The sequence below is a fragment of the Parapedobacter sp. genome, assembly GCF_053550995.1.
In genome coordinates, this window is the sequence record NZ_JBMQOC010000113.1 from 1 (window position 1) to 57,671 (window position 57,671).

The 57,671-nt window shown below is 49.8% G+C and carries 48 protein-coding genes and 2 pseudogenes (1 of these 50 running past the window's edge); 36 read left to right on the forward strand and 14 right to left on the reverse strand.

Going from position 1 to position 57,671, the window contains the following annotated elements:
* Window positions 1–860, reverse strand: an 860-nt coding sequence (locus ACO1NT_RS15055) for an MraY family glycosyltransferase (RefSeq protein ID WP_449049563.1), incomplete at its 3' end; no start/stop codon positions are given.
* Between the two features lie 269 nt (window positions 861–1,129).
* On the opposite strand from ACO1NT_RS15055, the gene ACO1NT_RS15060 reads away from it, so the two are divergent.
* The 3 genes from ACO1NT_RS15060 to ACO1NT_RS15070 all read left to right on the forward strand — a co-directional run bounded on the left by ACO1NT_RS15060 (window position 1,130) and on the right by ACO1NT_RS15070 (window position 2,326).
* Entirely contained in the window at window positions 1,130–1,399 is a 270-nt protein-coding gene (locus tag ACO1NT_RS15060; protein ID WP_449049564.1) for a YtxH domain-containing protein, read from the forward strand.
* 95 nt (window positions 1,400–1,494) lie between these two features.
* A complete protein-coding gene (locus tag ACO1NT_RS15065; RefSeq protein ID WP_449049565.1) occupies window positions 1,495–1,881 on the forward strand; it encodes a phage holin family protein in 387 nt (128 codons plus the stop codon).
* Entirely contained in the window at window positions 1,859–2,326 is a 468-nt protein-coding gene (locus ACO1NT_RS15070) for a hypothetical protein (protein WP_449049566.1), read from the forward strand. Before ACO1NT_RS15065 ends, ACO1NT_RS15070 begins: the two co-directional genes overlap by 23 nt.
* Window positions 2,327–2,336: 10 nt before the next feature.
* On the opposite strand, the gene fcl is transcribed toward ACO1NT_RS15070, so the two are convergent.
* Window positions 2,337–3,272: a GDP-L-fucose synthase gene (gene fcl, locus ACO1NT_RS15075; RefSeq protein ID WP_449049567.1), complete on the reverse strand. Its 936-nt coding sequence runs from the start codon at window positions 3,270–3,272 to the stop codon at window positions 2,337–2,339.
* 90 nt (window positions 3,273–3,362) lie between these two features.
* On the opposite strand from fcl, the gene trmB reads away from it, so the two are divergent.
* Window positions 3,363–4,013 carry a tRNA (guanosine(46)-N7)-methyltransferase TrmB gene (gene trmB / locus ACO1NT_RS15080; RefSeq protein ID WP_449049568.1) on the forward strand — a complete coding sequence of 217 codons (651 nt, stop codon included), beginning with the start codon at window positions 3,363–3,365 and terminating at the stop codon, window positions 4,011–4,013.
* Here trmB and trhO read toward each other — a convergent pair.
* The 3 genes from trhO to ACO1NT_RS15095 form a co-directional block, all read right to left on the reverse strand.
* Window positions 3,985–4,971 (reverse strand): oxygen-dependent tRNA uridine(34) hydroxylase TrhO, encoded by a 987-nt coding sequence (gene trhO / locus ACO1NT_RS15085; protein ID WP_449049569.1) that lies wholly within the window; start codon window positions 4,969–4,971, stop codon window positions 3,985–3,987. The genes trmB and trhO overlap by 29 nt on opposite strands.
* A 71-nt stretch (window positions 4,972–5,042) precedes the next feature.
* Window positions 5,043–5,570: a TlpA family protein disulfide reductase gene (locus ACO1NT_RS15090; RefSeq protein ID WP_449049570.1), complete on the reverse strand. Its 528-nt coding sequence runs from the start codon at window positions 5,568–5,570 to the stop codon at window positions 5,043–5,045.
* Between the two features lie 99 nt (window positions 5,571–5,669).
* Window positions 5,670–7,316: a hypothetical protein gene (locus ACO1NT_RS15095; protein WP_449049571.1), complete on the reverse strand. Its 1,647-nt coding sequence runs from the start codon at window positions 7,314–7,316 to the stop codon at window positions 5,670–5,672.
* A gap of 124 nt (window positions 7,317–7,440) precedes the next feature.
* Here ACO1NT_RS15095 and ACO1NT_RS15100 point away from each other — a divergent pair, with 124 nt between their 5' ends.
* Window positions 7,441–7,944, forward strand: a complete 504-nt coding sequence (locus ACO1NT_RS15100) for an ArsR family transcriptional regulator (protein WP_449049572.1) — start codon at window positions 7,441–7,443, stop codon at window positions 7,942–7,944.
* A 21-nt stretch (window positions 7,945–7,965) separates the two neighbouring features.
* On the opposite strand, the gene ACO1NT_RS15105 is transcribed toward ACO1NT_RS15100, so the two are convergent.
* The 4 genes from ACO1NT_RS15105 to ACO1NT_RS15120 form a co-directional block, all read right to left on the reverse strand.
* A complete protein-coding gene (locus ACO1NT_RS15105; RefSeq protein WP_449049573.1) occupies window positions 7,966–9,498 on the reverse strand; it encodes a sulfatase family protein in 1,533 nt (510 codons plus the stop codon).
* A gap of 162 nt (window positions 9,499–9,660) precedes the next feature.
* Window positions 9,661–10,530, reverse strand: a complete 870-nt coding sequence (locus ACO1NT_RS15110) for a hypothetical protein (protein WP_449049574.1) — start codon at window positions 10,528–10,530, stop codon at window positions 9,661–9,663.
* 27 nt (window positions 10,531–10,557) lie between these two features.
* Window positions 10,558–12,426, reverse strand: coding sequence for a SusD/RagB family nutrient-binding outer membrane lipoprotein (locus tag ACO1NT_RS15115; protein ID WP_449049575.1), 1,869 nt, complete (start codon window positions 12,424–12,426; stop codon window positions 10,558–10,560).
* A 14-nt stretch (window positions 12,427–12,440) separates the two neighbouring features.
* Window positions 12,441–15,539, reverse strand: a complete 3,099-nt coding sequence (locus ACO1NT_RS15120) for a SusC/RagA family TonB-linked outer membrane protein (protein ID WP_449049576.1) — start codon at window positions 15,537–15,539, stop codon at window positions 12,441–12,443.
* Window positions 15,540–15,980: 441 nt separating this feature from the next.
* Here ACO1NT_RS15120 and ACO1NT_RS15125 point away from each other — a divergent pair, with 441 nt between their 5' ends.
* Entirely contained in the window at window positions 15,981–16,841 is an 861-nt protein-coding gene (locus ACO1NT_RS15125; RefSeq protein WP_449049577.1) for a sulfite exporter TauE/SafE family protein, read from the forward strand.
* Between the two features lie 580 nt (window positions 16,842–17,421).
* Here the strand turns inward: ACO1NT_RS15125 and ACO1NT_RS15130 are convergent.
* A complete protein-coding gene (locus ACO1NT_RS15130) occupies window positions 17,422–17,655 on the reverse strand; it encodes a hypothetical protein (RefSeq protein WP_449049578.1) in 234 nt (77 codons plus the stop codon).
* Between the two features lie 107 nt (window positions 17,656–17,762).
* Here ACO1NT_RS15130 and ACO1NT_RS15135 point away from each other — a divergent pair, with 107 nt between their 5' ends.
* The 3 genes from ACO1NT_RS15135 (at window position 17,763) to ACO1NT_RS15145 (ending at window position 22,149) form a co-directional block, all read left to right on the forward strand.
* Window positions 17,763–19,331, forward strand: a complete 1,569-nt coding sequence (locus tag ACO1NT_RS15135) for a calcineurin-like phosphoesterase C-terminal domain-containing protein (protein ID WP_449049579.1) — start codon at window positions 17,763–17,765, stop codon at window positions 19,329–19,331.
* Window positions 19,332–19,435: 104 nt separating this feature from the next.
* A complete protein-coding gene (locus ACO1NT_RS15140) occupies window positions 19,436–20,563 on the forward strand; it encodes a hypothetical protein (protein ID WP_449049580.1) in 1,128 nt (375 codons plus the stop codon).
* A gap of 47 nt (window positions 20,564–20,610) precedes the next feature.
* Complete coding sequence (locus ACO1NT_RS15145) at window positions 20,611–22,149, forward strand: SulP family inorganic anion transporter (protein ID WP_449049581.1); 1,539 nt, start codon at window positions 20,611–20,613, stop codon at window positions 22,147–22,149.
* 9 nt (window positions 22,150–22,158) lie between these two features.
* Here the strand turns inward: ACO1NT_RS15145 and ACO1NT_RS15150 are convergent, their stop codons facing one another.
* Window positions 22,159–22,344, reverse strand: a complete 186-nt coding sequence (locus ACO1NT_RS15150; protein ID WP_326327441.1) for a hypothetical protein — start codon at window positions 22,342–22,344, stop codon at window positions 22,159–22,161.
* A 391-nt stretch (window positions 22,345–22,735) separates the two neighbouring features.
* Here ACO1NT_RS15150 and ACO1NT_RS15155 point away from each other — a divergent pair, with 391 nt between their 5' ends.
* The 6 genes from ACO1NT_RS15155 (at window position 22,736) to ACO1NT_RS15180 (ending at window position 30,531) form a co-directional block, all read left to right on the forward strand.
* On the forward strand, window positions 22,736–22,867 hold the full coding sequence (locus ACO1NT_RS15155; RefSeq protein WP_449049634.1) for a hypothetical protein: 132 nt from the start codon (window positions 22,736–22,738) through the stop codon (window positions 22,865–22,867).
* Window positions 22,809–23,171 carry a hypothetical protein gene (locus tag ACO1NT_RS15160; RefSeq protein ID WP_449049582.1) on the forward strand — a complete coding sequence of 121 codons (363 nt, stop codon included), beginning with the start codon at window positions 22,809–22,811 and terminating at the stop codon, window positions 23,169–23,171. Before ACO1NT_RS15155 ends, ACO1NT_RS15160 begins: the two co-directional genes overlap by 59 nt.
* A gap of 45 nt (window positions 23,172–23,216) precedes the next feature.
* Window positions 23,217–24,251, forward strand: coding sequence for a hypothetical protein (locus ACO1NT_RS15165; RefSeq protein WP_449049583.1), 1,035 nt, complete (start codon window positions 23,217–23,219; stop codon window positions 24,249–24,251).
* 33 nt (window positions 24,252–24,284) lie between these two features.
* Window positions 24,285–26,894 (forward strand): DUF5916 domain-containing protein, encoded by a 2,610-nt coding sequence (locus ACO1NT_RS15170; RefSeq protein ID WP_449049584.1) that lies wholly within the window; start codon window positions 24,285–24,287, stop codon window positions 26,892–26,894.
* 229 nt (window positions 26,895–27,123) lie between these two features.
* The gene (locus ACO1NT_RS15175) at window positions 27,124–28,824 is read left to right on the forward strand and encodes a capsule assembly Wzi family protein (RefSeq protein ID WP_449049585.1); all 1,701 of its coding nucleotides are present in this window, start codon (window positions 27,124–27,126) and stop codon (window positions 28,822–28,824) included.
* Between the two features lie 9 nt (window positions 28,825–28,833).
* Window positions 28,834–30,531: a capsule assembly Wzi family protein gene (locus ACO1NT_RS15180; protein ID WP_449049586.1), complete on the forward strand. Its 1,698-nt coding sequence runs from the start codon at window positions 28,834–28,836 to the stop codon at window positions 30,529–30,531.
* Window positions 30,532–30,544: 13 nt separating this feature from the next.
* On the opposite strand, the gene ACO1NT_RS15185 is transcribed toward ACO1NT_RS15180, so the two are convergent.
* Window positions 30,545–31,678 (reverse strand): ATP-binding protein, encoded by a 1,134-nt coding sequence (locus ACO1NT_RS15185; protein ID WP_449049635.1) that lies wholly within the window; start codon window positions 31,676–31,678, stop codon window positions 30,545–30,547.
* A 148-nt stretch (window positions 31,679–31,826) separates the two neighbouring features.
* On the opposite strand from ACO1NT_RS15185, the gene ACO1NT_RS15190 reads away from it, so the two are divergent.
* The 19 genes and pseudogenes from ACO1NT_RS15190 to wecB all read left to right on the forward strand — a co-directional run bounded on the left by ACO1NT_RS15190 (window position 31,827) and on the right by wecB (window position 52,377).
* Complete coding sequence (locus ACO1NT_RS15190) at window positions 31,827–32,180, forward strand: hypothetical protein (protein WP_449049587.1); 354 nt, start codon at window positions 31,827–31,829, stop codon at window positions 32,178–32,180.
* Window positions 32,170–32,358, forward strand: coding sequence for a hypothetical protein (locus tag ACO1NT_RS15195; protein WP_449049588.1), 189 nt, complete (start codon window positions 32,170–32,172; stop codon window positions 32,356–32,358). The genes ACO1NT_RS15190 and ACO1NT_RS15195 overlap by 11 nt, the downstream gene beginning before the upstream one ends.
* A gap of 729 nt (window positions 32,359–33,087) precedes the next feature.
* Window positions 33,088–35,547 carry an SLBB domain-containing protein gene (locus tag ACO1NT_RS15200; protein ID WP_449049589.1) on the forward strand — a complete coding sequence of 820 codons (2,460 nt, stop codon included), beginning with the start codon at window positions 33,088–33,090 and terminating at the stop codon, window positions 35,545–35,547.
* Window positions 35,548–35,552: 5 nt separating this feature from the next.
* Window positions 35,553–36,680 (forward strand): Wzz/FepE/Etk N-terminal domain-containing protein, encoded by a 1,128-nt coding sequence (locus ACO1NT_RS15205; protein WP_449049590.1) that lies wholly within the window; start codon window positions 35,553–35,555, stop codon window positions 36,678–36,680.
* Between the two features lie 318 nt (window positions 36,681–36,998).
* A complete protein-coding gene (locus ACO1NT_RS15210; protein WP_449049591.1) occupies window positions 36,999–38,312 on the forward strand; it encodes a nucleotide sugar dehydrogenase in 1,314 nt (437 codons plus the stop codon).
* A 21-nt stretch (window positions 38,313–38,333) separates the two neighbouring features.
* Complete coding sequence (lhgO, locus tag ACO1NT_RS15215; protein ID WP_449049592.1) at window positions 38,334–39,536, forward strand: L-2-hydroxyglutarate oxidase; 1,203 nt, start codon at window positions 38,334–38,336, stop codon at window positions 39,534–39,536.
* Window positions 39,537–39,545: 9 nt separating this feature from the next.
* Window positions 39,546–40,688 carry a DegT/DnrJ/EryC1/StrS family aminotransferase gene (locus ACO1NT_RS15220; RefSeq protein WP_449049593.1) on the forward strand — a complete coding sequence of 381 codons (1,143 nt, stop codon included), beginning with the start codon at window positions 39,546–39,548 and terminating at the stop codon, window positions 40,686–40,688.
* A complete protein-coding gene (locus tag ACO1NT_RS15225; protein ID WP_449049594.1) occupies window positions 40,675–41,259 on the forward strand; it encodes an acyltransferase in 585 nt (194 codons plus the stop codon). The genes ACO1NT_RS15220 and ACO1NT_RS15225 overlap by 14 nt, the downstream gene beginning before the upstream one ends.
* Window positions 41,259–42,281 (forward strand): Gfo/Idh/MocA family protein, encoded by a 1,023-nt coding sequence (locus tag ACO1NT_RS15230; RefSeq protein WP_449049595.1) that lies wholly within the window; start codon window positions 41,259–41,261, stop codon window positions 42,279–42,281. Before ACO1NT_RS15225 ends, ACO1NT_RS15230 begins: the two co-directional genes overlap by 1 nt.
* A complete protein-coding gene (locus ACO1NT_RS15235; protein ID WP_449049596.1) occupies window positions 42,278–43,543 on the forward strand; it encodes a lipopolysaccharide biosynthesis protein in 1,266 nt (421 codons plus the stop codon). The genes ACO1NT_RS15230 and ACO1NT_RS15235 overlap by 4 nt, the downstream gene beginning before the upstream one ends.
* The gene (locus tag ACO1NT_RS15240; protein WP_449049597.1) at window positions 43,540–44,673 is read left to right on the forward strand and encodes a CapA family protein; all 1,134 of its coding nucleotides are present in this window, start codon (window positions 43,540–43,542) and stop codon (window positions 44,671–44,673) included. Before ACO1NT_RS15235 ends, ACO1NT_RS15240 begins: the two co-directional genes overlap by 4 nt.
* Entirely contained in the window at window positions 44,663–45,823 is a 1,161-nt protein-coding gene (locus ACO1NT_RS15245; protein ID WP_449049598.1) for a carboxylate--amine ligase, read from the forward strand. The genes ACO1NT_RS15240 and ACO1NT_RS15245 overlap by 11 nt, the downstream gene beginning before the upstream one ends.
* 2 nt (window positions 45,824–45,825) lie before the next feature.
* Window positions 45,826–46,065 (forward strand): annotated as a pseudogene (locus tag ACO1NT_RS15250) (hypothetical protein); the annotation flags it as partial.
* Between the two features lie 93 nt (window positions 46,066–46,158).
* A pseudogene (locus ACO1NT_RS15255) lies at window positions 46,159–46,320 on the forward strand (DapH/DapD/GlmU-related protein); the annotation flags it as partial.
* Window positions 46,317–47,723 (forward strand): polysaccharide deacetylase family protein, encoded by a 1,407-nt coding sequence (locus ACO1NT_RS15260; RefSeq protein ID WP_449049599.1) that lies wholly within the window; start codon window positions 46,317–46,319, stop codon window positions 47,721–47,723. The pseudogene ACO1NT_RS15255 and the gene ACO1NT_RS15260, both read left to right, overlap by 4 nt.
* 24 nt (window positions 47,724–47,747) lie before the next feature.
* Complete coding sequence (locus tag ACO1NT_RS15265) at window positions 47,748–49,118, forward strand: oligosaccharide repeat unit polymerase (RefSeq protein WP_449049600.1); 1,371 nt, start codon at window positions 47,748–47,750, stop codon at window positions 49,116–49,118.
* A 46-nt stretch (window positions 49,119–49,164) separates the two neighbouring features.
* On the forward strand, window positions 49,165–50,202 hold the full coding sequence (locus ACO1NT_RS15270; RefSeq protein ID WP_449049601.1) for a glycosyltransferase: 1,038 nt from the start codon (window positions 49,165–49,167) through the stop codon (window positions 50,200–50,202).
* 2 nt (window positions 50,203–50,204) lie between these two features.
* Window positions 50,205–51,317 (forward strand): glycosyltransferase, encoded by a 1,113-nt coding sequence (locus tag ACO1NT_RS15275; protein WP_449049602.1) that lies wholly within the window; start codon window positions 50,205–50,207, stop codon window positions 51,315–51,317.
* Window positions 51,301–52,377, forward strand: a complete 1,077-nt coding sequence (gene wecB, locus ACO1NT_RS15280; protein ID WP_449049603.1) for a non-hydrolyzing UDP-N-acetylglucosamine 2-epimerase — start codon at window positions 51,301–51,303, stop codon at window positions 52,375–52,377. Before ACO1NT_RS15275 ends, wecB begins: the two co-directional genes overlap by 17 nt.
* Here wecB and ACO1NT_RS15285 read toward each other — a convergent pair.
* Window positions 52,374–54,275: a right-handed parallel beta-helix repeat-containing protein gene (locus ACO1NT_RS15285; RefSeq protein ID WP_449049604.1), complete on the reverse strand. Its 1,902-nt coding sequence runs from the start codon at window positions 54,273–54,275 to the stop codon at window positions 52,374–52,376. The two genes, wecB and ACO1NT_RS15285, sit on opposite strands and share 4 nt — an antisense overlap.
* 155 nt (window positions 54,276–54,430) lie before the next feature.
* On the opposite strand from ACO1NT_RS15285, the gene ACO1NT_RS15290 reads away from it, so the two are divergent.
* Complete coding sequence (locus ACO1NT_RS15290; protein WP_449049605.1) at window positions 54,431–55,675, forward strand: glycosyltransferase family 4 protein; 1,245 nt, start codon at window positions 54,431–54,433, stop codon at window positions 55,673–55,675.
* Window positions 55,672–56,583: an NAD-dependent epimerase/dehydratase family protein gene (locus tag ACO1NT_RS15295; protein WP_449049606.1), complete on the forward strand. Its 912-nt coding sequence runs from the start codon at window positions 55,672–55,674 to the stop codon at window positions 56,581–56,583. Before ACO1NT_RS15290 ends, ACO1NT_RS15295 begins: the two co-directional genes overlap by 4 nt.
* 151 nt (window positions 56,584–56,734) lie before the next feature.
* On the opposite strand, the gene ACO1NT_RS15300 is transcribed toward ACO1NT_RS15295, so the two are convergent.
* A protein-coding gene (locus ACO1NT_RS15300) for an MraY family glycosyltransferase (RefSeq protein WP_449049607.1) crosses the window boundary here: on the reverse strand, window positions 56,735–57,671 show its 3' portion. It continues 17 nt past the right edge of the window; only the last 937 of its 954 coding nucleotides appear in the window; the start codon falls outside the window, past its right edge — the gene reads right to left on this strand; it ends in the stop codon at window positions 56,735–56,737.

Sequence of the window (57,671 nt, forward strand, 5' to 3'; positions counted from 1 at the left end):
ATAAAGGGCGATTTGCCTTGCGACAGGCGAATGACAATCACGCGCAGCGTATCAAAAATCGGGACGATTAAGATAGCTATCGCGATGGCCACGGTCGGAATCGCCTTGCCGAATGAGTCCGCCCATGCCGTTACTTCGCCCGGCTTGTTGAGCTCGATAAATTGGATGGCCAGCACCGAAATGATAAAGCCAATGGTATAGGCACCCGCGTCACCCATGAAAATACGGGCCTTGCCCAGGTTATAACGGAGGAACCCCAATACCGAACCGGCCATGCTAACCGCCAATATGGCCAAGCCGTATTCTTCCATCTGGAAGAAGATGTAGCCGAAGGTGAGGCTCACGATCATACTCACACTGCCCAACAGTCCATTGATGCCATCAATCAGGTTAAACGCGTTGATGATAAAGACGATCAGCAGGCTGGTGAAGGGATAGCTGACCACCGGATGGATATCATGGATGCCGAATAGGCCATAAAACCCCGTGAGGCGGATGTCGGCAAAATAGACCACAATCAACGCCGTGACCGTTTGGCCGAGAAACTTCTTGTAGGGGTTTAGCGCAGCGAGGTCGTCTTTGAGGCCTACCGAAAAAATGAGCAATCCGGAGGCGAAGATGTAATTGGCATAAGGTAAAATGTTGCCCGGTATGCATAGGCAGGCGGTAAAGGCAAATGAAACAAGCACGGCAATGCCCCCCAGGTTCGGGGTGCGGTATTTATGGATTTTCCGTTCTTCCAATGCCGGATCGTCAAACAGCCGCTTCTTGTAGGCCAGCTTGATCAGCGACGGCACGGCATACAGGGTGATGATGCATGAGAACAGAAATGAAAATAATAATAAGTAGATCTCCACCATATAGATTAGCGTGTTCGTCCAAATGCAACGGAGCAAAGATAAGCGAAATAATTGGAAAAAATTATCCTGCAACGTTGCCGGAGGTGACGCAATATTTATGCCATATTACTCCATATGGACACAGGGCCAGCCCAATACGGTCAAAATACCCCCCTTTCTTCCCTTTTTTTGGTTTTTGGCAAACGATTTGCGGATTTGTTTGTATATTTAACAGGACTGGAGTCCGGAAGTTAGACGTAGATATGTTCAATATATAAATATAAGTGATTATGAATGATAATGCAAAAGTGGTAGCAGCATTGTTAGCAGGTTTAGCCGCAGGGGCTGCGTTGGGTATTTTGTTTGCACCAGAAAAAGGCTCCGAAACGCGCGAGAAATTGAATGACTCCCTCAAAGACCTCGGCGACGCGCTGAAGGAACGCACCGCTGAGCAGTTAGACCACCTGAACGACTTCAAGGAGAAGATGGTTGCCGCTGTCAAGAGCAAGGTGAATAAGCACGAACGGACGGTAGAGGAGGCCCTTGAAGAGCACGCCTGAATATAGAAAGGGGCGTCGCCCCAAGCCATAGCATGGCATCGCATTCGAGAGAAAGCCTTTACGGGCGATACGCATAAACCTTTGGCCAAAACCAAATGGACGAAAGAAAATTTTCGATAAACGGAGTATTCCAAAAGAGCAAGGAGTATATCGATACCCGTTTCAAACTGTTCAAATTGAAGCTTGTCGAACGATCTTCACGGTTGATAGCAAGCCTCATCACCGACGGGCTGAAAGGTATCCTGGCCGTATTCGTGATTTTCTATTTGAGCTTGGCACTAGGCTTCTACCTCAGCGAGCTATTGGGCAGCTCGGCATTGGGGTTCCTGGTCACGGGCGGGATTTTCGTGGTGTTGATTATCGTAGTGTCGGCATTTGAAAATCCGCTGGAACGTTTTTTCATGAACCTTTCCATCAAGCGCTTTTTGCAGAAGTGGAATGACGAAATCGATGAGGACGATGAGGAAGGAAAGCAAGATTAAGGACCTGGCCGGCCTACGGCTCGAAATCGCCCGCCTGAAAACGCTGGCTGCCGAACAGGAAAGCTACCTCGGCGACCAGTACCAACTGCTCAGTGATAAGGTGGCGGCGCCGGCACGCTTCATCAAGTCGCTAGCCACATGGGTTCCGGGTGTCAATTTTGCCAAAGGCCTATTCGAGCAGGGAAAGAAGGACGAAGATTGGCTGAGCCGTGCATTGCGCATCGGACTGCCCGTTGTGCTCAACCGGTTTTTCTTACGCAAAGCGGGCTTTATCAAAAGGGCGCTGGTCACGTTGCTTTCCCAACAGGCTGCTGGTGCGCTCAATAAAGATACCGTCGCCAGCCTGATCAGTAAAGTGGCCGATTTCGTCCGGCCGCCGGCAAAACGCCGCCGCCGGGCGCGCCGTAAAGATTACGGTATTCCGCCCGACAGCGAAACCTCTTGAACACCGCGGCCTAGCGGGTGGCACAATTCGCTAGGAAATCTTCATAAACCAGTTTGATGCCTGCTTCGAGGGAGGTCGTGTGGTGCCATCCCAGGTTGTGCAATTTACTCACATCCATCAGCTTCCGTGGCGTGCCATCGGGTTTCGACGGATCGAATACCAGTTCACCCCCGTACCCTACAACCGATTTGATCAGATACGCCAGCTCCTTGATAGACAGATCTTCGCCCGTGCCGATATTGACCAATTGGGGGTCATGGTAGTTGGCCATCAAAAACACACATGCATCGGCCAAATCATCTGCAAATAAAAATTCACGCATGGGGTTGCCGCTACCCCATACGGTTACGGTGGGCTGGTTGGTTACCTTGGCCTCATGGAGACGCCGCAACAGTGCTGGTAGCACGTGCGAGTGTTCCGGATGGTAGTTGTCTCGGTAGCCGTAAAGGTTGGTCGGCATTACCGATATGAAATTACAGCCATATTGGTCATGGTAGGCCTCGCACAGCTTAATGCCCGCAATTTTGGCGATGGCATAAGGCTCATTGGTGGGTTCCAACAAACCCGTAAGCAGGTACGCTTCCTTGAGGGGCTGGGGGGCCAGCTTCGGGTATATGCAGCTCGACCCGAGGAAAAGCAGCTTTTTCACTTCATGCCTATACGCTTGGTGGATGACGTTATTCTGTATCGCCAGGTTTTCATAGAGGAAATCAGCGCGCAGGGTATTATTCGCCAGTATACCCCCCACTTTGGCTGCTGCCAGGAAAACGTAGTCCGGCCGTTCCGCCCTAAAAAAATCCGTCACCGCCTGCTGGTCCCGGAGGTCCAGCTCGTCGGATGTGCGGAGCACCAGGTTGCTATATCCCAGTGTGGTTAACTTCCGATGAATGGCCGACCCGACCATGCCGCGGTGCCCAGCGATATATATCTTCGCGTCTTTCTCCATATTTCCCATGTAACGTACAAAGATAAGGTTATTTTGGTGTTTGCGTTATTTCGGTAACTTAACTAAGTTTGCGGCCTATCAAGCGGCACCATGGGGAAAGACAAGCTACGTAAGTTTAGGGAGATCGATACATTCGCCAATGTATGGCAACTGGATGCGGGCAAACCGATGCGGGGGAGGTGGGCGACTGACCATTTCGGCAACGACCGGCCCATCGTGCTTGAGCTGGCCTGCGGTAAAGGCGAGTACACGGTTAACCTTGCCAAGCTATTCCCCGAACGCAACTTCATCGGTGTCGACTATAAGGGCAACCGCATCTGGCGCGGTGCCAAAACGGCGCTCGAAGAAGGCATTACCAACGTAGCCTTCCTGCGCATCCAGATCGAGACCATCCTCGATTATTTCGCCCCGGGCGAGGTTGCCGAAATATGGATCACCTTTCCCGACCCCCAACCGCAGAAGAGCCGGGAGAAAAAACGGCTTACCCATCCGGCATTCCTGGCCAGGTACCGGCAGCTTATGGCACCCGAAGGAGTGATGCACCTCAAAACGGATAATGACGGGCTATATGCCTATACGTTAGAACAATTGGCTAAGCATGGGTTGCCCATCCACGTGCAAACAGCAAACCTATACCATTCCGACTTGGTGGATGAGGTGCTCAGCATCAAAACCTATTACGAGCGGAAATACCTCGAAGTAGCCAAGAACATCAACTATGTGAGGTGGGGTTGGCAGTGAGCCTTTTCGCTTCACGCCGGCTGATCTTCTCGTAGTTCACCGGTTGCGGCATTTTCACATAAAAGCCGGTGCCGTCGTAAGGGCGCTTGCGGGGGTGGGTCAGGCAGGTTTCCGAACAGCAACCCTCCATCTTCCATCCGCAGGCCTCGCATTGGGTAAAATGTTCATTGCATTCGGGGTTGGCGCAGTTGATCATACGGCTGCTATGCGCGCCGCAATTGCGGCAGGTGGCCACTTCGGTGGGGTTTACGTGGTTCACATCAACCGTCACCCGGTTATCAAATACGTAGCATTTCCCCTCGAAGTCCTTGCCGCCGGCTTCCTTGCCGTATTTGATGATGCCACCATGGAGTTGGTACACATCGGCAAAACCATTTTTAAGCAGCAGGGCCGATGCCTTTTCGCACTTGATGCCGCCGGTGCAGTAGGTCAGTATTTTCTTGCCTTTGTAGGCCGATAGCTCTTCGAGTTTATCCGGAAACTCCCTGAAGTTTTCGATATCCAGCGTCACGGCATTCTTGAAGCGGCCCACGTTGTGCTCGTAGTTCGACCGCACGTCGAGCACCACCACGTCGTCGCGGTCTTTCATCGCCATAAACTCACGCGGCTCCAGGTGTATGCCTGTTTCCTGGGTAGGGTCGATAAGTTTCGGATCGCGCAGGCCGGAGTGTACGATCTCGGGCTTGTAACGGCAGTGCATCTTGACGAAGGAAGGCTCGTCTACCTCATCGATCTTGAAGTCCGTCTTCGCAAAGCGAGGGTCGGCATGTACGGCCTCCATATACGTCTGGCAAGCGCCGGGCGTACCCGATACGGTGCCGTTGAGCCCTTCGTCGGCCACGATGATACGGCCTACGAGGCCGAGCGATTTACAGAATCGAAGGTGATCTGCGGCAAACTGTTCCGCATCGTCAATAGGGCTGTAGCAATAGTACAGCAACGTAAGGTATTTGTTCATGGCATTGATACCGCTGCAAACGGCGTTTAATGTTTTACGGCTGCAAACTTAGCTAAATTCGCACATAAATCCTATCGGTCGCCCTGATTCCGCTGCCTATCCACCGCCTGCTGCAAGGCCGGATCATCAGCCTTCACCGCGTAATAGTGGGCGATGCCACCCTCGGGGTCGATAATCAGGTAGCGGGGTATCCAATTGAGGTCTATCGCATTCGTAAAAGCGTTCTTCCAATCGGTTTTGAACCAATAGTGCGCGCCTTCCAGGTCAAATTTCTCGATGCCATCTTTCCATCGCTGTTCCTCCCTGTCGAGCGAGAAATACACCACGGGTACATCGGGGTTTGCCGCCTGGAAAGCCTTCAATTGGGGGAACCCTTTCAGGCAGTCGGGGCACCAGGTGGCCCAGATATAAAGCAGCACGGTTTGGCCTTTATACGCTTTCAGCACGTCGCCGGCAGTAGTTTGTTTGCCATCTGGCAGAAAGAGCGATTGCCGGAGAGCCTCTGCCGTAAATTCGGTTTTCAACACCGGCGGCACCTTTTGTGCCACGGCCATGTGGGCGGCCAGCACGGCAAAAAGTAATATGCAAATACGTATCATGGCTGCAAACTTAGACAAAGTTGCTTTTATGTACAATTATCCCTGGTGTGATTTTTGAAAACCATGGCGGTTTCATAGCGGAAATTTATGGTTTCTTTTCTATCCATCACGCCATCCGATACACTCCTTCGCCCCTTCGCGGATGCTCCGCCAAATCATTTTGAAGAACGAAAATGAATGGGGGCGTTCGATGTACACCTGCCCCGTGTGGTGCACCCCGTTCGCGTCGGGGTTGCTGTCGTTCAGCAGGAACCGGTTGGCCAGGAAGGAAGTGAGTTTCCTCGTCGAGGTTCCACCGTCGCGGTCGTCCCGCAGAAAATTTACTTTCAGGCCGCCATAATCCAGTTGTAAGGTGCCGGTTGTACGCCGGTCGTTCGCTTCCATATCGAAGTGGAGGCTGCGGACCGTCCCCTCGGCAATTTCGACCCGCAGTTGGGGCGTTAGCATCCGGTTGAATGCCGCAGCCTCCATCGTGCCCAACGCTGCTTGGTACGTGTGCGCACCCAGGCTATCCAGCAGGTCAAACCGGAAGTCCACACGGAGGTCGCCCACCCCCATGGCCCGGGCACGTGCATGCAGCTGCATAAATCGATTGCTCACCAATTCGGCCGAATCGTTGGTCAGGTGGTATATCACCGCAGAGGTGCCGTCGAAGGTCACCGTGCCCGCTTTGCCCGTCTGGTCGCTTACCTCCGTGAAACGGATATCCAGCGCGTCGACCCATACCGAGTCGATGGCCACGCGCTGGTCCAGGTGCAGCAATTGCTGGTGGGGCGACCGGCCGATTTTATTTTCCGGTGGATTGGGTTGTGTTTTATCTTTATACACCGTTATGTGTCCGCTGTCGATATGCAGGGCAGATGCCGCTAGGGTCTGCGTGTCCATCCACCTTCCCACGTCGATGCCGCGGAGACCCACCCGGGCGATGGCTATGTCGCCGATGTCTTCTGCCCGCCCCACCTGGCGGTAAAAGGCCGCCTTGCTCACGGTAATCCCATACCGCAGGTCGCGCAGCACCCATTCGCGCTTTGCCGTTTCCAAGCGTAGCGGGCCAGTGCGCAGCTGGTACAAGCTATCAGGCCGGGTATACGTTGCCCCTGCGGCGTTTATGCTTACGGCCTTCGCCCCGTAGATGCGTGCGGTGTCGCGCAGGGCCTCGGCGTCGATGCGGATATCCCGTACGGTCGTGTTGATTTGCCGGATATGGAGGTTTGCCGCATCGTGGTCGCTCACGAGCACCAGCTCACCGCCGCGGATCACAAGACGCTCCACACGGGTACCGGCCACCTGCGGGTTTTCGGCAAGCCGGATGAACGCCTGCCGTCTATTAGGGGCCCCGCCTGTGGTATCCGCCGGTAAGTGGGTGGTTATGCGTACCGAGGGTGTGTCGAGGGCAAGGGTATGGATGTGTAGGTTGCCGGTTAGCAAGAACCGTAGCAGCCCCGCGCCGTTCACCTGTAAGCGCCCGACTTTGATGTCGTAGCTGGCCGCAGGTCGCCATGTGCTGTCCTGTGGCGTGCTCGGCTGCAGCCGGATGTTGGTAGCCGTTGCATTGCCGGCCCATAGCGACAGCTCCAACCGGTCGTAAGTAAGTACATAGTGGCCCTCGGTGTGCTGCGCAACGCCCGTCGCCAGTGCCGCCACCAATTTCGGCTTCCATGTACGGTTTACGAACCAGCTGGCTACGGCGACCACGACCAATATGCCCGCGCCAATACCGATTACCCATTTCCATAGGGGCTTCATCTTTTAAGAAACGTCGTCACCGGCGGAATGTTTGGATAGGGCAGCGTTTGCCCTGTGGCTGTGGCGCCGATTCACGGACTTTCCGAAAAAAAGAGTACTTTTGTTGCTCGGTACACAAACAAACATGCTCGATTCGCTCATTACCTCGAAAACCCGCTTGCGGCTACTGGTGAAGTTCTTCATCAATGCCGCAAACCGGGGCCACATGCGCGGGCTGGCCGATGAGTTCAACGAATCTACCAATGCCATCCGCCGTGAACTTAACAACCTATCGGACGCCGGCTACCTCCAAAAGGAAGCCCAGCGCAATCGCGTGTCGTACCGGGCAAACACCCAGCACCCGCTATTTGGGTCCCTGCAAGATATCGTGCATAAGTACTTGGGGTTAGACCGCATTGTGGAGACCGTGTTACAACGCATGGGCGAAGTGGACCAGGTGGTTCTTACCGGTGACTACGCCGAGGGGCGGGATACCGGCATCATCGAGGTCACGGTCGTAGGCCCACGGCTCAACGCGGACTACCTGGAGCAGCTGGCGCCCAAAGTAGAAGGCATCATCCACCGCCAAGTGGCTTTTACCCTCAGCAGTACACCACCCAAGGAGGGGCTGGTGTTGTTTGAGCAGTAGGCTCCCCTGCCAAGGGCAACCTTATTTCAACTCCAGTGGTTCAGGTTTTCCCGTTTCACCACGCAGTTTGCGGTACCGGTCTATCAGTTCCTGTAGTTTCCCCGGCTCCGCCGAGGCCAGGTTATGCTGCTGGCCAATATCGTCTTTAAGGTTATACAATTGGTAGGTGGTGTCGTTGCCCAGTTCAATATTCACCTGCGGGTTGCGCTTCCGTCCGTCGTATGGCGGTATCATCACCCAGTCGCCGTGCCGCAAGGCCGTGCGCGAGCTGGCTTCGATAATCAGGTCATCGCGCCCGGAGGTGCTATCGCCCAGCAGTGCGCCGAGGAGGTCTTGGCTGTCACCGCCGTTTACCTGTTGTCCCGTTAGGCTGGCCAGCGATGCCAGTAGGTCCAGTTGGCACACCATGGCGTCTGATACGCCGGGAGCTACCCGTCCTTTCCATTGTACGATAAAGGGTACCCGCGTCCCCGCCTCGAAGTGGCTGTATTTCCCTCCCCGTAGCGGTCCCCACGGTTTGTGCTCGCCCAGTAGTTCCACCGCGTCGTCATGGTAGCCATCGTTTACCACGGGTCCGTTATCGCTCGTAAAAATCACCAGCGTATTTTCCAGGAGCCCTTCCTCCTCCAGGGTGTTCATCAGCTGGCCAATGCACCAGTCGGCCTCCACGATGACGTCGCCCCGCGGCCCCAGGCCGGAGGCGCCCACGAAGCGCGGATGCGGTGTGCGCGGCACATGCGGCTGCTGCATCGCATAGTAAAGGAAGAAGGGGCCGTCCTTGTGTTTGCGGATGTAACGCTGGGCTTGGGTAAGGAACGTATCGGCCATGTTTTCGTCCACCCATTTGGCTTTTTCGCCACCCTTCATGAACCCAATGCGGGGGATGCCGTTTACAATGCTGTTGTTGTGGCCGTGATGCCACCGCATCCGTAGCAGTTCAGGGTTGTCAAGTCCGGTAGGTTCGCCCGCGAAGTTCTGGGCGTAGTCCACCTCAATGGGGTCGGCCGGGTCGGCACCCACCACGAGGCCATTTTCGATGAAGACCGTGGGCACGCGGTCCTGTGTGGCAGCCATGATAAACGCATCGTCGAAGCCTACCTCGTTGGGCCCCGGCGCAATGTGCCGGTTCCAGTCGATTACCCCCGTCCCCAGTCCGAGGTGCCATTTGCCCACAACTCCCGTATGGTAGCCTGCTTGCTTAAGCATGCGGGGTAAGGTTTGCTGTTGCGTGTCGATAACCAGTGGCGCGGTGCCCGGCAGGATTTTAGCCGACTTATTACGCCAGGGGTAGGTGCCCGTGAGCAAGGCGAAGCGGCTGGGCGTGCAGGTGGCCGACGAGGCATAACCATGGGTGAAACGCATCCCCGAGGCCGCCAATCTGTCCATGTTGGGTGTCTTCAATGCGGTAGCGCCATACGCGCCGACGTCGCCGTAGCCCAGGTCGTCCATGTAGATGATGACGATATTGGGCCGTTGGCTGGCTTCCTTTCCATCTTTGGCGGGCTGGCATGCCCCCACAGCCAGGAGGGCGATTGATAAAAGGTAATATTTCATGAGCTGACGTTCACTGGTTAGCTACAAACATAACGAAAGTTGGTTAGCACCTGCTAAATTGTATAATAAATTTTCACAGGCTAGGTATTTACAGAAAAAAACCGGCACCCACGTATGTTGGGGGTGCCGGTTAACTCACTATTAAACACCAATGATCAAACTTTATTTCGCCGTAAACTGCCTGATGCTTGCCACGGGTGCTTCGGTGCGGTTGCCTGCCAGGAAGTGGTGGTACACCCGGCCCACATAGCCTGTCCACCAATCCGAGAAGTCGCGCATCTCGCCGCTTGCCGTATTGAGCAGCTGCAGGCTGCCCTCATCGTTGCCATCGGGCCCGATGAGGCGGATACGGTAATCCACGCGGGCGTAGCCCGATGAAACCTCCACCGTCTTGTTCACCACAATCGGCTCCCAGCCGGTGGCTTCGCCAAAGGCTACAGGGCTTCCCAGGTTCTGCCACTCGCTCTTTGCCCCCGTTTCATTGTCGGTAACATATTGGAATTGGTATTGCATTTTCAGCGGCGTGGGCTCGCCCGGCTTTTCATACAGCAGGTTATAGAATTTCACCCATGCGGTGGTACCGGTATGTTCGGTGGTAATGGTGGGGTAAGGTGCCTGGTTGTCGATGATGATCGGCGGTTCGTCAAAGTCGTGGATGATCACGTTGTGCTTGCCACCGGGCAGCTCGATGTCACGGTCGTACACCAGCGTCAGGTCGCCCACGGCCCCGCGGTACAACTTTAGGTTTACCGTTCCCGCCTCGGTGGCAAAGAATCGGCCCACCGCACCGCTCGGCACGGCGTTGTAGGTAGAAAGGGGAGTGGTCTCATTGGTCAGCACCTGGCCATTCAGTTCCACTTTGTTGATATTGTTTGCCGTTCCGGTTGTGGTGGGCACCATGTAGTGCAACTGGAACTGTGCCGTGGTCGCATCGTCGATCGGGGTGGTGTCGTACTCCACCACGTGTTTCTCACAAGCCGTGAAAGCGACGATGGCGACGAGGGCCCCTATTATCTTATTGAATCGGTTCATAACGTTTACCATTTACAGTTTCAAAACTTAATTCGTGGGCATCTCGCCGGGATACGCAAACCAAGGTATCGAGGTTTGGTAATTATCGGCCGTGCCCGGTATGGGTTTCAGTGTTTCCAGCGATTCGAGGTTCCACATATACTCCGAGTTGTAGCGCGGGCGCAGGCGGTAGCTTGGCGAGCCCTCGTTCTGGATGGCGTATGCACTTTTACGGCCCTGCACCTGTGCGGGCGCCATGTACAAGCCCTTGTATACCTTGGTGGGGTCGGTATCCCATTTCTGTTCCAGCAGCGCCTGTATCCAGCCATTGCCATTGCTGGGGTAGTCGCCCGTATAGGCAATATCATAGTGGTACTTACGCATATCCACCCACGCTTCGGGCGCGCCCCAAGGGTACAGGGCCACCCATTTCTGCATCATGATGTGCGAGAGGGAGAAGTCGGCCATGCTCAAACCACCTACGTAGGGGCCGTTGAGGTATTCTTCACCCAGTGCCGTGAAAAGGCCCTCCTCGATCTTGTCGCCGCCCGTGGGGCTGCCTTCCCGGCCGGTGTAGATATAGCGGGCAGCGGTTTCCATATCGCCGCGCACCCCGTTCTTGAAGGCTTCGAAGGCTTGGGCCTGCTGCCCCAGTTTCCAATAGGTTTCCGCCACGCAGAACTGGATTTCGGCATAGGTGGTGAGGATGTAGGGAGCGTCATCGCGGTACAGCCAGCGGCCGATGCCATCGTGCTCGGCCCCCTGCCATTCGGCGTTGGCCTCGCGCCCATAAAAGTTCGGTGCGGTACCGATGGGCCCCGAGCGTCCGGTAAAGCTGCCCCCGTAGTATTCGTACGTCTTTACGCTATCGGCATCATCCAGGTTGAGGTAAGTGGGGTTACTGGTCGTTGATAGCTTCACCGTTACCCGGGGATCGAAATGCCCGGGTTGGTCCATCAGCGTATCGGTGATGATCTGTTTGTCGGCCAGCCGGTAGGGATGGTAATCGTTGCCTTCCAAGCGGGTTTTGTCGCCCGTGGCCTGGTCGTATTCGGGCACCGTGCCCGTCATCACCTGCACCGCATATTCATGCTGGAAATATACCCAGTTGAAGTTGTTGCGCGAGGTGCCCCAGAAGTTGTTGTATCCGCTGTAGGGGGCCGATTGCGAGCCGCCCGCGATGGAAACGGTGGCATCATCGGCCGGGCTTTGGAACGATTTGCCAGCCGCATCGATCAGCTCCTGCGCATAGTCCGACGTAAAATTCGTCTTGTTGGTGAGCGACGCCAGGTTGCGTACGATCACCGCATACGCAAACTTGATCCATTTCGACTTGTCGCCATTATAGATGAAGTCGTTATCGCTGATATTGGAGCCGTAGTTGTGGTCGTCTTGCCGCTCCAGCAGTTCGATGGCCTCATAGGCCCATGCCCGCACCTGCTCGTACACGGCATCCTGGTAGTCGTAGTCGTGCGAAAGCAGCCCTGGCACGAAAGCATCGGTCATCGGTACTTCGCCGTGCACCTTGGTGAGCATGTCCCAGCTGAACGCTTTCATGGCCAAGCCGATACCGGCCAATGTCCAATGCTCTTCTTCCATCGATTGGTTGATGAGGTTTTCGAGGTTCATCCCCTGGTTCCAGTACACCACCCGCCAGATCTCGCCGCCCGCATCGCTGCCCAAGCTATAGTAGTGGTTGGCAAATGAGGTGTAACTCGTTGTCCCCATCATCTGGGTCATCGGGCCGATGGCGCGGATGTCCCAATAGATACCCTGGTACTGCTGGGTGATGTTGGCCAGGTACAGGAATCCGTCCACTTCCGCCGGTGCATCGATGTTTTGGTTCACATCCAGGTATTTCTCGCAACTGCCCAGCAGGAGAAATAGCGGAAATACATATATGAATAGCTTCTTCATTGTCATTCTTTTTTTTAATTCAACACCAAACTGACCCCAAATGTAATCCCGCGCGGGTTGGGCATCGACCATACGTCATACCCTTCGCCGCCCGTACCGCCCGCCGCGGCCGAGACGGTGTTGCCCACCGCGTCGATGCCCGAGTAGTTGGTCCAGGTCAGCAGGTCGTTCCCTACCACGAATACGTCCAGCCCGTTTACAATGCGGGTACGGCTCAACACCGATGCCGGTATGCGGTACGAGAGGCGCAGCTCCTGCAAACGCAGGTAGTTCACGCCCGATTCGAGCCAGTCTTCGTCGTTTCCGGTATACACGGTGGTGCCATACACGCGGTAGTCGGTTACGATGTTATTCCGCGTGGGGTTGGCCGAGTTTTCGTTGCCGTCGCGCAGCACCCCTTCAAAGATGTGCGGCCCGCTTTCGCGCAGCGCTACCGACTCCCAACTGGTGCCGCTCACCATCATGGCGCGCTTGGTGCCGTTTACCACGGTGGCCCCTACGCGGCCGGCAAACAGGGCCGATAGGCGGAAGTCTTTATACCGCAGGCTGGTGGTGACGCCGAAGCGGAGATCCGGTTCGCGGTCGCCCACCACCGACCATACCGGGCTCACCAGCGGCAACCCGGTGGATGGGCTGATCAGGATGTCGCCGGCGTCGTTGCGCTCATAGGCGCGGCCGGTCAGCGTGGTGATGGGTTGGCCCACCATGATGCCGTTGCGGATATTGCCCGAGTTCCATGTGTAGGGGTTGTAGTATTCCGTTACGTTCTCGGGCAGGTAGAGCACTTCCGAGCCGCCATGCGACGCATTGAAGCCCACGTTCCAGGTCAGCCCATTGGGGTTACGCACGATGTCGCCATCGATGTGCGCTTCCCAGCCCCAGGTCTTGAACGATCCTACGTTCATGGTGTTCAGCACGAAGCCCGTGGCGTAACTCAGGCGGAAGCCCTTCACGATCTGGTCTTCGTTGCGTGTGCCGAAATAGGTGAAGCTCGCGTTCAGCCGGCTATTGAAGAGCTGGATGTCCAGGCCCGCCTCGTGGGCGGTGGTCATCTCGGGCCGCAGGTTGGGGTTCGGGCCGGTAAAACCGTATTTGAACCCGCCGCCCGTCAATTCGGTAGCCTCCAGTTGGGGGTCTATTTCCAGCGGACCGGCATCCTTGCCCACCTGCGCCAGCGATCCGCGCAGCTTCAGGTAATTGATGGCCTCGATAGATTTCATGAAGGGCAGGTCGGACACAATGAGCGATCCCTCGATGGAGGGATAGAAATAGCGGTTGTTGTCCTTCGGTAGCGTAGACGACCAGTCGTTCCGTGCCCGCAGTGTGATGAACGCGAGGTTGTTGTAGCCGAATTCGAACTGACCCGAAAATGCCTGTATACGGCGCTTCGTATTGCGCTGTGTGGACGTTTGCGTAGCCGGGTCGGTGTTGTTGATCGATTGGAAGTCGGGCACCACGAAACGCGTGCCGTAGGTCGCTTGCCGGGTTACGGCATTTTCCAGCTGGTGGTAGCCCACTTGGCCGGAAAAGGAGAACTTATCGTCGAGAAAGCTATTGTTGTAGCCTGCCAGGATATTGATGGTGGGGTCGGAGAAGTTGGCCTGTATCAAATTATACTGCCCCGAGCCGGCGTTATTGGCTTGGTAGTAGGGGTGGTGCGAGGTTTCGAAGGTCTGCATGCCCACGTCCCAGCCCACCTGTCCACGTACGAAGGTATTCTTCACCGGCGTCAGGTTGAGCGCCACGTTGGTGAGGAAACGGTCGGACTTATCGAAGTACTTGTTCTTGTTCAGCATGAACAAGGGGTTCAGCAGGTCGGTGTCGAGGTAATAGTCGGCCACCCGCATGTGGCTGCCATCGGCGTCGAGGTAGTTGAGCATGTTATCCACCACGGGCCACAGCATGGCGCGGTGCAGCGGGCCGTCCGTGCCGCGAAGCACCTTTTGGTTGCCGGTACGGGTGTATTGCATACTGCCTTCGAACTTCAGCCAGTCGGTAATCTCGGCCTGTCCGGCCAAGCTCAGGTTGGTCCGGCTGTAGTCGGTGGTCTTGATCACCCCTTCCTGCCCCAGGTAGGAGAAGCCGGCCCGCATGGTGGCCCGGTCGTTGCCGGCATCCACGGACACGTTGTGTTTATTGGTGTAGCCCGTTTGGAGCACGGCGGCAATGTTGTCGTAGATGGGTACACCTTCGGGGTAGAGCCCGCCATATTTACCTTGGTAGTAATAGTTGGTGGTGCCGTAGTATCCGTTGGCGTATTTATCCTGCATCTCCGGATAGCCGTAGGCCTTGTCGAATTTGAAGGAGTTGCTGTAGGTTATCCGTCCTTTGCCGGCGGTGCCTTTCTTGGTGGTGATGATGATGGCCCCATTGGAGGCATCAGAACCGTACAGCGCAGCAGCGGCCGCACCTTTCAGTACTGTGATGGACTCGATGTCTTCGGGGTTGAAGTCGTTGCCCCGCGACGAGAAGTCGAGGTTACGTACCGAGTACGAATCGCCACCCGCGCCCGCCATATTGATCGGGTCGAATGTGCTGTTGTTCATCGGTACCCCGTCTACCACATACAGGGGCTGGTTGTTGCCCGATATGGAGGTGATGTTTCGCAGCACGACGGTGGTAGAAGCCCCCGGTGCCCCGCTGGTAGACGTTACGTTCAATCCCGGCACACGGCCCGCCAGTGCGGTGATGAAAGCATCGCGCCCCGATTCGCTGATCGTGCTGCCATCGATGTGCTGTACCGATGAGCCGATGGCCCGGCCGGCGCGCTTCATGCCGAATTCGGCGGTTACCTCCACTTCGCCCAGGTCGCGTACGCTGGGTACCATGGTAATGGCCAGCGTCGTGCGTGTACCGATCGGCACCGTCTGTGTTTCGAAGCCCACAGCCGTAAAAACGAGCGAACCCGTTTCCGGTGCGTTGATGGTAAAGTTGCCATTGCCGTCGGTAGACGTTTGGGTGGATGACTCCGCCACCCGCACCGTCACGCCAGAAAGGCGTTCGTTTGCTTGGTCATACACCGTACCGGTAATCGTTCTCGTTTGTGCATAGCCCAGGGCTGCGCAACACAAGAACAAAAAGGTAAGTGTAAATGTCAGGTTTTGCTTTTTCACATGAACACAATTTAAGTTATACAATCATAAGGTCCTCATTGGCTTCCATTGCGTGCGCAATTCCACACGGAATGAAATACTACGCAATGGTAGCAAATAGTTTTCAAAAAATCGCATGTTTGTGCATGTTTTTTAAAAAAAGACGCAACATTCCTCTTTTTGTGCCGTGTTTTTACATTTTAGTGTCGTTGTTTTGCAGGTTGTGCCGCGCTTTGGCTATCCTTGCCCCAGGGGTTATGCCGGCTATAAAAACACATTTTTTCAAAATAATACTCTACTTATTAGGTAGAATTTGTGCTGTATTTATATATTTGCCGGGTGATACCATGGTCTGTGGGCGAGCCGCGCACCAGCAGGGTCATTGAAATACCATATGAGTACAACTGTAAATAGAAGTATATGAGTCCATTCGCTAGGGTCCAAGCATACTCGATTCGGCGGATGAAACGGATCACAACCCGGCATATTTCCATTGGGATTGTGTTGATGAAATTGGCACTGGTAGCCATCGTGGTGGTCAAGTACCTTCCCTATGCCAGTACGAAAGACCTGCTTTTCGACGAAACCTTCTTTTGGTTTATGTTGGCGGGGTTCGTGGCACAGATGGTAGACGGTGCGTTGGGCATGGCCTATGGTGCCACCTCCAGTGCCGTGCTGCTCAGTTACGGGCTGTCGCCGCGGTTGGCGTCTGCGGCTGTCCACACGGCCGAGATCTTTACCACCGGTGTTTCGGGGCTCTCGCACATCCGGTTCGGCAACTTCAACAAGTCCCTGTTTTTCAAATTGGTCATTCCGGGGGTTATTTTTTCCTCGTTAGGGGCCTTTATATTGGGGTCGGTCATCGATGGCCATGTCATCAAGCCCTACATCAATGCTTACCTCCTCATTTTGGGCGTATTGATCCTGCTCAAAGCATTCAAGAAGAACCTCAAGACCCGTGAAAACACCAAAGGGGCGTCATTATTGGCAGCCTTCGGTGGCTTTTTCGATGCCATTGGCGGCGGCGGGTGGGGACCCATCGTTACGTCGAACCTCATCCGCAAGGGCAATACCCCGAGTACCATCATCGGCACCGTCAACACGGCCGAATTTTTCGTCACCTATTTCACCGCGGGGGTATTGATTTACTTCACGGGTATCCACAGTTGGCAGATCATACTGGGCCTTATCTTGGGTGGGGCATTGGCCGCTCCCCTCGGCGCATATATCACCAAAAAGGTCACCAAGAAGACACTATTCTTTGCGGTCGGGAGCCTCATCATGGTCACTTCGTTGTATTCGTTGTATATGGCAATTTTCTAGCCATACGTCTTTTTTGCCTTTGCCCGCAAGGCTTTCCGTCGCTGGCCGCGACAGGGCTTCGTTCTTTGGCTTGCCCCAAAGAACCAAAAGGCAAGGCTGTGCCACATTTGTCGTTCCGGCTGCGCGTTGGTGCAACGCCGCGAACCCGAGGCCGCCTTTGCACATTGCCTGCATGATGGCGGGGTTCCGCTTGTTGGGGTGCCGACCCCATCGTTTCCGCAACGCACCCCACGGCCTGCACGTCCAACTGCGCCAAGGCCGATCCTGCCTCCGGATGGATGCTATTGCAAAGAGCCAAACGGGGCTGCCGCGAAGTGATTTTTTTCTTTCCGCTGTATGCCGCGGAGGTAACAAACTTTTGCTTGATCAAAAGTTTGGCAAAAATCAAGGCGGTGCCGCATTTGTCGTTCCGGCTGCGCGTTGGTGCAACGGTGCGAACCCTAGGCCGCCTTCGCACACTGCCTGCGTGATGGCGGGGTTCCGCTTGTTGGGTTGCCGACCCCATCGTTTCCGCAACGCACCCCCGCGGCCTGCACGTCCAACTGCGCCAAGGCCGATCCTGCCTCCGAACGCGGACGGCCTAGCCTGCGGAGGCAGCAACCGGCCGCCAGGCATGCCCCACCGAGGCTACCACGCGCAGCCACCGCACATCCAGCGAACCGACGAACGAAGGGCATGGCCCGCGCAGCGGGGTGGCTTCGGTTTGCTGCGGCGCATGCGGCAACGGGTTGCAACGAAGCAGGCAAGCCAAAGCACCTTGGGCACTTGGGTGCATGCCAAGTGCCATGCCCCGCGGCATAGAGCGCTTCATCATTTTTTTACGTAAACCTCATACTAAATGCACATGAAATTTGTTTCTTTGTAACGAAATGAAACTGAAGGAAAGTAAAATTAACCAATAACAGTTTAAAATAAAAGTAAATGAAGAAACAAGCGTTCTACCTCGCCATCGGTTTATTGCTCTGGTCCTGGCCATCGTTGGCGCAGCACCTTGCCAAAGGGGTGGTTTTTGATGATCGGAACCAAAATGGCACCAAAGAGCGGCGCGAAAAAGGCATCGCCGGCGTATCGGTAACCAACGGCATCCAAGTGGTGCAAACCGACGGGAAGGGGCGTTATGAATTGCCGGTGGGCAACGACCAGATCATTGCCGTCATCAAGCCGGGAAACTACGATGTGCCGGTAAGCGACAGCCAGCTACCCCGCTTTTTCTATATCCACAAGCCGGAAGGATCGCCCCAACTCAAGTATGCGGGCGTAGCACCTACCGGTCCGCTGCCCAAGGAAATCAACTTCCCCCTGGTGAAGAATGATAACATGGGCGACAGCTTTAAGATGATCCTGTTCGGCGACCCGCAGGTGTATACCGAAGACGAGGTGCGCTATTACGAACAGGGCGTCATCGCCGAGTTGCGCGGGGCGCAGGGCTATGTATTCGGCATGAGCCTGGGCGACTTGGTCGGCAACCGGCCCGACCTCTTCAACCCCTATATTGCCGCCACTAAACAGGTGGGTGTGCCGTGGTACAATGTGATGGGCAACCACGACATCAATTTCGATGTCACCGCCGACTCCCTGTCGGACGAAGCGTTCGAAGCCCATTTCGGGCCCAGCACCTATGCTTTCAACCAAGGCAAAGTACACTTCATCGTGCTGGATGATATCGTCTATCCCGACCCGCGCGATGGCGATGGGTATTGGGGCGGGCTTACCGAGCAGCAGCTCACCTTCATCGAGAACGACCTGCGGTTCGTGCCCAAAGACCACCTCGTCGTGTTGGCCTTCCACATCCCGTTTTCGCATAACAGCTCCTTCCGGAAGGAAGACCGCGAGCGGCTCTTCCAGCTGTTGCAGCCGTTTGCCCACACCCTTTCGTTCTCGGCCCACACCCACCGGCAATCCCATTTCTTCCTCACGGCCGAGCACGGCTGGCTGCGCGATGAGCCGCACCACCATTATAACGCCGGCACCACGTCGGGCAATTGGTACAGCGGGCGCTTCAACGAGACGGGCGTGCCCGCTTCCATGATGGCCGACGGCACCCCCAAGGGTTACGCGCTCGTCCGCTTCGATGGCAACCAATACCAAATCGACTACAAAGTGGCCGGCAAATCCGCTACGCACCAGATCGGCATTTATGCGCCCAAGGTCGCCGCAGCCGGTATCAAAGGGTCCATCAGCATCTATGCCAACTTCTACATGGGCCGTGCCACCGATACGGTGCAGGTGCGCATCGGCAACGGCAAGTGGCAAACCATGAAACGGGTGGAAGAATTCGACCCCACCTTCGTCGCCGAGCGCGTGGCGTGGGACCAGGCCGAGACCATCTGGGAGGGCCGGAAGCCGGGCGACCCGGCCATCAGCAACCACCTGTGGAAGCTCAACGTGGCCAACCGGAAGCTCCAGGCCGGCAACCACACCATCGAGGTGCGGGCAACCGATATGTTCGGCCGTACATTCATCGAAAAGGTTCCCCTTACGGTGCGGTAAACACCTTGTTGCCGGCTATGCCGCCGCCAATAGCGGCGGCATAGCCGGCTTTATTACCCGACAGTGCAGGTTGCCGTATCACCCGTATTCCGATACATTCGTGCATGAAATTTGTATTCAACGCCCTCTTTACCTTTCTCCTCAGCACCTTCCTATTCGCGGGTTGTTCCTCGGGCCAGAAAGAAGACGACAACGTCATCATCGGAAAAGATACGATCGCGGAAGTGTCCTATGGGCTCGATATCACCAACAAGTCAGACATCATCTCCATCTGCTATTCCACCTGGTTCACCAAAATCCTGGGGCCTGGCACCGAAGAGCCCAACCCACCCAACATCGCCGAGGTCCTGGCGGGCAGGCAGGAGTGGGGCGGTGTGCACCAATTCCACTATTGGGCCAAACCCGCACTGGGCTATTACCGCAGCCACGATAAGGAAGTCATCCGGCAGCACATGACCTGGCTGGCCGAGGCCGGCGTAGACTTCATCATCATCGACAACACCAACGCCAGCGTAGCCTGGGCCGAAACGGACGACTGGGACCTGTTCATCTCCATGCCCTGCCAGGCCATCCTCGACGTGATGGTGGCCATGCGCAAGGAAGGTAAGGAAACCCCTTACCTGGTGTTTTGGAGCAGCGTGAACGAAGAAAAGGGTTGGTCCGTGATGGAGAAAACCTACGAAGAGTTCTACACGAACGAAACCTACAAAGACTGCTTTGTATACTGGGAAGGCAAGCCCCTCGCATTGGCTACGTCAATGATTGCCCATCCACCCCAAACATTCACCGTAAGGAAGATGTGGGGGCTCAACCAGCAGCCTGCGCCCGAAGAATGGAGTTTCCTCAATACCGAGAATGTACCTGCCTACGGTGCCGATGGCGAAGTGGAGCAAATGGCCGTATGCACGGCCACGCAAGAGACCTACATGACCGAGCCCACCGCACACGGCCGCGACCATGGGCGTTTCTTCTACCAACAGTGGACACGGGCGTTCGCCCACCGCCCCAAGGTGATCACCATCACCTGGTGGAACGAATGGGCCGCACAGCGGTTTCTGGACGACGACGGCAACTCCCGCTTCGTAGACAACTACGACGAGCAGTACAGCCGCGACATTGAGCCCATGGAAGGTGGCCATGGCGACCAATATTACCAATGGATGAAACAATACATCACTGCCTATAAAAACCACGGCGAATGCCCGGAGCTCATTGAAGAAGCAGCGAAGTAATCATAAATTGCTGAATAAACGTACCTTTGCGCGCTTAACGCGGCAGCATGAAAGCATACGTACAACTATTCGATCTTAAGCAAAAGGTAAACTACAAAACCGAGATCCTGGCCGGGCTCACCGTGGCCATGACCATGATCCCCGAGTCGCTTTCGTTTGCCATATTGGCCGGCTTATCGCCCCTCACGGGGCTGTACGCCGCCTTTTTGATGGGCTTGGTTACCGCCATCCTCGGGGGGCGGCCCGGCATGGTGTCGGGTGGTGCGGGGGCTACCATCGTGGTGCTCATCGCGCTCAGCAAGGCCCATGGCGTCGAATACCTGTTTGCTGCCGTGGCCCTCGCGGGGCTGCTCCAGTTCCTCGTTGGCGTATTCCGCCTGGGCAAATTCGTGCGGCTCATTCCCCAGCCGGTCATGTACGGCTTTCTGAACGGCCTGGCCGTTATCATCTTCATGGCACAGCTCGAGCAGTTCAAGGTTGCCGATGGCAGTGGCATCACCACGTGGCTATCCGGCACCCCGCTGTACATCATGGGCGGGCTTACGCTACTTACCATTGCCATCGTGCTGGTGGTGCCGCGCCTTACCAAGGCCATCCCCGCCTCGCTCGTGGCCATCCTGGTGGTATTCGGCCTGGTGCTGGGGTTCGGTATCGAGACCAAAACTGTGGGCGATATCGCCAGCATCGAGGGTGGATTCCCCGCCTTCCACATTCCCATGGTGCCGTTTACGCTCGAGACCCTGCAGATCATCTTCCCCTTTGCGCTGGTGATGGCCGGCGTGGGACTGGTGGAGTCGCTGCTCACGCTATCCATGGTCGATGAGATCACCCGTACGCGGGGCAGCGCCAACCGCGAAGCGGTGGCACAGGGCACCGCCAATGTAGTCAACGGGTTCTTTGGCGGCATGGGCGGCTGTGCCATGGTGGCACAAACGCTCGTAAACCTCAATGCCGGTTCGCGTGCCCGCCTTGCGGCCATCATCGGCGCCGTTACCATCCTGCTCATCATTTTGGTGGGTGCCCCGGTCATCGAACGCATTCCCATGGCTGCGCTGGTGGGGGTAATGGTCATGGTCGCCATCGGTACCTTCGAGTGGGTGTCGCTGCGCATCATCAATAAAATGCCCAAATCCGATATCTTCGTAGGCGTCCTCGTGGCTGTCATCACCATTGTGCTGCACAACCTCGCGCTGGCGGTACTGGTAGGGGTCATCGTGGCTGCCCTGGTATTCGCGTGGGACAATGCCAAGCGCATCCGCGCACGCAAGCACATTGATGCCACGGGCGCTAAGGTGTACGAGATTTATGGGCCGCTGTTTTTCGGCTCGGTGACTGCTTTCCTGGAAAAGTTCGACGTAGAGAACGACCCCGACGATGTCGTTATCGATTTCAGGGAGAGCCGCGTGGCGGATATGAGTGCCATCGACGCCCTCAACAAGATCACCGCCCGGTATTCAGCGGCGGGCAAGCATGTGGTGTTGAAACACCTGAGCGACGATTGCCGCAGCAAGCTTAAGAAGGCCGAAGGCATCATCGTGGTAACGCTGGCCGAAGACCCCACATATAAAGTGGTGGCCGATAGATAACCCCTGCGCTTATTCTTTATCCCGGGTGTTGCGCACCAACGAAATACCCGATAGGAAGAAAATGAGCCCGATGACCCCTACAACGATCAGCTCGCGGGTGCCGCCGGTCTGCTGTACCACCATGGCGCCGGTGTAAATGAGGCCCCCGATACCCAACACGGTAAGGATGGTGCCGAAAATTCGCTTTACATTCATAGCTCTTGTTTTTGGCGTAACGCTTCTGTCCATAGAACAACCGTTATCGGATTTTGTTGTTTTTGAATGGGTGTATCCTCTCCCGCGGAGCGGAAACTAAACTGCAAAACGTTTTCAGTTTAGGACAATTTTTATTGTTTTTGTCTTTCGTTGAGGACATTTTATGGAAACGTTGCACGAAAAAGCGCCAAGAAAGATTTCAGCCAGGTAGCAGGCATGGATCGTGCCTTGTGGCTATTCGGATTTTTGTATTAGCAGCCGACGACGTCACCATCGATTTCAGGGAGAGCCGCGTGGCCGATCGGTAGGTACAGTATCACCCCTTATTTTGTTACAATTTTTGAATAAATCACCCCTTATTTTGTTACAAATAATACGGGGTGCCAGGCAAGTGGGGAAGACCACCCTGGTACGGGATTTTGCATCCACGTACAAACACACGATTACGTTAAACTTGGAAAAACGTGATTATCCCTCATTTGGTTACACAGGAGTTGATTTCGCTGCAACAGCAAACGGATAACAAACCGCCATTCTGGGTGCGACAGAAAGCGCAATCCAGCGCGGAGGTTGATCTCCTTTTTGTCTATCAGCGCTTTTTGATTCCAATTGAAATCAAGTCTGGTGCCACGGGTAGCCTTAAATCATTGCATCAGTTTGTCCAAGCCGCCGACCATCCGTTTGCCGTCCGTATTTACGGCGGGGTTTTCCGATTGGAACATGCTGTCACACCGAGCGGAAAGTCCTATACACTGCTCAATGTGCCATACTATGCTACAACGATGTTGCCTCATTATATCGCATGGCTGGTAAAGGAAGCGGTTTGAAAAACCGCCTAAAAAAGTTACTTTAGCAGCCAGCAAGTACTTTATATGAACAGAAGAACCTTCATTGCCCAATCTGCCGCGGCCACCACGGCACTGGCCGCCGCGCCGGTCATCAACGCCTTCGGCGCCACCACGGATACTGTGTATGGCCACCACGGCATGACCTATAAGCAAGTAAAAGGCTGGGGCGTGCTCGATAGCGCCAAGCACCCCGTAAACGACTGCCACGAGATGGTGCAGGACCGTCGCGGGCGCATCCTGCTGCTCACCAATGAAACGCGAAACAATGTACTGGTGTACAACACCCGTGGCAAGCTGGTCAGCAGCTGGGGCCATGATTTCCCCGGCGCCCACGGGCTCACCCTGGCCGGCGAAGGGCGCGATGAATTCCTGCTCATCACCGATACCGCTAAGCACCAGGTGTATAAAACCACCCTGGAAGGGAAGGTGCTGTGGACACTCGACGTGCCGCTTGAATCGGGACTGTACGACAAAGCCGAGGCATTTATGCCCACCGAGACCGCCGTGGCTCCCAATGGCGATATCTACGTAGCCGATGGGTATGGCAAGCAGTATGTGATGGTATACAGCGCCGAGGGCAAGCTCAAAAGCTGGTTCGGCGGCAAGGGCGAGGGCGACCAATACTTTGAGACTGCCCATGGGGTATGCATCGACCACCGTACCGCTACCCCTACGCTGCTGGTTACCGACCGGCCGCGCCAATGTTTCAAGCGGTTTACGCTGGCGGGCGAGCTCATGGAAATCATTTCATTGCCGGGCGCCTGCGTATGCCGGCCCGTCATACATGGCAACCACCTGTATGCCGCGGTGTTGCGTTCGCCCGATATGGACACCGCCGGTAGTGGCTTCGTTACCATCTTAGACCAGCACAACCGCGTGGTGAGCAATATCGGGGGTACGGCCCCGAAGTACGTCGGCGATCAGCTCCAGCCCATGGCGCAGCAAACGCCGTTGTTTGTGCATCCGCATGATGTATGCGTAGACCGCGATGAAAACCTCTACGTAGCGCAATGGGCTGCCGGCAAGGTGTATCCCTATAAGTTTGAGCGGGTGTCATAGGCCCCGTATAATTCCTGTCCATAACACATATACATGACGAGATACCTAATTACGGTGCTTCTCCTTTCTGCCTGCATGGTTTCCCGGGCACAAGATGAAAGAACCGCGGTAGTAACGTTCGAAGACGCATACAAGCGCGTGTACCGTATCACCAAGCTCGATTCCGTGCGCCCGCAGATCGACGGGAAGCTCGACGAAACCGTATGGCAGCATACCGGCGAATGGTCGGAGCGATTTTCGCAGGTCATCCCGTTCGAACGGGTACACACGGGTTCGTGGACACGCATGAAGATTTTCTATGACGACCAGGCCATCTACATCGGCGTGTACTGCAAGGATGAGCATCCGGAAACGATGAATGCCTTTATCGGCAACCGGGATGACAACAGCAACGGCGACCTGGTCAGCATCGCTTTCGATACGTACCACGACTACCGCGTGGCGCCGGAATTCAACATCAACCTCGGCGGCAACAAGACCGACCTCACCGTAACGGACAAACTCTCCGTGAACCTGAGCTGGAATGCCGTGTGGGAAGGGCGCACGCACATCAACCTGCCCGATTCGAGCTGGACCGCCGAGCTGCGCATCCCGTTCAGCCAACTGCGGTATAACCAGCAAGATACCGAGGGCATCTGGGGGTTGCATGTCAGGCGCATCATCCGGCGCAACAACGAGGTGCAGAACTGGAGCCTTATCCCCATCAAGAACAACGGCCATGTCTTTTCGTTCGGCGAAATGCATGGCATGACCGATCTACCCAAGCCCCGGGGTGTCGAATTCGCGCCCTACGCCATGGGTAAGCTCACCGTGGAGCCGCAGATTGCCGGCAGCCCCTTCCAACAGGGCAGCCGCTGGGGGGGCAGCGCCGGGCTCGACGCCAAGGTGGCCTTGCAGGATTTCACGCTCGACCTCACCTTCAACCCCGACTACGGCCAGGTGGAGGTAGACCCGTCCGTGATGAACCTGTCGGCCTATGAAGTGTTCTACGACGAAAAGCGCCCCTTTTTCCTGGAAGGTAAACACATCCTCGAATTCGATAACAACGACGGTGGCCTGATGTTCTACTCGCGCCGCATCGGCGCCATGCCCTCGTATCAGCCCGCTGATATCGACCAGCGGGAAAACTTTGCCAGTACCCCCAACTTCATCCCCATCATCGGCGCGCTCAAGTTGACGGGCACCAACCGGAAGGGGCTCACCATCGGGCTGCTGGAGAGTGTCACCGCCCGAACCTCGTCCCAAGTGATGCGCAACGGCGTGCGCGGCAGGGAAGTTACCGAACCCCTCACCAACTATACGGTAGCGCGCATCCAGAAAAACTGGGATGGCAACACGCTGCTCGGCGGCATGGTTACTGCGGTAAACCGCAACCTCACGGAAGACCACCTGCACGATGCCCTCGTGGGGAATGCCTTCACTGCGGGGATAGACATCACCCAATATTTCGCCAATCGCCTCTACTATATCGATGCGAAGGGGATGTTCAGCACGCTGCACGGGTCGCCGGCGGCCCTGCTCAAAACAAAAACGAATGCCGTCCACTATTTCCATCGCGCATCGGGGGCCGATTACCTCAGCCTCAACCCCGGTAGCCGCTCCATGCAGGGTACCGGTGGCTACGTGAAGGTGGGGAAAAAGGGGAATGCCCAGTGGAACTTCTCCGAGCTGTTCAGCTGGTCGTCGCCGGGGTTCGACCTCAACGACGTAGGGTACATGAAGCAGTCGGACTATAAACTCAATGAAACCGAAATCGCCTTCCGCAAAACGGACCCGTGGGGGCCTTTCCGCTTTGCCGGGATCAACCTCACGCAACGGAACGTATGGAACTATGGCGGCGATGCCGTCAATAACGATGTGGCGCTGCGCTGGCGCAGCCTCAGCATTGGCAGCCGGATGGAAATGGATGTGAAGGAGACCTTCAACTGGCACACGGTGGATAGCCGCCGGCTGCGGGGCGGCCCCGATCTGCGGTACGGCCCCAACTTCGGGACCCATGTGAGCCTGGGCACCGACCGCGCGAAACGGGTGGTGTACAAGCTGGTTTATGAGGGCCGCCTTTACCTGGCCGAGGAGACCGGCTACAACCAGGTGCATCCGGGCGTCATCTTCCGCATCGGCAACCACATGCGCCTGGCAGGGCAGTTCGATTACGCCTGGAATAAAGATAACCTGCAGTACGTCGGCAGCGTCCCGTCGGCATCGGCGGCGGGCGAAACCACCTACGTGATGGGCCTGATGAAGCAGCGGACCTATGGCGTTACGCTGAACATGCAGGTCAACGTTACCCCCGATATCTCCATCCAGTATTACGGCTCGCCATTCACTTCCGTGGCAACATACAGCGACTTCAAGCGGGCAACGGATACCCGGGCGCGCCGCTATGCCGACCGGTTCCGGCCATTGGCCGACGGCGAGCTGGCCTTCGCCCAGCCAGACTTCAGTTTCAACGAACTCCGCTCCAACCTGGTGGCCCGGTGGGAATACCTCCCCGGCTCCACACTCTACGTGGTATGGCAGCATAACCGGTCGCAGCAGGACGCCATCTACCAGCCCGGGTGGGAGCATAACCTCGACCGGATGCTGGCCTTGCCGGCCACCAATGCCTTCATGGTCAAAATCAACTATTGGTTTAGCTATTAAAACCTCGAAATCGGTCACGGCCATAAGATACCCTTGTGGCTATTCGGATTTTTGTATTGAAAGCGCCACTACCACCTGTTGACCAGTTGAAATAACGCAAAAAAGCAAACCGCAAACCGCAAAAAGGCAAAAAAGCAAAAAGGCAAAAAGCACCAAAGGCAAAAAGGCAAAAAGCAACCTGCTGCATAAATGGAATGTTTTTTGCTTCTTTGTAGGCACATTATTAACTATGCGCATCAGATATTTACTCTATGGCCTGTGCCTGCTCGTACTTTTCCAGGAAAGTGTATGGGCACAGACGCTACCCGTGGGCAGCCCCGTGCTCGAAGATTACTACCGGCGGCTGCAGCTGCTGGGCGAGGTAGATTCGTCCATTTCCTTTAGCGTACGGCCGCTCACGGCCGAGGCCCTCGGGCAAACCAACGTGTATGATCCCGAAGGGGTGCTGGGCGACCGAAGCTACCTGCATTACTTCCCCCATGACGATGGGTACGTGCAGGTGCTGCCGGCCGGGCTGGACTACAACCTCAACAGCGCCTACCCCTATGGCTGGAACGATGGCTCCCTCGTGCCCACGCGCGGTGGGCAGTTCCGTCTCTACGGCGGACTGGTGGCCAAATACCGTTTCCTTACGTTGCAGTTCCGTCCCGAGGTGGTGTACGCCGCCAACCAGAAATACGAGGACGTCGGCAACGCCCCCGGCTATGGCCTCGAGTGGTACCGCGCCATCGGCAACGTCATCGATCAGCCCCAATATTTCGGCAAGTCGGCATACACCCGCCTGCTGCTGGGGCAAACCAGCCTGAAGGCCACCTTCGGCGCCGTGAGTTTCGGCTTCTCGACGGAAAACCTCTACTGGGGCCCGGGGCGCTACAACGCCCTGCTGATGAGCAACAATGCCCAGGGCTTCCCCCACTTCACCGTGCACACCAGCAAGCCGGTACAGACCGGCATCGGCTCGTTCGAGGGGCAGCTCGTGGGCGGCACGCTCAAGGCATCGGGCTTCCCCGTGTCCATCACGCCCGATAGCAAGCACGACGAAATGTACTACATCGAAAAGCCCGACGTGGACCGCTACTTTTCGGGCTTCGTGGCCAGCTACCAGCCCAAATGGGTGCCGGGCCTCTCGCTGGGTGTCATCCGCTCGTTCGTGGTCAATACGGATAACATGAAGGGCGTGGGCGACTACCTTCCTTTCTTCAAGCCGAACGTGAAAGAGGCCACCTACGTGGATGTGGATGGCGTAGAGCGGACCAGCAGCGATGTGCGCAACCGCTACGGGTCGGTCTTCTTCCGCTGGGCCATGCCCGCCGGCCACCTCGAGGTGTATGGCGAATATGGCCGCAGCCGCAAGGCCGAGAACGGGCGCGACTGGATGGTGCAGCCGTCGTACGCGCGTGGCTACGTGCTGGGGTTCCGCAAGCTGGTACCGCTGTACTTCAGCCCGGGCGACTACCTCGAGCTGGGCGCCGAAGCTACCGAGCTGTCCATGAACAACACCTATTTTGCACGGGGTCTGTACCGGCAGTACCCCACCTGGTATACGCACCCCGTGGTGCGCGATGGCTATACCCACCGCGGGCAGGTGCTGGGCGCGGGCATCGGCCCCGGCAGCAACGTGCAGACCGCCAGCGTGGGCTGGGTACGCGGCTTCAAGCGCATCGGCTTCTCGTTGGAGCGATACGTGCACAACGAAGACTTTTTCTATATGTATGTGGCCGATATCCGCAAGTCGTGGGTAGACTTCGGCTGGTCGCTGCAGGGCGAGTGGGATTTCGACGGCTTCCTCACCTACCTCACCCTGCAAAACGTGCACAGCTACAACTACCGGCACCAGTTTAGCCAACCCGTGGGTAAGCCTTTCTGGACATTCGACCCGCAAGACAAGAACAATTTTCTCATGCGACTGGGCTTCGCCTATCGATTTTAAGTTTTCGCCATGAAGATCGGATACGATGAATTAAAAAGAAGCGCCGGCATGGCGATGTTATGGGTATTGGCCGGCACGGCGTTGCAGGCGCAGACCCTCCCGGTGGGATTCCCCGTGCTGGAAGATTATTACCGCCGCCAGCAGCTGCTGGGCGAGGTAGACCCGGCCATCTCCTTCAGCCTGCGGCCGCTCACGGCCCAGGCATTGCAGCAGCACGAATACCTGCATTACCCCGACGAAAGCCACACCGACGTGGTGTGGCAAAGCGACGACGGCCACGGCTACCTGCAGCTACTGCCCGTGGTGTGGCAAAACCAGCTCAACACGGCCTACCCCTACGGGTGGAATGATGGGCCGATGATCCCCGCACGGGGCCTGCAGACCTACCTCAGTACCGGCTTCTTTGCGAAGTACCGCTGGCTCAGCGTGCAGTTCCGGCCCGAGCTTGTGGCCGCCCAGAACCGGGTATATGAAGGGTTTGGCGGCGAGGCGGGGCCGGATCGGACCTGGTATAGTTATTTCGGCAACCGCATCGACCTCCCCGAACGCTTCGGCAACGGCAGCTATACGAAGGCCTACCTGGGGCAAAGCAGCATCCGGCTCACGCTCGACCCGGTGTCCGTTGGCTTCTCCACCGAAAACCTGTGGTGGGGCCCCGGCCTGCACAATTCCATCCTGATGAGCAATACGGCGCCGGGCTTCAACCACGTCACACTCAACAGCGCCAAACCCATCAAAACCTACATCGGGGCGTTCGAGTTCCAGATCGTGGGCGGCCACCTGCGGAAGTCGGGCTACCCTTCCTCCCTGCTGGGCGATACCGCCACCCACCAGCAGTATGCGCGGACCAAACCCGAAGGTTGGCGGTACTTCTCGGGGCTTCACCTCAACTACCAGCCCAAGTGGACGCCGGGCCTATCGCTCGGGTTTATCCGCACCTACAATACCAACCAAAAAGATATGGGCAGCGGACTGGCCTACTACGCCCCGTTCCTGGAGGCGTTCAGTAAAAATAAACTGGCAACTGACAGCAATGCGAACGATGACGTTCCCCGAGACCAGATGCTCTCGTTCTATTTCCGGTACGTGGTGCCCAAGGCCCACGTGGAGTTTTACGGCGAGTATGCCAAGAACGACCACAATTGGGATGCGCGGGATGGCATGACCCAGCTTGACCATACCCGAGCGTACACGTTCGGCCTGCGCAAGCTGGTGCCGCTGTATAACCGCTGGGGCGGTTATTTGCAACTGGCGGGCGAGGTGACCCAGATGGCCGTAAGCAATACCCGGGGGATACGGTCTGCCGCGCCGTGGTATGTGCACCATCAGGTCCGTGATGGTTATACCCACCGCGGACAAATGCTGGGCGCAGGCATCGGGCCGGGCAGCAACAGCCAAACCGTACAGGCCAGTTGGGTGGATGGGCTGAAGCAGCTGGGCGTGCAGGTACAACGCTTGGTACACGATGAAGACTATGTGGTAACGTATGTAAAAGACTTCCGCCGCAATTGGGTGGATGCGAGTTTGGCGGCGTATGGCTCGTGGGATTACGGGCAGTTTATCTTCAATGCCCACCTGCAGTACATCCATGCGTACAATTACCAGTATAACTTCCAGGCCGCGGCCGACGAAAGCGACTATTGGGGCTTCGACCCGCAGGATAAGAACAACCTGCACCTGAAGTTCGGGGTAATGTACCGGTTTTGAATGGTTTTGTTGGCTATGCGTTTAAAAACGGGTCTTCGCGGGCAAGGTTGCGCCAGCTCGTTACGATAATGCCATTGCTGCGCGATTGGTCTTGGTCTCCACCATATAGTATAAAACCCTTTGTGGTTTCACTGAGTTTCATCCAATACAGTAGGTTTTTGAAGAAGTCGGGGTGGACGGTTTTTCCAGATTTGATTTCTACAGGTATCAGATCATTAACTTCATCAATGATGATGTCTATTTCGCGGCCCGTTTTATCTCGCCAATAATAGAGGTTGATTTCCTTTCCGTTATTTGTCCTTTTTTTTACTAATTCAGATACGATTAATGTTTCGAATATACTTCCCCTCAACGGATGGGTTTCCAGTTGTTTTTCCTGTGTTATGCCTAAGAGGGAGCAGACTAATCCCGTGTCGTAAAAATAGATTTTCGGTCGTTTGACGATGGTTTTATTAAAATTCTTAAAATGAGGACGTAGTAAGAATATGATGAAGCTGCTTTCGAGAATCCCTATCCATGATTGGATGGTTTTGATGTCTACCCCTACTTCAACAGCTAGCGGAGTGATGTTCAGTTCCTGTCCGGACCGTCCGGCTAGCAATCGGACAAACCGTTCAAATACAATTAAATCGGTTACATTCTTTATTTGTCGTACATCGCGCTCTATGTAGGTACGAAGGTAATTCGGTAGCCAATCTTGCGGGGGGATACGATAGTCGTGTATCGGCGGGTACCCTCCCGTTAGCAGGAGGGTGTCCTGATGGGCGAGTTCCGGCGAATCATGGCGGTATAATTCTTGTAAAGCGAAAGGCAGTAACTGCAAATAGGCCACTCTTCCTGCCAGGCTTTGTGTAATATTCTGTTGTAAAAGAAAGTTATTCGAGCCGGTGATGATAAATTCGCCCATCCTGTTTCGTTCATCCAAAATGCCTTGTAAAAACGAAAATAAGTTTGGTGTCCGTTGCGCTTCATCCAGTATCGCCCCGTTCGGATAGTTGGCTAGAAATCCGCGAGGATCTTCCAATGCATATTGTCGAGTGTCAGGATCTTCCAACGAAACATACGGTTTATCGGTAAAAAGCGAACGTACCAAGGTGGTTTTTCCGGACTGCCTTGGGCCGATTACGGCAACGGCTTTGAAGAACATAGCCAACTGTTTCAATTTTGCTGATGCAGCACGGGGAATCATGAAGCAAATATAAGGAAAAATCGGAAAAATATGGAATCGTAGTCCATATTTTTCCAGTATTGGATTTAACCCCTTAACATGCTTTTGACGTCTCGCCGGAAAAGCAGTGAGCGGAGCGCTTCGGAAAAGCAGTGAGCGGAGCGCTTCGGAAAAGCAAAATGCAAAGAAGCAAAACAGGGCAACCGCGTTTAAAACAGGAACAATTAATCGTCATTGCGAGCAAGAGCGTTTGCCGGTGAAATGGAGCGACCGCGAAGCAGCTCCGAAGGAAAGCAATCTGTTTTCGTCGAAGATTGCTTCAACTCGCACCGCCCAACACAGTTTCGCAATGACGACAAGTTTTAAATGCGGTTGCCCTGGAAGCAAAAAAGCAAACTACAAAAAAATGCTTAAATTTGACGGATATGGAACGGATAACGATAGAATTAAAGAGCAAGAGCAAACGCGAGATGCTGCTTAAGATACTCGATGCCGTAGGTATCCCTTATTCAGCACAGGGAAACCCTAGCCCCAGTGGGGATAAATGGTTCCTTGAATCGGGAAATCTACAGCTGATGGAAAGAGGGATCGCGGATATCAAGGCCGGTAGGATTACCGAAATCAAAGACGTTGATAATATATGGGAAAGTATATTGTAAACGTTTCAAAAGAAGCTAAGAAACACCTCGCTCGCCACCGAAAAACCGGCAACCAAGCCAATATACGAAACCGAGATGTGAATGATATTGACGCATAAGGCAATCATTATTTACATCGAGCTCTCATCAGCCGATAAAGAAAATAGTTTGATGAAAACTAGAACGGATTTTTAAAGAGCTGTCAGAAACCCCGTACACAGGGGTAGGTGAACGGTATCCGTAGTCTCTGCATGGGGACATTACGGCGATAAATAGGTCGGGCTCTATATTAAAACCGCAACAACAAAGGCGCCATCACCCGCTGCTCGTGAGTTGATTAAATGACGTCTCGCAGGAAGAGTAACCAGCAAACAGGAAATTCGTAAGAAAAATAGCAATCAAACAACTTTGGCCCAGTTTTCGCTACAACGCTACCCAGAACAAAGTTGAACATCGTACGAGGGTCTTTCCATCATACAAGCAGCAAAAGCCCTCCGTTCCACTGAAAAAGCCGCCTAGGAATCTTGTGGTTTGCAGTGAGAAGCACTACCAACGGTAGCAAAAGATTCCAGCGGCGAGGTTTTGGGCACTTTTGCCGGTACAAAAGTGTCAAGCCATGTCGCGGCAAGCGACGGAGAGGCTAAGCGTAGGCAAAAAGAAATAACGGCCATGTTGAAAAAAACATACAAGCAAAAAAAAACCTACCTTTGCCCCATTCGAACGTTACATAACATACAATTAGCAAAATCGATGAAGCGATACCTCTTATTGCTAACGGGACTTTTCTGGTTAGTCACGGCCGAAGCCCAAACCCAGATTCCTGACGTTTCCAAAGTCAAAGTAGAACAGCTTTCCGACGAGCAGGTGCTGCGCATCATCACCGAAGCGGAAAAGCGCGGGCTGAGCGACGACCAACTGATCCAAAGCCTTGGGCAGCGCGGCATGGCTGCCGGCGAACAGCAGAAACTGCGCAACCGCCTCACCACCGTACGGCAACAGAAGCTGGGCGGCACCCGGGCAAACGATATTGTTGCGCCCGACGACAGCGGCCGTGACGTTACCCAAGAAATTGATTTGGTCGACGGCATGACCAATCAAGCCCAACAACAACCCACCGATACCGGTCTGCGCATTTTCGGATCCGAGCTGTTCCGAAATAACGATATCCGTTTCGAGCCCAACCTCAATATCCCCACGCCCAAAGGCTACGTCATCGGCACAGGCGACCAGCTGCTGCTCGACCTCACCGGCGACAACGTGGCCAGCTATGAGCTGCCTGTATCGCAAGAAGGCACCATCAACGTGGAGTACGTCGGCATCGTATCGGTAGCCGGCCTCACCATCGAGGCGGCGAGCGACAAGATCAAGAACCGGATGGCGTCCACCTACCCGCAGTTAAGCTCCGGCCGTACACAGCTCTCGCTCACGCTGGGCAATATCCGCAGCATCAAGGTGACGCTCACGGGCTTCGTTACCCGCCCCGGTACCTATACCTTGCCCTCGTTAGCCAACGTGTTCAATGCGCTTTATGCCGCTGGCGGCCCATCAGCCAAAGGTACCTATCGGAACATCCAGCTTATCCGCAATAACGAGGTTGTCGAAACCATCGATGCGTACGATTTCCTCACGCGGGGCATCCAGCCCGGCAATGTGCGGCTGGAAAGCGGCGACGTGATCCACATCCCGGTGTTTAACCGGCACGTTTCCGTGGAGGGACTGGTCAATAACCCCGGCATCTTCGAGCCGTTGCCTAGCGAGTCGCTGGCCGATGTGTTGCGTTTCGCCGGCGAGTTCGCTCCCGAGGCCTACACCGCTAAGGTAAAGGTGCTGCAGATTACCGACCGGGAGCGCAGTGTGGCCGATATCTATGCCGATGACTACGCCAGCTATACGCCGCAGAACGGCGACCAATATATTGTAGAAGAGGTACTCGACCGCTATGCCAACCGCGTTGAAATTGAAGGCGCGGTATTCCGCCCGGGCAAATACGCCCTTACGGAGGGGCTTACGCTCCGCGAACTCATCCAGCAGGCCGATGGCCTCAAGGAAGATGCGTTTATGGCGCGTGCCTACATCAACCGGTTGAAGCCCGACAATACGCAGGAGCTGATCACGGTTAACCTCAACGAGTTGATGGCAGGCGATGCGGACGAGAATCCGGTGCTGCAACGCGAAGACCGCATCATCATTTCTTCGATTTTCGACCTCCGCGAAGAATATACCGTTTCCATCAGCGGGCAAGTACGGCGGCCGGGGCAGTTCCCCTATGTGGAGCAGATGACCCTCGGTAGCCTCATCCAGATGAGCGGAGGCTTGGCTGAGGCGGCCAATATCGAATATGTGGATGTTGCCCGGCGTATCCGTGTCAATACCAATGTGCAGGATTCTACGACGGCCGAGCTGGTGCGTGTGGAATTCGATAGTCGGGAAGCCGCGTTGCAATCCGGTTTCATATTACAACCGTTTGATATCGTGAGTGTGCATACCAGCACCGGCTATGAAGTACAGCGCATGGTACGCATAGAAGGCGAGGTAAACATGCCCGGCGAGTACGCGCTACTGAAAAAAGACGAAACCATTTCCGACCTGATCCGCCGTGCGGGCGGTGTTACAGAGTTTGCTTACTTACCCGGTGCTTCGTTGCAGCGCAAGGCGTCGGATGCGATGGTAGCACAGGGAGGGAATGCGTTGTCACCCCAAGAAAAACGCGAATTAGCGGCGCGTGAAAGGGAACAAACCGAAATCCAAGAACTGGCGCTCGAGAATACAACCGAAGGTGAAAGCACCGATTTGTTTTTCAGTGATTATGTGGGGATCAAACTCGATAAGATTCTTGACGGCAACCGCAAGTACGACATCCCGTTGGAAGACGAAGATGTCATCATCGTGCCGCGGCAATTACGTACCGTGACGGTGCGCGGTCAGGTCCTCAATCCCAACCGCGTGGTGTATCAAAAGGGCAAATCCTTGAAATATTACATCAACCAAGCGGGCGGTTTTACCGCCAAGGCGCACAAGCAGAAAACATTCGTACAGCACGCGAACGGTGCGGTGCAAGGCTCACTTTGGGGGTATCCGCCGGTACAGCCCGGCAGCGAAATTATTGTTCCTACCAAACCGGAGCGCGAGCCGCTTAGCGTACAAGCATGGATCAGTATGGGCAGTGTGGTCACGTCGTTGGCGGCGGTGGTAGTAAGTCTGCTAAGGTAAGTAAGATGGCAACAGAACCTATATACACCCCCCAAGAAGACGAAATTTCCATCAAGGAACTGATTATAGGAGTTCAAGATTGGCTCCGCTACCTGTGGTCCAAGTGGCGGATTTTACTACTAGCTGGTATCATTGGAGCCTTGGTTGGTTTGGGATATGCATTGTGGAAGAAACCCATGTATACGGCCACCACTACATTTGTTTTGGAAGGGGGCGATGGCAAAGGTGGGTTATCGCAGTATGTCGGCATGGCAGCAATGGTGGGTGTCGATTTGGGTGGTGGTACGAGCGGCCTTTTTCAAGGGGACAACATCTTGGAGTTATATCGATCACGTACGATGCTTGAGCAGACCTTGTTGTCACCGGTAAACGTTGAGAATTCCAAAGAATTGCTGATTGACCGTTATATAACCTTTCGTGGCCTTAGAGACAATTGGGAAGAAGACCCTGAATTGTCATCTTTAGATTTTAGGAAGGCCCCCAAGGAATTGGGACCAGACCGCCTCCGTCTCCGTGATAGCGTCATTACAGAATTTGTTAATTTCATTAACGAAGAGCTACTTTCTGTAGATAAACCCGATAAGAAGCTCTCAATCATGAGGGTAAAGGTAATATCGGCGGATGAAGTATTTTCCAAGGCGTTTAACGAAAATTTAGTTCGTAAGGTCAATGAGTTTTATGTTCAAACGAAGACTAAGAAGTCAACAGAAAATATTGCTATTTTAGAAGCTAAAGTCGATTCCGTTCGCGCAGTTATGGAAGGGGCTATTTATTCCGCGGCTAGGGTGTCGGATGCTACACCAAACCTTAATCCTACACGGCAGGTGCAACGAGTTGCGCCTGCTCAAGAAGCCCAGTTCTCGGCGGAGACCAACAAAGTTATTCTTAGTCAATTGCTTCAAAATTTGGAACACACCAAAATGAATCTGATTCAAGAACAGCCCCTCATTCAATTGGTGGACCAACCCGTGTATCCACTCAAAATTAATCGCGTCGGAAAGATGAAGGGGATTGTAATTGGCGGTTTTTTGCTTGGATTCCTCACGCTCTTAGGGCTTATTGTATTGAAATACTATCGGGATATCATGGCAAATGATGATAATAGCTCGTCCCAAGCTGAGAAGGCGAGATAAGGTATGTACAGTAGCGACATGAATGGGGTTTGGACCTTGACGCACCTCTCAATTGGATCGTCTTCTGTACAAATATGGTGGGGAAGGATAATTTAAATAGCTATAGTTATATAATAATCAAGATGCTAGACTAAATAAGCTCGCCACCACTACCCACGATTTAGAGCGTGCGAAATAAGTGCAGATTTGTAGAAATGTAAAAAATGAGTACTTTTGTTGCTCGTTATGTTTGCAGGCAGAACAAACAATGCGCATAATCGACTTACGAATAGTTAAGTGCAATATCACGCCAAATTTATACTCAAAAATAATAATTAGATGAGCAACCATTCGTCATCAGACACCGTAGAAAACGCCCGAATAGCCGTCATTGGCTTGGGTTATGTAGGCTTGCCGTTAGCCGTTGAATTTGGTAAAAAATACGACGTATTAGGCTTCGACATCAATGGCGAGCGGGTAGCGGAATTACAAGCCGGCAGGGATCGCACCCAGGAAGCTGATTTGAAAACGTTGAAAGCCGCCATGGCATTGAAGAAAAAATCCAATATTGGATTATCTTTCTCAGCCAACGTTGATGACCTCGGAGCTTATAATACTTACATCGTAACTGTGCCTACTCCAATCGATCAATTTAAGGCACCTGATTTAATGCCACTCATCAAAGCGTCTGAAATGCTGGGTAAGGTGTTGAAGACAGGAGATATCGTGATTTACGAATCAACCGTTTATCCGGGCTGTACCGAGGAAGATTGTGTGCCCGTACTAGAGCGCGTCTCGGGGCTAAAATTCAATAAGGATTTCTTCGCAGGTTATTCACCAGAGCGGATTAACCCTGGTGATAAAATAAATACGCTCACCAAAATCAAGAAGGTTACCAGTGGCTCGACACCAGAGATTGCCGATCGGGTAGATGATCTTTATCGTTCAATCATAGAAGCCGGTACCCATAAGGCTCCTAGTCTAAAGGTTGCAGAGGCTTCTAAGGCCATTGAAAATGCCCAGCGTGACGTTAATATTTCTTTTGTCAACGAGCTTTCGTTGATTTTTGATCGCATAGGAATAGACACAAATGATGTGATTGAAGCTGCGGGTACAAAGTGGAACTTCTTGAAGTATCAGCCGGGGCTAGTAGGTGGGCACTGTATCGGTGTAGACCCATATTACTTGGCACATAAGGCTCAGTCTTTGGGATACCATCCGCAAGTTATCCTTTCCGGGCGCCGCGTAAATGACCACATGGGTGCTTTTGTAGCGGATAAGGTCGTCAAACTCATGATTCAGAAAGACCACAAGATTAAAGACTCTCGTGCCTTGATTATGGGTATCACGTTCAAAGAGAATTGTCCCGATATCCGGAATACGCGTGTGGTTGATATCTATCACGAGCTGGTGCACTTCGGGCTTAGTGTAGATATTTATGATCCTTGGGCCGATGCCGATGAGGTTAAACACGAATATGGCTTAGACATACTGAACGAAGTCGATGCCCATGTGGTCTACGACGCTATTGTTGTTGCCGTTTCCCACAACGAGTTTCTTAAGTTCGATTATCAAAAAGTCAAACGCAATAACGGCGTGATTTTCGATACCAAAGCATGTCTTGACAGAGACTTAGTAGATGGCCGGTTGTAATATTGACAAATTCATCAACAGATGATTTCGAAACAATACGATACCATCATAGTAGGCGCAGGTTTGGTAGGCTTGGCCACGGCTTACCAATTGTTAAAACGGAGACCGAGTGAACGTGTCCTTGTTCTTGAAAAGGAAGCGTCGGTGGCTACTCACCAGTCGGGCCACAACAGCGGCGTTATTCATAGCGGCATTTATTACAAACCCGGTAGCCTGAAAGCAAAAAATTGTATTCAAGGGTACATGGAACTTATTCGATTTGCAGATGAATATGATATTGCCTACGAATTATGTGGTAAATTAATTGTTGCGATATCTGAGGAAGAAGTACCAGCCTTGAATAATATTTACAATCGTGGGATTGAAAATGACTTGAAGGGTTTAAAATTGCTTACCAAAGATGAAATCCATGATTATGAACCGCACGCTGCCGGGATTGCAGCCATCCACGTGCCCCAAACAGGTATCGTCGATTATCCAGGTATGGCTAACAAATTGGCCGAACTAATTTGTCAATCTGGTGCGGAAATCGCCTTTTCAGAAGCGGTATTAGGCATCAACGAGGCGACTTCAACCACCAACGTTGAAACCGAAAAGCATTCTTATTCGGCCACGCATGTCGTCACCTGTGCAGGTCTTCAGTCAGACCGTGTCGCTTCGCTTACGGATCGCGGGAACGACTTGCGGATTATCCCCTTCCGAGGCGAGTATTATCAACTAAAACCCGATAGGGAACACCTAGTTAGGAACCTTATCTATCCGGTACCAGACCCGAAGTTTCCGTTCCTTGGGGTTCACTTCACCCGAATGATAAACGGTGGAGTAGAAGCCGGCCCTAATGCCGTATTGGCCTTCAAACGCGAAGGATATCGGTTCTCAAATGTAAATGTCAACGATATGGTAGACACCTTTTCGTGGCCTGGTTTCTGGAAGGTCGTTGGCAAATACGGAAAAACGGGTATGGGCGAGATTTATCGCTCACTATCCAAGGCGGCTTTCACCCGAGCACTGCAAAAGTTGATGCCCGAAATTCAGGAATCTGATTTAGTGTCGGGCGGGGCAGGTGTGCGCGCCCAAGCGTGCGACCGGGATGGCAACCTTATCGATGATTTTAATATCGTGCGCAAAGGTAATGTGGTGCACGTACGTAACGCGCCGTCGCCCGCGGCAACATCCGCTCTTTCTATCGGGCAATATATTACTGATCAGTTGTTTGTTAATTAGGCAAAATATATGAACGAAAAGATACAGATGGTCGATCTCAAGACCCAATACCTAAATATCAAGGAAGAAATTGATAACGCGTTGCTAGCTGCGGTCGAAGAGACCGCGTATATCAACGGCCCTCAAGTAAAGACGTTCGTTGAGTCCTTGAAGACATTTAATCAAGTAAAGCATGCTGTCACCTGTGGCAACGGGACTGATGCGCTCCAGATTGCGATGATGGGCTTGGGTTTCAAGCCGGGAAGTGAAGTGATTGTCCCAGCATTCACCTATATCGCTACGGTAGAGGTAATCGCATTATTAGGGCTTGTGCCAAAATTTATCGATGTAAGGCCTGATACATTTGAACTTGATTTCGAGCAACTGGAATCCAAAATCACCGAAAAAACAGTAGGGATTGTACCCGTTCATCTTTTCGGCCAGTGCTCCAATATGGAGATTATTAACGCTATTGCGGCCAAGCGGGGCATAGCCGTTATCGAAGATACGGCCCAGGCGATGGGCGCAGAATATATCAGTTCCGAAGGGACCAGGCAGTTTGCAGGTACAGTTGGCACAATAGGCACAACCTCTTTTTTCCCTTCTAAGAATTTAGGATGCTTTGGCGATGGGGGTGCCCTGCTGACCAACGATGAAGCATTAGCTCAGCGCGTCCACATGATTGCCAACCACGGGCAGCGGCAAAAATATCACCACGAATCAATCGGTGTCAATTCGCGACTGGACACATTACAAGCGGCGATATTGAATGTCAAAATCAAGTACCTACATGAATATGCAAATGCTCGGCAACGGGTTGCTCAGCGGTACGACGAAAGTTTGGCAGGTATTGAAGGCATATCCATCCCCGTAAGGGTACCTTATTCGACCCATGTGTTCAACCAGTATACTTGCAAAATCGCAAACGGCAAACGGGATGCTTTTAAAGCTTTCTTACAGGAGCGGGGGGTGCCGTCTATGGTTTACTACCCTATCTCCGTACATTTGCAGCGAGCATACCGCCAATACGGCTATAACGAAGGTGATTTCCCGGTATCCGAACAGCTCTGCAAAGAAGTCTTATCTTTACCCATACATACGGAGATGAAGGAAAATACCCAAAGCTACATTATTGAACAGATTAAGGCATTTTTTGAGCATGGAAACGGATAATAACTACTTCGTACATCCGACAGCAATTGTTGACGAGGGTGCCTCTATCGGCGCAGGAACTAAAATTTGGCATTTTTCTCATGTTATGCCGAATTGCAAAATCGGAGAGCGTTGCAATATTGGCCAAAATGTTGTGGTCTCACCAGGTGTAAAGTTGGGGGCCAATGTAAAAGTCCAAAATAATGTATCTATTTACGAAGGTGTCATTTGTGATGACGATGTATTTCTTGGGCCATCCATGGTGTTTACTAATGTAACTAATCCCCGTAGCGCGGTGGACCGCCGGGGACAATATGCAAAGACGCACGTAGGGAAAGGAGCATCTATTGGTGCTAACGCGACCATCGTATGTGGTCATGATATCGGGGCTTATGCCTTTATTGGTGCCGGCGCAGTAGTCACCAAAACGGTTGCACCCTATGCATTGGTGGTAGGTAATCCTGCCCGCCAACTCGGTTGGGTTAGCGAGTATGGTCATAGGCTGACCTTTGATGATAATAACCGAGCGGTGTGCTCGGAGTCCCAAGAAGTGTACGAATTGATAGAAAACCAAGTACAACGAATAAAATAATGACAGCACTCAATAGAAAAGTAAAGTTTGCCGTAATCGGCTGTGGCCATATCGGCAAACGCCACGCCGAAATGATTTTAAGAAACGAAGAAAGCGAACTCGTAGCTTTAATAGATGTAAAGGACAAGGAACAATTGAATATCGGAAGTTATCCAGTACCTTTTTTCAATTCACTGGAAGAATTTCTAAGCTCCACTATAGATGTTGACGTCGTTAATATAGCCTCTCCCAACGGTTTTCATGCTAAGCAGGCAATGCAATGTTTAGAAGCAAGAAAACATATTGTTGTAGAAAAGCCAATGGCGTTAACGAAACAAGATGCAGAACAAGTTATTTTTAAAGCGTTACAGGTGCATCGGCAAGTTTTTGCGGTAATGCAAAACCGCTATTCGCCGCCATCGGTTTGGGTCAAGGATTTAATTGAAAGTGGCAAACTCGGAAAAATTTTTATGGTGCAGCTCAATTGTTACTGGAATAGGGACGAGCGCTATTATAAACCGGACAGTTGGCATGGCAAAAAGGACTTGGACGGCGGCACACTTTTTACTCAGTTTTCACACTTCATTGATATCATGTACTGGCTGTTCGGCGATATTACCAATATCCAAGGGAAGTTTAATGACTTCAATCATCACGACTTAACAGATTTTGAAGACAGTGGGTTCGTAAGCTTCGATTTTGTGAACGGTGGCATGGGAGCATTAAATTATTCAACATCGGTTTGGAACCAAAACTTAGAAAGCTCGATGACCATCATAGCCGAAAATGGATCAGTCAAGATTGGCGGTCAGTATATGGATAAGGTGGAGGTGTGCAATGTGAATGATTACGAAATGCCTGAGTTGGCACCGACGAATCCGGGCAATGATTACGGAGCGTACAAAGGCTCTGCAGCAAATCATCATTATGTCATCGAAAACGTAGTAGACGTGCTGAATGGGAAGGCAGCAATTACTACTAATGCATTGGAAGGACTGAAAGTAGTGGATATTATTGAGCGTATTTATGCTATAAAAAATTGAATTTTAAAAAACTTCTGAAATCAGATTTCAATAAGAACTTTGCAACGCTATTTTCTGGGTCAGTACTAGCGCAGGTTATTCCGTTACTTGTCAGTATCGTCTTGGTACGAATATATGATCCGGAAGATTTTGGAGTATTAGCGATTTTCAATGCTATGGTTCTTATTTTTACCTCTGCAATCAATTTGCGATATGAGTTTGCAATACCCTTGCCAAAGGAGGATGTGGACGCAGTCAGTATCGCTTTTCTCTCCATGATAGTTGCATTCTTACTGTCTATATTCTTATTGATAGTATTTTTTTTCTTGAAGCAGCCTTTGCTAGAGTTAATAGGTGGGCAACAACTTGGAAATTGGGTCTACTTAGTGCCTTTTGCTGCTTTTTTGGGCGGGCTATATAACGCCCTGAACTATTTTTCACTCCGTTTCAAACAATATAAAACAATCGCGGGATCTAATGTAATTCGCTCAACCTCAAATGCTAGTCTACAATTAGGTTTTGGTTTTTTAGGATTTAATCATGCTGGGCTGATATTGGGCACTTTCCTAGCGACAGTGTTTGGAAACTATAAAATGGTTAAACATTTCTTCCTTTTTCGTAACCATTTTAAGGAAGTGAATCGTTTCTCCATGATTAAGAATGCGAAACGCTATAAAAAATTTCCTTTAATATCGGTCTGGGGGATATTTATTAACAATCTATCAATCAATATTAATAATTTTTTTATTTCAAATCTTTACGGGGTTCGTCAACTTGGGTATTATTCGTATGGCTATCGGTATCTTAATATGCCTTTGTCATTAATAAGTAGTAACATGGGACAGTTGTTTTATCAAATTTGTGCTGATTGCTACAAGGAGAATAAACCGGCAACTAAAGAATTCATCTCGACCTTTAAGAAACTATTAGTGATCTGTGTGCCGGTTTTTGCTGTTTTGTATTTTGTGATTGAGGACCTTTTTGCTATAGTTTTTGGAGAGGAGTGGCGAGTGGCTGGCACATATTCTAAGATTTTATTGCCTCTTTTTTTGATTAGGACAGTTTTCGGCCCTTTAAGCATGATAAATCCAGCTTTTGAACGGCAAGGGATAGCTATTATGCTTCAAATATTTCTTTTCGGAGGTAACATAGCAGCCTTTTTGGTTACATATCTTTATCGTTTGGAATTAACGGATTTTTTAAAGTTATATACAGTGATTGGAATAGGAACCTACTGTATTTCTTTAATAACGTCTTTTTTAATAGCATCTAAAAAGATATGAAGATTGCATTCACAGGTGATTTATTTTTGGGTGGGGAATTGGATGGTAAAGTTAATAAGGAGTCCGTGCCCCAGAAGCTTTTTTCTCAGTTTAATTGTGTCGTAAGCAATTTAGAGTCACCGTTAGCTGAGGAGCACCTCATTCCTGCAGAAAAGGGGGTGCTTTTTGCTAATCCAAAAAGCGGGATAAATCTGAGAAATTGGGGAATAACGACTGTTAGCCTTGCGAACAACCATTTGCAAGATAAAGGACAAGAAGGGATAAAGCAAACAATTGAAACGCTGAATAACTATGAGGTCTCATTCTTTGGAGGGGGCAGGAATATTCGAGAGGCAAAAAGGCCACATTATTTGACGGAAAACCTATGTATTATCGGGTATTGTCAATTCGATGCCCCTACTCTAACGATTATTGAAAAGGCAGATAATGATAAGGGAGGGGTTAACCCTCTATCTCGTAATAATATTATAAATGATTTAAACAATCTCCCAGATACACACCGAGCTATTTTGCATTTCCACTGGGGGCAGGAGCACTTGTGGTTTCCCCAACCGGATATTATAAAAATGGGGATGGAAATTTTAAAACATCCAAAAGTAGTTCTAATAATTGGAATGCACCCTCACAGAATTCAGGGCTTTATTAAGGATTCCAAAAAAAAATGTTTCTTCTGTTTGGGGAATTTTCTATTTCCTAATTTCTTTATTTCGCCCCCCGCTCAATTATCGTATCCAACAATTGTCCCAAAGAATGTCTTGACTACGAGACAATATCACTCTGTAAGCCGTCTAACTTATAAAAAATGGAAAATTGTTAATCGGATTTCGTACATTGTTGAATTTGACACCGCATCGTTTAACTCCCGTATTATCCCGGTATATCAGCTTGACAAAACGCCGCGCATAATAGTGTTAAAAGGAATCCCAAGATTAATGGTGTTATGGTTTATCCACTGTTTGTCTTGTATATACTCGTTACCTAGAGGATTCTATGTGCCAATCCACCAAGTCAATAAAGTTTATAGTGAGAGGAAGTGGAGGTCATATAACATGGTTTTTCGTATTAGGGAAAAGGGACTTTCATGGTTTTTTAGAAAACTTTTTTTGCATTTGACAAGAAATGAAAAGTAATGCTGTAATTTTGGGTGGCTATATAAACGGCTATGCTATAATTAATGAATTATATGCCGAAGGTGTTGAGGATATTATCTTAGTAACCTACACAAAAAAGTTAGCCTATTATTCTAATAAAATATCTGGCAAATATTTAGTACAAATGGATGCTGGTAGCTTGTTAAAAGTCCTCAAGATAATTTCCAATGAATCTAGACAGCTAGTCCTGTACCCTACTGATGACTGGTTTGTTGAAAAGCTGGCTGCAATTTATGAAGAAATTAAGAGCTTTTGCTTCATTCCTATTAATCATAAAAACGTTATTGAGCTTAGTAACAAAAATGAACAATATAGGCACTGTCAAGCTTTAGGAATACCCTATCCGAAATCAGTTGAAGTCGAATCCGAAAATGATATTGAAAATATCAAATCATTGGCTTTGCCACTTATTGTGAAGCCTAACGTAAGAAAAGATTTATCAAATAGTATCTTCCGATCGAAAAGACTCAACGATACTCAAGCAGTAGATTCTTTTAAAGAAGAACTTTTATCACTCATCACGGCTGGAAATTCATTCGTTGTTTCTGAAATTATTCCCGGAACATCAAGTGGAAATATTTATGCATATTGTGCTTATATTTCCAATGAGGGTAAAATTTTAAATGAGTGGGGAGGGAGAAAGTTAAGTCAATATCCGGATGATTATGGGGTATTTTCCTCTGCCTCTAATGAGGTGCCAGACGTAGTGATAGAACAAGGTCGTAAGCTTGTCTTGGGTATGAATTGCTATGGATTTTGTGAACCTGAGTTTAAGTTCGACGAAAGAGACGGTAAATACAAGCTTATGGAGGTCAACTTAAGGCCTATGATGTGGAATGAGGTTGGATTTAGATCTGGTGTCTCTCTCCATTATACACAATGGTGTTATGCAAACAGTTTGGCTGTTCCAGAATATTGTCAAGACACTAAAAAGTTAATAACTTTGATTTATTTTAAACATGAGTTTATTAATTTTCTTTTAAGAAAGCAATATAGACAGACATTTAAGTCAATAATGGCGATGCCAAACAGATATTGGTCGGGGTGCTATAAGGGAGATTTACGCCCATTTATATTTAATACTAAGGCCGCCCTTAAGGAATTGGCAAAAAGAGTTTTAAAAAGGTAACTATGCCTAAGACTTTAATCAATCTTATAAAACAAAAGGTACTGCGGATTAAGCTTAAGCGTAGGGGAATTGCTGTATATAACAATACCGTAATTAAAAATGTAGATTTTTCAGGCAGAGCGACCATTGAACCTTATAGTAGATTAATTGGGGATCCGAAGATCAAAGTGGGCAAAAACTTCTATCTCAATGCAAATTGCCATTTATACGGAGAAATTACCATTGGGGAGAATGTAATGATTGGACCGAAGACAATCTTATGGAGCCGGAACCATGGCATGAAATTAGGCCAAGGACCGATGAATATACAAAAGCACGCTATTTCACCAATAGCAATTGGTAATGACGTTTGGATTGGAGCAAATGTGACAATTCTGAAAGGTGTAAAAATACACGATGGAGCCGTGATTGGCGCCGGAGCAGTAATTACCAAAGATGTTCCGGAGAATGCAATCGTTGGTGGCAACCCAGCTAAAATAATAAAATATCGGAAATGATCAACATTCGAACTAACAGCTCGTGTATACAGGAAAAGAAATATATTTTTTATGTTGTGTTTTCTGAGTTTTTAGGCATTCCCTATACCATTCAATTTGACAATACAATTTCTGATGAAGTTATTATTACTTTAGGTGATGGAGAAAAGGGGCGCAGTTTGATCGTCAGGGATTTTTTTTTCCAAGTTGCCTCGAATAAATGGCTTGCTGAAGATACATTGCCTCAACTGCCCTTAAACATATTTAAAGTAGTAGAAACCTCTCTTTCGCTCGAGTTGCCCTTTTCCGAAGTTGTTGTATTGTTTGGAAATCCGGCTATCGTAGATATCGATGAAGGAAAAACATTATGTGGTTTAGATCTCTTTGGGAGCATTTTTTTCATGCTTAGTCGCTATGAAGAAATGGTATTAAAAGAACGGGATCGCCACGATCGATTTTCGGCAAAATCATCGACAGCTTTTCGGGCTGGTTTTCTAATGCGACCAATAGTTAATGAATATTTAGAAATTTTATGGCAATTACTTATCCACTTGGGTGCTTCCCTGGTTCGAAAAAATAGGACGTTTCAAACTATATTAACCTGCGATGTAGATTGGCCCTTCAATCCTATTAATCAAAGCTATCGACTATTAACCAAAAATATCGTAAGTAATATTGTTCGGTCTTTTAAATTCGGAAAGGGGTTAAAGATGGTTGCAGAATTCTATAAGGCTAAAATGAAAGGCTGGGAAGCAGATTCTCACAATACGTTTAAATTTATGATGGATTTGGCGGAAAAGAATAACATCACGATGGTGTTTTACTTCATTTGTGATCATTCTGGCGGAAAGATTGACGGTAACTATACATTGGATGATCCTAAAATAGAAGGTTTGATGAGAGAAATCCACCAGAGAGGTCACAAAATAGGACTTCACACGAGCTACAATACTTATCTCGATGAATTACAAACAATAAAGGAAGCCGCTCTTTTACGAAGTAAGTTGGAGCATCTTTCTATTAATCAGGTTTTCTTTGGTAGTAGGCAGCACTATTTGCGATACAGAACCTCCACTACGGCCAACAACTTAGACAAAGCAAACTCGCAGTATGATTCAACACTTTCATATGCGGATCATGCTGGGTTCCGATGCGGGACATGTTATGAATACACGATGTACAATCTGGAGGAAAGGGCCAAATTGCGAATAAAAGAAAGGCCTTTGGTTGCCATGGAAACGTCGATTATTTCTGCGAATTATATGAATATGGGGTATTCATCCGAAGCCTTAAAAGTATTTACCGATTTAAAGACGCAGTGTTCGATATACAACGGAGATTTCATCGTGCTATGGCATAACTCTTTTTTCCATGACAAGAGGTGTTTTAATATTCTCGAAGAAGTGCTGAATTTTCGTGCATAAATAGTAATTTAATGTCAAAGTAATATGTACATTGTTGTAGGCATAGCGGTTCTGTTTATATCCGTAGCATTCTTTAAAAGAGCCGCGGGAACACTGAATCCGTTAAAGCTGAACATGATTTCGTGGATAGCATACTACAATATTTTTCTTCAATGTTTCTTTTCGGCGCTTTTGGTTGTTTACTCCGTTGACGATCACTACCAAATAAGCAAAATTTCTAACCCGGCTTCTAGGGTAATGGGATATTGGGCTATCATGTATACAATGATTTTGTTTCCGACAGGTATGCTATTGGCCAGCAAACTATTTGGGGTAAAGCCAAAAATATTGCTTGCTAGATATACAAGCTCTCCTATTGTCCCGCTTAGTTCAAAACGAGATTCATATTTGCGCTTTCCGTTATACCTAATCAGTGTACTTTGTGTTGGTGCAGTTGCTTATACATATGTGATGATGCGAGAGATTCCAATTTTGCAATTACTAAGTGGAGGCGATGCACTTCTATTAGCCGGGTTAAGGGAGGAAGTCGGAAGGGAGTTTGCAGGAAATACTATCTTACGCAACGTTTTCGGAATACTTTTAACACCAATTATTTCCTATATTGCCTATTGTTATTATCGTATGACCAATAGCCGGAAAGATTGTATTTGGTTTTGGGTGATGTTTGTTTTATCAGTTTTGATACTGACATACAACATCGCTAAAGCTCCTGTGATATTATATTTCTTGGGCTTTTTGTTTCTTCGAATTTATGAAAAAGGACAGATAAAGAAATGGGTGTTAGTTGGCTCTGGGCTTGGAGCTTTATGTATATTGCTAGTGATGTATTCGTTTTTGAGTCCATCCGATAGCGAGATACTATTTGGTTTAAATTTTGGAATTCCTGGCCGAATTTTATTGAGTCAAAGCACAGGGATTTATTATAGTTTTGACACTTTTCCTGTATATCACGATTTTTTGGGCTTCAGTAGCTTCTCCCAGCTGACAAGTGTATTAGGTATTGAGCCGTCCGAAAGGTCTGCAAGAGTTATTATGGAACGATTTCATCCGGGAGCAGTGGATGCCGGCACCGCCGGAGTAGCGAATTCATTATTTATAGCCGAAGCGTGGTCAAACTTTGGGTGGGCCGGATTATTAGTCTCGCCGATATATGTCGGATTTTTGGTTCAAACTATGTATGTTTTTTTTCTCAAAATGAAGAAAACACCATTGTTTTTGGGATTGTTTGTGTATTTTTCTTACAAAGGCGGCATTAGCGGAGGATTTAATGAATATTTATACCATCCAATCATGGTGATTCTTTCATTCTTGTTGCTCTTGATTTTATTTCTGTCAAAATATCTTAAAATATTAAAGTATAATGTGCAAAAGAATCATATTTCATCTTCCGTTTAAGCCCGATCCTAATCGAGCATCTGCAAGCCAGATTCGGCCCTTCAAGATGCTTGAAGCGTTCAGAGATATTGGTTATGACGTAGATGTAATAATGGGAGAAGCGAAGGAACGGAAGCGAAAAATTAAGTTAGTTGAACAGAATATTAGGAATGGCGTAAAATATGAGTTTATGTATTCCGAAAGTTCTACCATGCCAACACCATTAACAGAACGGCACCACTTGCCAACTCATTTGTTTTTAGATTATAATTTTTGGAAACTTTGTCAGTCGCAGTCTATACCGATTGGTTTATTCTATCGTGATGTATATTGGCGTTTTGACGAATATACGGACTCTGTTGGCAAGTTAAAAAGTTGGTATACTACGTTTTTTTACAATCTAGACATAACCTATTATAAGAAGTATATAGATTTCGTTTTTTTACCTACCGTCAGGATGTCCAAGGTCGTTCCCCAGCTCCAGGGGGTTAACGTGTGTGACCTACCACCTGCCGTAAATGTAAATGGCCAAAGTACTAAAAGGAATTTTAATAAAGAAAATGGTGATAAGATACATATTATATATGTGGGAGGAATAAGTTCTTTCTATAATCTAGAGCTATTTTGTCAGGTCGTTTCTGACTTAAATAATCACTTTACTTTAACAATCTGTTGTCGAAAAGAAGAATGGCTCGCCAATCAAATAAGGTACGAGAAATATCTCATTAACAATAATATCGAAATATTACATGAGAAGGGAGAAAACTTAAAGAATTTATATGAGAAGGCGGATATGGGCTGTTTGTATATGGAGCCTCATCATTATCGTAGCTTCGCTATGCCGATGAAGCTATTCGAATATCTCGAGTTTAAATTACCCATACTCACTGTATCGGATACGGCGGCGGGAGATTTTGTACTGGATAATCGTATTGGATGGGTGATTCCATATGATAGCAAGTCATTGTCTGACTGTCTGCATAAGCTCATTGACGACAAAGCTCGAATAATGGATTTTGAAGAGAATATTGAAAAGGCTATAGAAGAGAATACATGGTCCTCTCGTGCGGCTAAGGTTGCAGAGTCGTTAACAGTAACAGGGTAAGGATGAAATTGCTATTGATAGGAGACGGGAATTCGTCCCATTTGATAAAATGGGCGTCAAGCTTGGCTAGAGAGGGAGTTGATACATATATCTGGAGTTTGACTGAAGCGAACCATAATACATATGAAAAGCTTGGGATACCTCATTACCACGCAAATCTTAGTCACAGTAGAACAAAAACTCTTGAAAAACTCAAGTATCTCACGGCTATTTCTAATTTAAAAAGCTGTGTTAGGCGAGTTAAACCAGATATTTTACACGCTCATTATGCAAGTAGTTATGGGTTGCTAGGTTCAAGGACAGGTTTCCATCCCTTTATTATTTCTGTATGGGGGGCAGATGTTTATGATTTCCCCATGAAAAATCCATTTTTCAAAAGACTTTTAGTGGGTAACCTAAGGGCTGCCGATCGAGTTTTATCTACTAGCCATGTGATGGCGGATGAAACGCGAAAGTATACTAATAAAGAAATAACCGTTACGCCCTTCGGTGTCGATCTTTCGGTTTTTAATGGTGATATATACGATTCTCCAAGTGTAACCAAAGAAATATTTACCGTAGGTACTATAAAATCGCTAGAAGATAAGTACGGTATCAATTACTTGATAGAATCCTTTTCTATTTTTCGGAAGCGATACCCATCTGGACGGTTTAAGTTGTTAATCGTGGGAAAAGGAAGTAAAGAGGCCGAACTCAAAAAGCTTGCGAAAGATCTAAATATTTATAGGGATTGCGAGTTTATAAATGCTGTTCCGCATGATGAGGTGCCAAACTATTATAGCACGATTGATGTAGCTGTATTTCCATCTATATTAGATAGCGAAAGTTTCGGTGTAGCGGCGGTTGAAGCGTCGGCGATGTCAAAGCCAGTTATCGTGAGTAGCGTCGGTGGATTAAATGAAGTTGTCGTGGATAAGGTCACCGGCATAAAAGTGCCGCCCAAAGATTCGAGCGCCTTAGCTGATGCAATGGAGTATCTATATTTAAATGCTGATATAAGGAGTTCGATGGGTATGGCTGGCCGCGCACGGGTGAGAGAATTTTACCATTGGCCTGATAACGTGCGACAAATGATTGGTATATACAAAGAAACAATAAATGATGACAAATCGTAATAAAATAAAAGTGTTGGCTGTTATAGGAGCTAGGCCCCAATTTATTAAACATGCTCCTTTTGATTTTGCAGCGCGAGGTAAAGTTGATCTGGTAACTATTCACACAGGTCAACATTACGATGCGAATATGAGTCAGGTATTTTTTGATCAGTTGAAAATTGGCAAACCTGATTATTTGCTAGCCACAGGTGGAGGCAGCCATGGGGAGCAAACGGGGAGAATGTTACAGGAGATTGAACCAATTGTTTTAGAGGAAGCTCCTGACTTTTTATTAGTATATGGTGATACAAATTCAACTTTAGCTGGTTCATTGATTGCGTCAAAGTTACATATACCGGTTATCCATGTTGAGGCGGGATTAAGAAGTTTTAATAAGAGCATGCCGGAGGAGATTAACCGGATACTAACTGACCACATTTCGAGTATGCTTTTTACTTCTACTGAGCAAGCTGTGGAAAATCTTAGAAATGAAGGTATTGAAGAAAATGTTTTTTTGACAGGAGATATTATGGCTGATGCGGTCAAACTTGCAGAGTCGGTAACTGCAAGTGAGGAGCAGATACCTGATTTCCCCTATTATTATGTGACCATACATCGACCGTATAATACAGACAATAAGGCAAGAATTTCACTTTTATTATCGGAACTAAATCAGGTAGACTGTCCTGTCATTTTTCCAATCCATCCGCGAACTAAAAATTTGTGTGAATCGTTTAATATTGATCTGGAAGAATTTAAAAACATTACCTTCATCGAACCAGCGTCATATTTTGATAACATTCGATTTCTCAAGAAAGCGAAACATGCAATTACTGATTCGGGTGGACTGCAGAAAGAAGCCTACATACTGAAAACACCCTGTATTACCATTCGTTCGGAAACGGAGTGGGTGGAGACATTGAAAGCATCGTGGAATGTGCTTTGTTTTGATGATTTGTCGCAAATATCAACGCTACTTAATAGGACGCTTGGGGAACATATCCCAACTTTATACGGTGATGGGACCGCTGCGAATGAAATTGTCAATCTTATATTAGAAAAGTCGAGACATTCAAATTAATTATTGTCACTTTTCGTATTTGATAGCACTTTTCCAACTGATTGAGGTACAGCGATAGCTGTACCTTTACCTTTTATGGTGACTTGATTATTGGTTACTTCTAGCCCGCTGCTTTTGACTGTATACAATCCAATGTTTGCATCTTTTTCGAACTCTATGATATTAGACTCAACGGTCGAAGAGTTGGTGTGAGAAAGCTGAATGCCCCTGGGCATATTTGAACTAACATCTTTTATTGTATTCTTAATTATCTTAATGTCTCCGGCATTGTCATTCTCATTGAGACCCAGAATCAGAATGCCGCTCAAGTTGCTTGTGACTCCTTGCTTTGCGTTCTCGATACTATTATTGCTTATTTGGACGCCACGGCCGTACCTCACCCATATTCCTGTTTTCGAGTAATTTGTAATTTTGTTATTATCAATAATCGCATTTAATTCACGATACTCGCTCGATTCACTACCGTCCGCTCCAACATATATAGCCCCTAAACTTCCGGGGCCGTCCCCACAATTGTCAATGGTATTGTTAATAATCTTTATGTTTGATGCAGGTTGATTTTTATTTGACCATGCAGCAAATATTCCCCCCACCCAACTGCCGGAAATAGAATTATTTCGAAATGTGATACCCGATCCCGCGTGCACATCCAATCCTTTTCTACGATTGCTGCTAAATCGCGAACCTTCAACTAGCCCGTCAGTCGTATACTTCCTTGATCCACGCGAGGTATAACCATAACCTGGATCGATGTTTTTATCTGACTTGGACGCTTCAGGGTGCCCCGAATTTGTGGCAACGGAATTTAAAAGGTTGAAGCCTTTAACATCCATTGAATGGAATCCGGCACCGTAGTTTGACTCTGCTTTGCAATTTTTGAATGTGATATTGGTAGACTTCTTATAACCTAAGTCTTTTGGAAAAAAATCGCCATTGTGACCCACACCGATTCCGACATAGTTGAAGGATTTGGCCGTGCACGTGTTTATAACTATCTCGTGACAATCATTATGAATTAACAAGCCGTACGATACATTGCCAATGTAGCCATTGTTCCACATGCCCCACGTATCTCCAGTTCCACCGCCGAATTGAGGAAATTTACCGCTAAATCCTCCTCTTTTTTGTGATGATGTATTGTTTGAGTTGTTCTTGTAATACCCCCAAAATCCAGAAGTATAATAGCCTTGATCCTTTGTTCCTTTTTCGCCCCTACCCGTGTTCGAGTCCAATGAGGGAAATTTTCCACTCCCAATAAAATTTAGGTTTGATATTGTCAAATTCCTGCTTCGCTGAATTTCTAAGATACCTTGGGCGTGTTCTTTCACCATAAGCGTCGCATTATTGCCTTCGACGATTACATTATTTTTGTTAATTAATAGCAGACACGGCTGGTCTTTATTTGGGAATCCCGAAAGCTCATTGTTTTTACTTACAAGATATGTCTTCTTTTCGAGAGCGATATGCGAGTAATCGCTGTTAAATAACTTTTGAAGTGATTTGGTGTCGTCTGTTTTCCCATCTCCTTTTGCACCGAACCAACTTGCCATTACGGGTCCTTCAAACTTGCGTTTGTAAAACCTACCGTTCCTATTTATATATACTATACCGTCTGCTTTGCTAGAGTTCATTTCTGAGCCATCCTCCCAAGTATCTGTCAATTGATACTCTACGCTATCAGCTGTGTTTGGATCGTAAAGTAAAATGACATTTAGATTGCCAGTTGTATTTGTATCGGAGAATATAGGGGCGTGCGATGTGAGAGGTAGCGCATTAGTTTGTTGAGAAGAAGAATCTTTCGGGTTTTGAAATCCCGTCGGTATGTTTGGGAGAAACAGCCAAAATAATATTACAATTAGTAATCCTCCCCCCAAAATATAAAAATAAGTCTTCTTCATGATGGCTTCACGCAAATCAAAACAATTATACAATATACCTCTAGGGTCCATTTTCATGCCAATTTACAAAAAAGTACATAAAAGTATTGAGATATCCAAAGCCCTATGTCTTTTAAAAATTATATATTGCGCCACTTTAAAATTGCTTAAGAGGTATGAAACTAAGAATATGGCTAATCAATCAATACGCTGTTCCGACGAGTTTGCCAGGTATAACTCGGCATTTTGAACTGTTGAATGAGTGGTGTAACTTTCAATCTCTAGACATAACGATTTGGCTATCTTCATTTAATTATTCGTTAAGGCGTTTCCTGTCGAAAGAAGAAAAAAATCAAATCAGCCGAAGTCATGGTACTTTCTCAATAAATTGGGGATGGGCATTTCCACATACCAAAAACAATTGGAGACGAATTGTAAATATGGTTTCATTTTCATCTTTGTTTTTTTTGAAAGCCTTTTTTAGTAAGAAGCCTGATATTATCGTTGCCTCGTCACCTCAAATTTTTGTCGCTTACGCAGCACTTTTAATTGCTAAGTTATTTAATAAGCCGTTTATTTTGGAGGTTCGAGATTTGTGGCCTGAATCGTTAATCGCGATGAATAACGGTAAGCAAAGTTGGTTAACCGGTATTTTGTATAAAATTGAACGAAAACTGTACAAAGGTGCACAACATATCATTGTTCTTACACAGTATCAGAAGGACTATATTCGGGAAAAAGGGGTCTCATCTAGTAAAATTGACTTGGTCCCGAATGGTATTCTAATCGACGAACAGGAGGAAGTAACTAGCGAAACTATCCGAAAAGTGCGCTCAAAAATGGGGGTTTCGAGTGACGCATTTATAGCGATATACACAGGTGCGCATGGAACCGCAAATGCGCTCTCTTCAGTCGTAACTGCTTCTAAGTTTTTGCAAAGCGATGAGTTTATTATATTGATTGGAGATGGGCCGGAGAAAGCCAAATTATTGAAAATGAAACGGGACAACGATTTGAAACAAGTGATTTTTTTAGATCCGGTACCGAAAACGGAAATCATGAACTTTACCGCGGCAGCCGATTGTGGTATTATTTCTCTGGAAAATAATGATGTATTCAAAGGTGCCCGACCAAATAAACTATTTGACTATATGTGGTTGGGCAAACCGATATTATCTACGATTGGCGGAGAGGTTGGATTTATTCTGAAGAATAATGAAGTAGGATGGGTTGTCGCAAGAGATGTGGAAATTAATGAAGGATTAGCTAAGTTGATAAAAAAAGCCAAAAATCTTTCCAAAGCAGAAAGGGTAAAGATCGTCGAGAATGGCCGGAATTATATTCTAGCAGAAGGGAATAGAAGAAGCGCCGCGAAGAAGTTTTTAGCTATCATTAATGAAATTGCAAGTAGCAGAAGATGAAGGTGCAAGTATTGTTGTCTGGGGCTTCGGGGTTTTTAGGAGCTATCCTAAAGGAAAATCTTACCTCTGGGAGCTTTGCTGTTACTTCTCTAGGACGGAGTGCTTCAGATTTGAGTATTGATATACGGCATCCTTTTTCCTTTGATTTAAATCCTAGGTTTGAAATTGTAGTGCATGCAGCTGCAAAAGCACATTCCGTTCCCGAAACAGAAGCGGAGAAGGAGGGATTTTATCAAGTTAATTACGAGGGGACTAAAAACCTTTGTCGAGCGTTAGAGAATCTAAAGGCCCTACCAAGGAGTTTCGTTTTCGTAAGCACCGTAGCCGTATATGGAGTAGATGAAGGAGAAGGGATTGATGAGAGTCGCCCGCCTAATCCGGTTACACCTTATGCGGATAGCAAGGCCCTAGCAGAGAAATGGTTGACTCAATGGGCTAAAGAGAATGATGTAACCCTAAGTATTTTAAGGTTGCCCCTTATTGCAGGCTGGAACCCACCAGGTAATTTGGGGGCTATGATCAATGGTATTAAGTCCGGGAAATACCTCAGTATTGGAAAAGCTGATGCTCGTAAAAGCGTAGTTTGGGCTGAAGATATCGCACGAATCATTCCCGTTTTAGCCGACAAGGGCGGTACCTATAATTTAACGGATGGCGTACACCCTACCTTTGGAGAGCTAGAAGCGGCGATTGCCGATTCGTTGAACAAGCGTAAACCAATTAAAGTGCCCTATTGGTTAGCCAAAAGTTTAGCAACAACCGGTGATGTCGTGGGGTCCCGTTTTCCGATTAATTCTGAAAAATTAAAGAAAATCACTTCGACACTGACATTTGATGACCAAAAAGCGAGGAAGGAATTAGGATGGCGTCCTACTGCGGTACTAAGTAAAATAAGTGAGGTTATATGAGAGTGTTCGCGAGGGAGAATATTGGAAGATATTGAGCTGCTCTCAGGACGTCTGCGCCTAAATACAGCAGATTACTATTTTATACTCATCGTAATATTGATCCGGCAAAGCACCTACAATGGTTGAGAACTCATTTTAATTTGCAAGTCCTTTATCTAGCCGCGGCTAACACGTATCGGCGGATGCCAATATACAGCACACTAAACAACGTCAAGACACAAAAGACTACACTAATTTGAACCTTAATCGAATGTGCGCTAGCCGCAATTATAAGCCAGCCTATCCCCACTTGCAACACACCATAACAAACCGCAATCACCAACCGATTACCCTTAGCTTCATTCGCCAAATACTGGTATAGATGCGTACGGTGCGCTTTAAAGATATTCTCGCGGCGCAATAACCGAAAAATAATCGTCATCACACTATCCACCCCATACACCGCAAAAAACAGGATGTAGATCGGGTTGCCAGTAGCGAGGATCAGGCTGAGGGTGGCAAACAGCAAAATAAAGCACATGCTTACGCTGCCCACATCGCCTGCAAAACATTTCGCCCCCTGGCGGAAGTTGAAGAAGGTAAATACGCCATTGGCGATAGCCGTGCAGTAAAGAAGCCGGTCGTCAACGAAGCCGACCTCTTGATTGGCCAACCATAACAGCAATAGCACCGCAAAACTATACATCGCCGTAATGCCGTTGATGCCATCCATGAAATTGTAGGCGTTGATCGTGCCAATGACCAGGACCAATGCAATGGGTACAATCCACCAAACATGGTTAAATAGCCCAACTTCAAGAAACAATAGAACCACCGACAATAGATGGATACTAATGCGAATACGGTTGGATAGTGTAAGGATATCGTCGAGAAAGCTGATGAGCGTAATCAGCGTCAATCCCGCGAAGAAGTAAGGATATGCGGCACCGCTCCAGATAAACCAAGCCAGCACACCCAAGTAAAAAACGATGCCACCGCCTCGGATGGTCACTTTCGTATGACTACTTCGCTCGTTGGGCCGGTCAATGATGTTGAACCGGTCTGCCAGGCGGAAATAAACCAGCATGACGGCAAATAGCAAAAGAGCG

Excerpts from the sequence above, each read along its gene's own strand:
- ACO1NT_RS15060 (WP_449049564.1), top strand. The coding sequence starts at position 1,130 with ATGAATGATAATGCAAAAGTGGTAGCAGCATTGTTAGCAGGTTTAGCC.
- ACO1NT_RS15065 (WP_449049565.1), top strand. The coding sequence starts at position 1,495 with ATGGACGAAAGAAAATTTTCGATAAACGGAGTATTCCAAAAGAGCAAG.
- ACO1NT_RS15070 (WP_449049566.1), top strand. The coding sequence starts at position 1,859 with ATGAGGAAGGAAAGCAAGATTAAGGACCTGGCCGGCCTACGGCTCGAA.
- fcl (WP_449049567.1), bottom strand. The coding sequence starts at position 3,272 with ATGGAGAAAGACGCGAAGATATATATCGCTGGGCACCGCGGCATGGTC.
- trmB (WP_449049568.1), top strand. The coding sequence starts at position 3,363 with ATGGGGAAAGACAAGCTACGTAAGTTTAGGGAGATCGATACATTCGCC.
- trhO (WP_449049569.1), bottom strand. The coding sequence starts at position 4,971 with ATGAACAAATACCTTACGTTGCTGTACTATTGCTACAGCCCTATTGAC.
- ACO1NT_RS15090 (WP_449049570.1), bottom strand. The coding sequence starts at position 5,570 with ATGATACGTATTTGCATATTACTTTTTGCCGTGCTGGCCGCCCACATG.
- ACO1NT_RS15095 (WP_449049571.1), bottom strand. The coding sequence starts at position 7,316 with ATGAAGCCCCTATGGAAATGGGTAATCGGTATTGGCGCGGGCATATTG.
- ACO1NT_RS15100 (WP_449049572.1), top strand. The coding sequence starts at position 7,441 with ATGCTCGATTCGCTCATTACCTCGAAAACCCGCTTGCGGCTACTGGTG.
- ACO1NT_RS15105 (WP_449049573.1), bottom strand. The coding sequence starts at position 9,498 with ATGAAATATTACCTTTTATCAATCGCCCTCCTGGCTGTGGGGGCATGC.
- ACO1NT_RS15110 (WP_449049574.1), bottom strand. The coding sequence starts at position 10,530 with ATGAACCGATTCAATAAGATAATAGGGGCCCTCGTCGCCATCGTCGCT.
- ACO1NT_RS15115 (WP_449049575.1), bottom strand. The coding sequence starts at position 12,426 with ATGAAGAAGCTATTCATATATGTATTTCCGCTATTTCTCCTGCTGGGC.
- ACO1NT_RS15125 (WP_449049577.1), top strand. The coding sequence starts at position 15,981 with ATGAAACGGATCACAACCCGGCATATTTCCATTGGGATTGTGTTGATG.
- ACO1NT_RS15130 (WP_449049578.1), bottom strand. The coding sequence starts at position 17,655 with ATGATGAAGCGCTCTATGCCGCGGGGCATGGCACTTGGCATGCACCCA.
- ACO1NT_RS15135 (WP_449049579.1), top strand. The coding sequence starts at position 17,763 with ATGAAGAAACAAGCGTTCTACCTCGCCATCGGTTTATTGCTCTGGTCC.
- ACO1NT_RS15140 (WP_449049580.1), top strand. The coding sequence starts at position 19,436 with ATGAAATTTGTATTCAACGCCCTCTTTACCTTTCTCCTCAGCACCTTC.
- ACO1NT_RS15145 (WP_449049581.1), top strand. The coding sequence starts at position 20,611 with ATGAAAGCATACGTACAACTATTCGATCTTAAGCAAAAGGTAAACTAC.
- ACO1NT_RS15150 (WP_326327441.1), bottom strand. The coding sequence starts at position 22,344 with ATGAATGTAAAGCGAATTTTCGGCACCATCCTTACCGTGTTGGGTATC.
- ACO1NT_RS15165 (WP_449049583.1), top strand. The coding sequence starts at position 23,217 with ATGAACAGAAGAACCTTCATTGCCCAATCTGCCGCGGCCACCACGGCA.
- ACO1NT_RS15170 (WP_449049584.1), top strand. The coding sequence starts at position 24,285 with ATGACGAGATACCTAATTACGGTGCTTCTCCTTTCTGCCTGCATGGTT.
- ACO1NT_RS15175 (WP_449049585.1), top strand. The coding sequence starts at position 27,124 with ATGCGCATCAGATATTTACTCTATGGCCTGTGCCTGCTCGTACTTTTC.
- ACO1NT_RS15180 (WP_449049586.1), top strand. The coding sequence starts at position 28,834 with ATGAAGATCGGATACGATGAATTAAAAAGAAGCGCCGGCATGGCGATG.
- ACO1NT_RS15185 (WP_449049635.1), bottom strand. The coding sequence starts at position 31,678 with ATGTTCTTCAAAGCCGTTGCCGTAATCGGCCCAAGGCAGTCCGGAAAA.
- ACO1NT_RS15195 (WP_449049588.1), top strand. The coding sequence starts at position 32,170 with ATGCTGCTTAAGATACTCGATGCCGTAGGTATCCCTTATTCAGCACAG.
- ACO1NT_RS15200 (WP_449049589.1), top strand. The coding sequence starts at position 33,088 with ATGAAGCGATACCTCTTATTGCTAACGGGACTTTTCTGGTTAGTCACG.
- ACO1NT_RS15205 (WP_449049590.1), top strand. The coding sequence starts at position 35,553 with ATGGCAACAGAACCTATATACACCCCCCAAGAAGACGAAATTTCCATC.
- ACO1NT_RS15210 (WP_449049591.1), top strand. The coding sequence starts at position 36,999 with ATGAGCAACCATTCGTCATCAGACACCGTAGAAAACGCCCGAATAGCC.
- lhgO (WP_449049592.1), top strand. The coding sequence starts at position 38,334 with ATGATTTCGAAACAATACGATACCATCATAGTAGGCGCAGGTTTGGTA.
- ACO1NT_RS15220 (WP_449049593.1), top strand. The coding sequence starts at position 39,546 with ATGAACGAAAAGATACAGATGGTCGATCTCAAGACCCAATACCTAAAT.
- ACO1NT_RS15225 (WP_449049594.1), top strand. The coding sequence starts at position 40,675 with ATGGAAACGGATAATAACTACTTCGTACATCCGACAGCAATTGTTGAC.
- ACO1NT_RS15230 (WP_449049595.1), top strand. The coding sequence starts at position 41,259 with ATGACAGCACTCAATAGAAAAGTAAAGTTTGCCGTAATCGGCTGTGGC.
- ACO1NT_RS15240 (WP_449049597.1), top strand. The coding sequence starts at position 43,540 with ATGAAGATTGCATTCACAGGTGATTTATTTTTGGGTGGGGAATTGGAT.
- ACO1NT_RS15245 (WP_449049598.1), top strand. The coding sequence starts at position 44,663 with ATGAAAAGTAATGCTGTAATTTTGGGTGGCTATATAAACGGCTATGCT.
- ACO1NT_RS15260 (WP_449049599.1), top strand. The coding sequence starts at position 46,317 with ATGATCAACATTCGAACTAACAGCTCGTGTATACAGGAAAAGAAATAT.
- ACO1NT_RS15265 (WP_449049600.1), top strand. The coding sequence starts at position 47,748 with ATGTACATTGTTGTAGGCATAGCGGTTCTGTTTATATCCGTAGCATTC.
- ACO1NT_RS15270 (WP_449049601.1), top strand. The coding sequence starts at position 49,165 with ATGCTTGAAGCGTTCAGAGATATTGGTTATGACGTAGATGTAATAATG.
- ACO1NT_RS15275 (WP_449049602.1), top strand. The coding sequence starts at position 50,205 with ATGAAATTGCTATTGATAGGAGACGGGAATTCGTCCCATTTGATAAAA.
- wecB (WP_449049603.1), top strand. The coding sequence starts at position 51,301 with ATGATGACAAATCGTAATAAAATAAAAGTGTTGGCTGTTATAGGAGCT.
- ACO1NT_RS15285 (WP_449049604.1), bottom strand. The coding sequence starts at position 54,275 with ATGAAGAAGACTTATTTTTATATTTTGGGGGGAGGATTACTAATTGTA.
- ACO1NT_RS15290 (WP_449049605.1), top strand. The coding sequence starts at position 54,431 with ATGAAACTAAGAATATGGCTAATCAATCAATACGCTGTTCCGACGAGT.
- ACO1NT_RS15295 (WP_449049606.1), top strand. The coding sequence starts at position 55,672 with ATGAAGGTGCAAGTATTGTTGTCTGGGGCTTCGGGGTTTTTAGGAGCT.